General features: G+C 41.0%; 50 protein-coding genes and 3 tRNA genes (2 of these 53 only partly in view). 15 read left to right on the forward strand and 38 right to left on the reverse strand.

What is annotated here, in order from left to right; genetic code table 11:
* From GVK91_RS24130 to GVK91_RS24155, 6 genes are all read right to left on the reverse strand, one after another.
* A protein-coding gene (locus GVK91_RS24130) for an Nramp family divalent metal transporter (RefSeq protein WP_159731698.1) crosses the window boundary here: on the reverse strand, positions 1 to 604 show its start. 1,274 nt of this gene lie to the left of the window's left edge; 604 of the gene's 1,878 nt are visible here — the first part of the coding sequence; it begins with the start codon at positions 602 to 604; the stop codon falls past the left edge of the window.
* Between the two features lie 84 nt (positions 605 to 688).
* The gene (locus GVK91_RS24135; RefSeq protein WP_159731700.1) at positions 689 to 1,291 is read right to left on the reverse strand and encodes a 2'-5' RNA ligase family protein; all 603 of its coding nucleotides are present in this window, start codon (positions 1,289 to 1,291) and stop codon (positions 689 to 691) included.
* A gap of 87 nt (positions 1,292 to 1,378) precedes the next feature.
* Positions 1,379 to 3,334, reverse strand: coding sequence for a gamma-glutamyltransferase family protein (locus GVK91_RS24140; protein ID WP_200845694.1), 1,956 nt, complete (start codon positions 3,332 to 3,334; stop codon positions 1,379 to 1,381).
* A 134-nt stretch (positions 3,335 to 3,468) separates the two neighbouring features.
* Positions 3,469 to 5,145 carry a sodium/sugar symporter gene (locus tag GVK91_RS24145; protein ID WP_159731702.1) on the reverse strand — a complete coding sequence of 559 codons (1,677 nt, stop codon included), beginning with the start codon at positions 5,143 to 5,145 and terminating at the stop codon, positions 3,469 to 3,471.
* Positions 5,146 to 5,196: 51 nt separating this feature from the next.
* Positions 5,197 to 6,525: a xylose isomerase gene (xylA, locus tag GVK91_RS24150; RefSeq protein ID WP_075993907.1), complete on the reverse strand. Its 1,329-nt coding sequence runs from the start codon at positions 6,523 to 6,525 to the stop codon at positions 5,197 to 5,199.
* Between the two features lies 1 nt (position 6,526).
* On the reverse strand, positions 6,527 to 8,011 hold the full coding sequence (locus GVK91_RS24155) for a xylulokinase (RefSeq protein WP_159731704.1): 1,485 nt from the start codon (positions 8,009 to 8,011) through the stop codon (positions 6,527 to 6,529).
* Between the two features lie 120 nt (positions 8,012 to 8,131).
* On the opposite strand from GVK91_RS24155, the gene GVK91_RS24160 reads away from it, so the two are divergent.
* The 4 genes from GVK91_RS24160 (at position 8,132) to GVK91_RS24175 (ending at position 11,250) form a co-directional block, all read left to right on the forward strand.
* Positions 8,132 to 9,154: a LacI family DNA-binding transcriptional regulator gene (locus GVK91_RS24160; protein ID WP_153845166.1), complete on the forward strand. Its 1,023-nt coding sequence runs from the start codon at positions 8,132 to 8,134 to the stop codon at positions 9,152 to 9,154.
* A gap of 96 nt (positions 9,155 to 9,250) precedes the next feature.
* Positions 9,251 to 9,739, forward strand: coding sequence for a hypothetical protein (locus tag GVK91_RS24165; protein WP_235032985.1), 489 nt, complete (start codon positions 9,251 to 9,253; stop codon positions 9,737 to 9,739).
* A 1-nt stretch (position 9,740) separates the two neighbouring features.
* Positions 9,741 to 10,214, forward strand: a complete 474-nt coding sequence (locus GVK91_RS24170) for a hypothetical protein (RefSeq protein ID WP_153845164.1) — start codon at positions 9,741 to 9,743, stop codon at positions 10,212 to 10,214.
* 13 nt (positions 10,215 to 10,227) lie between these two features.
* Positions 10,228 to 11,250, forward strand: coding sequence for an oxidoreductase (locus tag GVK91_RS24175; protein ID WP_159731708.1), 1,023 nt, complete (start codon positions 10,228 to 10,230; stop codon positions 11,248 to 11,250).
* Positions 11,251 to 11,372: 122 nt separating this feature from the next.
* Here the strand turns inward: GVK91_RS24175 and GVK91_RS24180 are convergent, their stop codons facing one another.
* Both GVK91_RS24180 and glmM read right to left on the reverse strand, forming a co-directional pair.
* Complete coding sequence (locus tag GVK91_RS24180; protein ID WP_159731710.1) at positions 11,373 to 13,448, reverse strand: Na+/H+ antiporter; 2,076 nt, start codon at positions 13,446 to 13,448, stop codon at positions 11,373 to 11,375.
* Positions 13,449 to 13,536: 88 nt separating this feature from the next.
* Positions 13,537 to 14,919 (reverse strand): phosphoglucosamine mutase, encoded by a 1,383-nt coding sequence (gene glmM, locus GVK91_RS24185; RefSeq protein ID WP_120336231.1) that lies wholly within the window; start codon positions 14,917 to 14,919, stop codon positions 13,537 to 13,539.
* Positions 14,920 to 15,119: 200 nt separating this feature from the next.
* On the opposite strand from glmM, the gene GVK91_RS24190 reads away from it, so the two are divergent.
* Together GVK91_RS24190 and GVK91_RS24195 are read left to right on the forward strand one after the other, a co-directional pair.
* Complete coding sequence (locus tag GVK91_RS24190; RefSeq protein WP_153845160.1) at positions 15,120 to 15,701, forward strand: phosphatase PAP2 family protein; 582 nt, start codon at positions 15,120 to 15,122, stop codon at positions 15,699 to 15,701.
* Complete coding sequence (locus GVK91_RS24195; protein WP_159731712.1) at positions 15,701 to 16,510, forward strand: ZIP family metal transporter; 810 nt, start codon at positions 15,701 to 15,703, stop codon at positions 16,508 to 16,510. Before GVK91_RS24190 ends, GVK91_RS24195 begins: the two co-directional genes overlap by 1 nt.
* Before the next feature lie 5 nt (positions 16,511 to 16,515).
* On the opposite strand, the gene GVK91_RS24200 is transcribed toward GVK91_RS24195, so the two are convergent.
* Complete coding sequence (locus GVK91_RS24200) at positions 16,516 to 16,965, reverse strand: MarR family winged helix-turn-helix transcriptional regulator (RefSeq protein ID WP_153845158.1); 450 nt, start codon at positions 16,963 to 16,965, stop codon at positions 16,516 to 16,518.
* Between the two features lie 128 nt (positions 16,966 to 17,093).
* On the opposite strand from GVK91_RS24200, the gene GVK91_RS24205 reads away from it, so the two are divergent.
* The 4 genes from GVK91_RS24205 to GVK91_RS24220 all read left to right on the forward strand — a co-directional run bounded on the left by GVK91_RS24205 (position 17,094) and on the right by GVK91_RS24220 (position 21,406).
* A complete protein-coding gene (locus GVK91_RS24205; protein ID WP_159731714.1) occupies positions 17,094 to 17,333 on the forward strand; it encodes a FeoA family protein in 240 nt (79 codons plus the stop codon).
* Positions 17,333 to 19,435, forward strand: a complete 2,103-nt coding sequence (gene feoB / locus GVK91_RS24210) for a ferrous iron transport protein B (protein WP_153845157.1) — start codon at positions 17,333 to 17,335, stop codon at positions 19,433 to 19,435. The genes GVK91_RS24205 and feoB overlap by 1 nt, the downstream gene beginning before the upstream one ends.
* Positions 19,436 to 19,441: 6 nt before the next feature.
* Positions 19,442 to 19,603 (forward strand): FeoB-associated Cys-rich membrane protein, encoded by a 162-nt coding sequence (locus GVK91_RS24215; protein WP_075993917.1) that lies wholly within the window; start codon positions 19,442 to 19,444, stop codon positions 19,601 to 19,603.
* 384 nt (positions 19,604 to 19,987) lie between these two features.
* On the forward strand, positions 19,988 to 21,406 hold the full coding sequence (locus tag GVK91_RS24220; RefSeq protein ID WP_120336228.1) for an amino acid permease: 1,419 nt from the start codon (positions 19,988 to 19,990) through the stop codon (positions 21,404 to 21,406).
* Positions 21,407 to 21,477: 71 nt separating this feature from the next.
* On the opposite strand, the gene GVK91_RS24225 is transcribed toward GVK91_RS24220, so the two are convergent.
* From GVK91_RS24225 to mnmA, 3 genes are all read right to left on the reverse strand, one after another.
* Complete coding sequence (locus GVK91_RS24225) at positions 21,478 to 22,020, reverse strand: GNAT family N-acetyltransferase (protein WP_159731716.1); 543 nt, start codon at positions 22,018 to 22,020, stop codon at positions 21,478 to 21,480.
* A gap of 52 nt (positions 22,021 to 22,072) precedes the next feature.
* Complete coding sequence (locus GVK91_RS24230) at positions 22,073 to 23,137, reverse strand: PA0069 family radical SAM protein (RefSeq protein WP_159731718.1); 1,065 nt, start codon at positions 23,135 to 23,137, stop codon at positions 22,073 to 22,075.
* Between the two features lie 187 nt (positions 23,138 to 23,324).
* Positions 23,325 to 24,416 carry a tRNA 2-thiouridine(34) synthase MnmA gene (gene mnmA / locus GVK91_RS24235; protein ID WP_046672147.1) on the reverse strand — a complete coding sequence of 364 codons (1,092 nt, stop codon included), beginning with the start codon at positions 24,414 to 24,416 and terminating at the stop codon, positions 23,325 to 23,327.
* 188 nt (positions 24,417 to 24,604) lie between these two features.
* Between mnmA and GVK91_RS24240 the strand changes: the two genes are divergently transcribed.
* Positions 24,605 to 24,677: transfer RNA gene (locus GVK91_RS24240), tRNA-Phe, on the forward strand.
* Between the two features lie 42 nt (positions 24,678 to 24,719).
* Positions 24,720 to 24,792, forward strand: a tRNA-Phe gene (locus GVK91_RS24245).
* 245 nt (positions 24,793 to 25,037) lie between these two features.
* On the opposite strand, the gene GVK91_RS24250 is transcribed toward GVK91_RS24245, so the two are convergent.
* The 8 genes from GVK91_RS24250 to fucP form a co-directional block, all read right to left on the reverse strand.
* Positions 25,038 to 25,829, reverse strand: coding sequence for an SDR family oxidoreductase (locus GVK91_RS24250; protein WP_159731720.1), 792 nt, complete (start codon positions 25,827 to 25,829; stop codon positions 25,038 to 25,040).
* A gap of 179 nt (positions 25,830 to 26,008) precedes the next feature.
* Positions 26,009 to 26,836, reverse strand: a complete 828-nt coding sequence (locus GVK91_RS24255; protein ID WP_159731722.1) for an amidohydrolase — start codon at positions 26,834 to 26,836, stop codon at positions 26,009 to 26,011.
* Between the two features lie 25 nt (positions 26,837 to 26,861).
* Positions 26,862 to 27,719, reverse strand: coding sequence for a fumarylacetoacetate hydrolase family protein (locus tag GVK91_RS24260; protein WP_153845152.1), 858 nt, complete (start codon positions 27,717 to 27,719; stop codon positions 26,862 to 26,864).
* 41 nt (positions 27,720 to 27,760) lie between these two features.
* A complete protein-coding gene (locus GVK91_RS24265) occupies positions 27,761 to 28,525 on the reverse strand; it encodes an SDR family NAD(P)-dependent oxidoreductase (RefSeq protein ID WP_159731724.1) in 765 nt (254 codons plus the stop codon).
* Positions 28,526 to 28,527: 2 nt separating this feature from the next.
* Entirely contained in the window at positions 28,528 to 29,841 is a 1,314-nt protein-coding gene (locus tag GVK91_RS24270) for an alpha-L-fucosidase (RefSeq protein ID WP_159731727.1), read from the reverse strand.
* 49 nt (positions 29,842 to 29,890) lie between these two features.
* Complete coding sequence (locus GVK91_RS24275; protein WP_159731729.1) at positions 29,891 to 31,549, reverse strand: UxaA family hydrolase; 1,659 nt, start codon at positions 31,547 to 31,549, stop codon at positions 29,891 to 29,893.
* Positions 31,550 to 31,551: 2 nt separating this feature from the next.
* Positions 31,552 to 31,884, reverse strand: coding sequence for an L-rhamnose mutarotase (locus GVK91_RS24280; protein WP_159731731.1), 333 nt, complete (start codon positions 31,882 to 31,884; stop codon positions 31,552 to 31,554).
* 10 nt (positions 31,885 to 31,894) lie between these two features.
* Positions 31,895 to 33,160: an L-fucose:H+ symporter permease gene (gene fucP, locus GVK91_RS24285; RefSeq protein WP_159731733.1), complete on the reverse strand. Its 1,266-nt coding sequence runs from the start codon at positions 33,158 to 33,160 to the stop codon at positions 31,895 to 31,897.
* A gap of 144 nt (positions 33,161 to 33,304) precedes the next feature.
* Here fucP and GVK91_RS24290 point away from each other — a divergent pair, with 144 nt between their 5' ends.
* Positions 33,305 to 34,168: an AraC family transcriptional regulator gene (locus GVK91_RS24290; protein ID WP_153845146.1), complete on the forward strand. Its 864-nt coding sequence runs from the start codon at positions 33,305 to 33,307 to the stop codon at positions 34,166 to 34,168.
* Here the strand turns inward: GVK91_RS24290 and GVK91_RS24295 are convergent.
* The 8 genes from GVK91_RS24295 to GVK91_RS24330 all read right to left on the reverse strand — a co-directional run bounded on the left by GVK91_RS24295 (position 34,157) and on the right by GVK91_RS24330 (position 41,843).
* Positions 34,157 to 35,128 carry an NAD(P)H-quinone oxidoreductase gene (locus tag GVK91_RS24295; protein ID WP_317164643.1) on the reverse strand — a complete coding sequence of 324 codons (972 nt, stop codon included), beginning with the start codon at positions 35,126 to 35,128 and terminating at the stop codon, positions 34,157 to 34,159. The genes GVK91_RS24290 and GVK91_RS24295 overlap by 12 nt on opposite strands.
* Positions 35,125 to 37,803, reverse strand: coding sequence for a TonB-dependent receptor (locus GVK91_RS24300; RefSeq protein WP_227550117.1), 2,679 nt, complete (start codon positions 37,801 to 37,803; stop codon positions 35,125 to 35,127). Before GVK91_RS24300 ends, GVK91_RS24295 begins: the two co-directional genes overlap by 4 nt.
* A gap of 223 nt (positions 37,804 to 38,026) precedes the next feature.
* Positions 38,027 to 38,554 carry a ferritin gene (locus GVK91_RS24305; RefSeq protein WP_075993930.1) on the reverse strand — a complete coding sequence of 176 codons (528 nt, stop codon included), beginning with the start codon at positions 38,552 to 38,554 and terminating at the stop codon, positions 38,027 to 38,029.
* A gap of 373 nt (positions 38,555 to 38,927) precedes the next feature.
* On the reverse strand, positions 38,928 to 39,320 hold the full coding sequence (locus GVK91_RS24310; protein ID WP_235032986.1) for a DUF6686 family protein: 393 nt from the start codon (positions 39,318 to 39,320) through the stop codon (positions 38,928 to 38,930).
* A 245-nt stretch (positions 39,321 to 39,565) separates the two neighbouring features.
* Positions 39,566 to 39,928 (reverse strand): ribosome-associated translation inhibitor RaiA, encoded by a 363-nt coding sequence (raiA, locus tag GVK91_RS24315; protein ID WP_153845144.1) that lies wholly within the window; start codon positions 39,926 to 39,928, stop codon positions 39,566 to 39,568.
* A gap of 14 nt (positions 39,929 to 39,942) precedes the next feature.
* The gene (locus GVK91_RS24320; protein ID WP_153845143.1) at positions 39,943 to 40,824 is read right to left on the reverse strand and encodes a tyrosine-type recombinase/integrase; all 882 of its coding nucleotides are present in this window, start codon (positions 40,822 to 40,824) and stop codon (positions 39,943 to 39,945) included.
* A gap of 101 nt (positions 40,825 to 40,925) precedes the next feature.
* Entirely contained in the window at positions 40,926 to 41,120 is a 195-nt protein-coding gene (gene rpsU, locus GVK91_RS24325) for a 30S ribosomal protein S21 (RefSeq protein WP_046672133.1), read from the reverse strand.
* A gap of 90 nt (positions 41,121 to 41,210) precedes the next feature.
* Positions 41,211 to 41,843, reverse strand: a complete 633-nt coding sequence (locus GVK91_RS24330; RefSeq protein WP_194932844.1) for an HAD family phosphatase — start codon at positions 41,841 to 41,843, stop codon at positions 41,211 to 41,213.
* Between the two features lie 89 nt (positions 41,844 to 41,932).
* Here GVK91_RS24330 and GVK91_RS24335 point away from each other — a divergent pair.
* Positions 41,933 to 42,006, forward strand: a tRNA-Ile gene (locus tag GVK91_RS24335).
* Positions 42,007 to 42,060: 54 nt separating this feature from the next.
* Here the strand turns inward: GVK91_RS24335 and GVK91_RS24340 are convergent.
* The 8 genes from GVK91_RS24340 to GVK91_RS24375 all read right to left on the reverse strand — a co-directional run bounded on the left by GVK91_RS24340 (position 42,061) and on the right by GVK91_RS24375 (position 52,344).
* Positions 42,061 to 44,481, reverse strand: coding sequence for an outer membrane beta-barrel protein (locus tag GVK91_RS24340; protein ID WP_159731735.1), 2,421 nt, complete (start codon positions 44,479 to 44,481; stop codon positions 42,061 to 42,063).
* A 232-nt stretch (positions 44,482 to 44,713) separates the two neighbouring features.
* Positions 44,714 to 48,358, reverse strand: a complete 3,645-nt coding sequence (locus GVK91_RS24345) for a M1 family aminopeptidase (RefSeq protein ID WP_159731737.1) — start codon at positions 48,356 to 48,358, stop codon at positions 44,714 to 44,716.
* On the reverse strand, positions 48,351 to 49,235 hold the full coding sequence (locus tag GVK91_RS24350; RefSeq protein ID WP_159731739.1) for an ABC transporter ATP-binding protein: 885 nt from the start codon (positions 49,233 to 49,235) through the stop codon (positions 48,351 to 48,353). Before GVK91_RS24350 ends, GVK91_RS24345 begins: the two co-directional genes overlap by 8 nt.
* A 197-nt stretch (positions 49,236 to 49,432) precedes the next feature.
* Positions 49,433 to 50,401, reverse strand: coding sequence for a dimethylarginine dimethylaminohydrolase family protein (locus GVK91_RS24355; RefSeq protein WP_159731741.1), 969 nt, complete (start codon positions 50,399 to 50,401; stop codon positions 49,433 to 49,435).
* A 66-nt stretch (positions 50,402 to 50,467) separates the two neighbouring features.
* Positions 50,468 to 50,869: a glyoxalase/bleomycin resistance/extradiol dioxygenase family protein gene (locus GVK91_RS24360; RefSeq protein WP_182330823.1), complete on the reverse strand. Its 402-nt coding sequence runs from the start codon at positions 50,867 to 50,869 to the stop codon at positions 50,468 to 50,470.
* 9 nt (positions 50,870 to 50,878) lie between these two features.
* A complete protein-coding gene (locus GVK91_RS24365) occupies positions 50,879 to 51,328 on the reverse strand; it encodes an SRPBCC family protein (RefSeq protein ID WP_145330116.1) in 450 nt (149 codons plus the stop codon).
* Between the two features lie 108 nt (positions 51,329 to 51,436).
* Positions 51,437 to 51,859, reverse strand: a complete 423-nt coding sequence (locus GVK91_RS24370) for a DoxX family protein (RefSeq protein ID WP_145330114.1) — start codon at positions 51,857 to 51,859, stop codon at positions 51,437 to 51,439.
* 62 nt (positions 51,860 to 51,921) lie between these two features.
* Positions 51,922 to 52,344 (reverse strand): SRPBCC family protein, encoded by a 423-nt coding sequence (locus GVK91_RS24375; RefSeq protein ID WP_159731743.1) that lies wholly within the window; start codon positions 52,342 to 52,344, stop codon positions 51,922 to 51,924.
* A 135-nt stretch (positions 52,345 to 52,479) separates the two neighbouring features.
* Between GVK91_RS24375 and GVK91_RS24380 the strand changes: the two genes are divergently transcribed.
* Positions 52,480 to 53,469, forward strand: a complete 990-nt coding sequence (locus GVK91_RS24380) for a GlxA family transcriptional regulator (protein WP_088162733.1) — start codon at positions 52,480 to 52,482, stop codon at positions 53,467 to 53,469.
* Positions 53,470 to 53,531: 62 nt separating this feature from the next.
* Here the strand turns inward: GVK91_RS24380 and GVK91_RS24385 are convergent, their stop codons facing one another.
* Both GVK91_RS24385 and mgtA read right to left on the reverse strand, forming a co-directional pair.
* The gene (locus tag GVK91_RS24385; protein WP_159731745.1) at positions 53,532 to 55,286 is read right to left on the reverse strand and encodes a DUF885 domain-containing protein; all 1,755 of its coding nucleotides are present in this window, start codon (positions 55,284 to 55,286) and stop codon (positions 53,532 to 53,534) included.
* Between the two features lie 68 nt (positions 55,287 to 55,354).
* Positions 55,355 to 57,671, reverse strand: partial view of a magnesium-translocating P-type ATPase gene (mgtA, locus tag GVK91_RS24390; protein ID WP_159731747.1) — the 3' portion only. 383 nt of this gene lie beyond the right edge of the window; 2,317 of the gene's 2,700 nt are visible here — the last part of the coding sequence; its start codon lies off the right edge, out of view; it ends in the stop codon at positions 55,355 to 55,357.

Here is a 57,671-nt window from a genome sequence, read left to right on the forward strand (position 1 = left end):
TACTGGGTATAAATCCAGTGGCCACCTCTGCAAAATCCGGTTTCGCCAAAAACATTTCTACCATGAAACACATGCCAATAAGCGCGATCAGTCCAATGATAAAAAGTTCCATTTTCCGCATCCCCAGCTTCTGAAGATAGAGCAGTAAGAAGGTATCTGCAAAACTGATCATTACCCCCCAGAGCAGATCAATGCCGAAAAGGAGGTTAAGACCGATTGCCATACCCAAAACCTCCGCCAGGTCGCAGGCTGCTATCGCAATTTCAGCAAGCACATAGAGCACAAAATTCATCCGTTTAGGATAGGTCTCCCTGTTACACTGCGCAAGGTCTTTACCGCGTACAATACCTAGACGGGCACATAGATTCTGTAGCACAAGTGCCATGATATTACTCATCAACAGCACCCAAATCAGGGTATAGCCAAATTGGCTTCCTCCAGCAAGATCGGTAGCCCAGTTACCTGGATCCATATACCCCACACTAATGAGATAAGCTGGACCAAAGAAACTAAGTATCTTCTTAAATTTGGATTTCCCTTGATTGACATCTACACTTTCATGGATATCAGATAGAGATTTATGATGAGATTCGTCGTAATGCATAAAGTACTGTAAGTGCAATATCGTCTATTGTCAGCCTTAAAGATAAAAAGCTTTACATTATTAGGCAATTAAACCGCGATATTATTAGAATTTAAATGCCAGCTGGCCAGAATTTTCCTTCGATTGGTTGCCAAATTGGATAAAATCGATGATCTCATACTGACCTAAATCAGGTTTAAACTGCCGCACATGAACGCCCTTGCACATAAAGCTCAGGTCGACAGACCGCAACTGTTCTTTTGCAATTTCAAGCTGTTCTGGCTCCAGGCGTCGCCCAATCGAAATATGGGGTTCGTCGCTAATCTCGATCAAATCAAATTCCGATAAAGTTTGAACAACCTTCCGCGCCCGGTCCTTGAGATAACTGCGGGCATGTACTGTCGGTGCAATATAGAAAGCACCACCGGCAAATGATGAAAAATGATCAAAATAAACATACTGACTCCGCTCATAGACCATAGTCTCCTGCAAAGCCTCAATAGCCATTGTTAGTTTACTCCCATCTGCTTCAAAAGCACATATCGTTACATGGGCTTTGGAATTGCAACTGGGATACCAGCCTTTGTTTTTGTCGGGAAACAGTTCGGCTAACGATGCACGTAATCGTCGCTTCAAGCCATCTACCAAGACAATACCAGCTTCATCAGGCTGAAAAACAAACGAATATTTATTGACACTACCCTCCATAACAAAAATCAGTTTCCGATCAGTAGGTAAGATAACAAATACCGCGGAGATAACAAAACCAAAACCGAGCAGCAGGCTAATGACAAACTACCACCCGATGCCATAGTCCTCCCCGTTGTTGCTACTGCCGCCCCAAAGTGTATGGTGCTGCTGGTCGAAATAAATGGCATTGATAGGTCCACTGGTGCGGTCACCGAGCTGTATGCTATACCCCATTTTCTTTAATTGTTCAATAATTGCTGGTGCTGTATTTTTGTCCAATAGAAGGCTACCTGAGCGCGGTTTTCGATCGTCGGTCTTCGTTCCTCCCAGCGATAGCCAAAGCTGGTTACTGTTGATATTGGCCGCCTCGCTGGCTTGTTGTGGCGTCATACCAAACTCGACCATATTCAAGAAAAACTGCAATAGGTTTTGATCCTGTGTATCTCCTCCCTGCACAGCAAAAGAAAGGTAAGGTTTTCCATTTTTCAACGCCATCGAAGGGGTGAGTGTTACACGCGGTCTTTTGCCTGGCTCAACCACATTGAACGGGTTAATCAATGAATCTAAGACAAAACTCTGTAAGCGCTGACTCATGCCCACTCCGGTATTCCCGGCGATACAGGCAGGGAGCCAACCACCACTCGGTGTGATCGAAACGACCCAACCTTCTTCATCCGCAGCTTCAACGCTTGTGGTTCCCCGTAATAAACGGTCGACATAAGCACTATCCACCGTTAAAGATGCCAAAAGAGCTGCTTTTGGCAATTCCGTTAGCGACGAACTTGAGCGTGCGTCATGTTTAGGAACAAAATCATTTTTCAGCTCCGTATGTGGCGTAAACTCCTTCTTACGCTGCTCCAGTAACGAAAAATACGGATTCTGCTTACCTTCATAGGGATAAGGGTCTCCGGGAAGTACATTCGGGTTATTTTGCTTAAGATCAATGGTTGCGGCCCTCGCCTTGGCATAGGACTCATGCAAAAGACCTTGAATAGGTGTCTTAGGTTTACCGTAGGGATCACCGTAATAAAAATCCCGATCGGCAAAGGCCAAGTTCATAACCTGATAGAGTGTATGGATATAAGAAGCAGAATTATAACCCATTGCCTTTAGATCAAAGTTTTTCAGTAACTGCAAACTCTGTAGCATGGCTGGTCCCTGTGTCCATTCTTGTAATTTATATACATCAACCCCCTTATAATTGACATGCAATGGTTCCTCCTCAATAGGTTTCCAATTGGCTAAGTCTGCTTTCGTGATTAAGCCACCTTGCTCCTTACTGCCACGGACAAATTCATCTGCAATATCGCCGATATAAAACCGGTCATAAGCAGCCATGATTGCCGCTTTCCGGTCTTTTCCCGCTGCAAGAGCCTGCTTTTCGGCTTCTATCAATTTGGACAGGGTATTATGCAGATCCTGCTGCACGAAAACCTCTCCCGCTTCGGGAGCTTCCCAGGATTTACCTTCATGTACTAAAAACACCTTTTTACTGTAAGGCCATTCTTTAATACGGTCTTTACCACGTTCAATACTCGTTGCAGTTTGTGCGTCAATCGGGTAACCTGCAGCCATTTCAAGAGCAGGAGCTAATACCTCTGCTAGACTTTTCGTTCCATAATGAGCCAACATATAGCACAATCCGCCGGGTGTACCCGGTGTGACAGCAGCAAGAGGGCCGTATTCCGGTGGAAATTCGTAGCCCTTTGATCTAAAAAAATCGACTGTCGCTCCACTGGGTGCTACCCCCAAGGCATTTATAGCAATGACCTTTTTTAGTTTCGGATGATAAATTAACGCTTGCGTCTCTCCGCCCCAACTCAGGACATCCCACATCGTACAGGTTGCTGCGAGCATTGCACAAGCAGCGTCCACCGCATTTCCGCCTTGTTGGAATAGCTGGGCACCCGCTGTTGCCGCCAAGGGTTTGCCCGTAATAGCCATCCAATGTTTTCCATGTAAAGGTGGTTTCTGTGTACGCTGAGCGGAACTCACCATCGGCGTACAGGTAGTAAGCAATCCAAACAGCGTCATCAGTAGCAAGGGGGATCTTCTTTTCATAGCAGCTCTTTCGTTAAGTAATCTTTCGTTAAGCAATGGTTTTAGTAAAACCAAGATAGGTATTTTTAAAACAAACAAAAAACTCCCATCAACCGAGATTGATAGGAGTTTTTAAAATCTTATTTGTTATTGGGTTACCAATAAATAGAATATAATGCTGTAACCAATAGCGCTACGATCAATGCGATGACCAAAAACGCGCGGTGTGGTTTAAACATCGTGGTATCAACTTCCAATCCAGCTGGCACGACACCACGCTTATTGTCGATGATACTGATGACAATCATACCGATAATACAGATCACGAATACGAATCCCATTCTATCCAAAAATGGAATTTCGTAGACTCCCGTTGTTGGATTTGGAACGGAGAAACCTGTCGATGACAAGAATGACAGATCGACCCAATCCGGCAATTTTTTGAAGATGATGGAGAAAATAAAACCACCAATTGTTGCAAACAACGCCGCATTTGAAGTTGCTTTCTTCCAGAAGAATCCTAAAATGAACATCGCAAAAATACCTGGAGATACAAAACCCGTATATTCCTGAATATATTGGAATCCACCTTTTTTATCAATACCCAAATGTGGAGCAATCAGCACACCCAAAATCATGGCAACCACAACAGTTAGCTTGCCGATATTGACCAATTTCTTGTCCGATGCTTCTGTATTGAATACTTTCTTATAAATATCCAAGGCGAAGATTGTTGCGATACTGTTTGCTTTACCTGCCAAAGAAGCGACCACTGCAGCTGTCAATGCTGCAAACGACAAGCCTTTTAAACCTGCTGGCAATAAATTCAACAAAACTGGATAAGCGTGGTCAGGGTTTACCTCACCATGTTGCATCATTTCATTTTGGAACAAACCATCTTTCCACATTACATAGGCTGCTATACCTGGCAACACGACAATGATAGGCATTAATAACTTCAGAAATGCGGCAAACAAGATACCGTTTCTCGCGGTTTTCAAATCTGCTCCAAGCGCGCGTTGCGTGATGTATTGATTACATCCCCAGTAATTCAAATTAACGATCCACATACCGCCAATCAATACGGTTAGCCCCGGTAAATCGAGATAGTTCTCATTTTTACGATCCAGAATCATATGAAAGTGGTCGGAAGCTTTTTCGGTCATCAAGTGATAACCTTCCAATACTCCTGATCCACCATAGTGCTCTGAAACGAGGTTCAAGGCTAAGTAAGTGGTCGCCAAACCACCCAATACCAAAAAGAAAACCTGAATAATATCCGTATAACCGATTACTTTCATTCCCCCCAATGTAATGATCACAGCAAAAATCGCAATGGCATACATACAGGCATCCAGACTGATACCGGAAATACTACTTACCGCAATGGCTCCCAAATAGAGGATGGATGTCAAATTAACGACAACATACAACAGTAACCAGAAAACGGCCATGATCATCGCAACAGTCCCATTATATCGTTTATGGAGAAACTGTGGCATCGTAAAGATCTTGTTCTTTAAGTATACCGGGATAAAAAATACCGCAACGACAATCAGTGTAATGGCAGCCATCCACTCGTAAGTCGCAATAGCCAATCCCATCTTAAATCCGGAACCGCTCATACCGATAAATTGCTCGGCCGAAATATTGGACGCAATAAGTGAAGCTCCGATAGCCCACCAAGTCAATGACCCCTCAGCCAAAAAATAGTCTTTGGAGCCTACAGATTCAGATTTCTTGCGATAATACACCCATAATCCATAACCTGCTACAATAACGAAGTATATCAGGAAAACGATGTAATCTTTTGTGCTTAAATAATTATTCATGTATTGGTAATTGGTTTAATTTGATCGCCTAATATAGAAATATTTTTAGAACTATATATATCTATTAACCAAATTTTCTAAATACTCCTGTTTACCACTAATCGTTTTCGGCTCACCTAATTCCACTGCTAAATCCCTTAAGTTCTCCAGGGTCAATGTCCGTTCTTCAAATGATGCACCATGGCCTGTATCAAAAGAAGCATAACGATCGGCCCGTATTTTTTTGTAATCCGAGTCTTGAAGGATGCGATCTGCCGTAATAAGCGCGCGTGCAAAAAGATCCATACCACCGATATGTGCATAAAACAAATCTTCAGGATCTGTCGAGTTGCGACGGATTTTGGCATCAAAATTCACACCTCCACCTTGGAATCCACCACCTTCCAAGATAATCAACATGGCTTCGGTCAATTCATTGATATCATTCGGAAATTGATCTGTATCCCATCCATTTTGATAATCACCGCGGTTAGCATCAATGGAGCCCAATTTACCTGCATCTACAGCAACCTGTAGCTCATGCTGGAACGTATGCCCGGCCAATGTCGCATGATTTACCTCTAAATTTAATTTAAAATCTTCCAAAAGATTATACTGACGCAGGAAGCCCAGCACGGTAGCCGCATCATAATCGTATTGATGTTTTGTAGGCTCACATGGTTTCGGCTCGATAAAGAAAGTTCCTTTAAAACCATTTTTGCGGGCATAATCCTTGGCCATATGTAAAAACTGTGCAAGATGTTCCTGCTCACGCTTCATATTGGTATTTAAAAGGCTCATATACCCCTCTCTTCCACCCCAGAACACATAATTTTCACCACCAAGAGCAATCGTTGCGTCCAAGGCTGCTTTGACCTGTGCGCCACCATGTGCAAGAACATGAAAATCTGGGTTAGTTGCTGCTCCATTCATGTAGCGTTTATGGCTAAAAAGGTTGGCTGTTCCCCAAAGCAATTTTATACCGCTTTCCTGTTGTTTTTCCTTCGCATAATCAACGATAGTTGACAGACGCTTTTCATTTTCAACAACATTATCCGAATAATCTACTAAGTCCACATCATGGAAGCAATAATAGGGTATATTTATTTTACTGATAAATTCGAATGCTGCATCCATTTTATCTTTTGCCCTCGTGATTACGTCGTTGCTTTCATCCCATGGAAATTGATGTGTCGGTCCGCCAAATGGATCAGATCCGTTACCATTGAAAGAATGCCAGTACGAACAGGCAAACTTAAAATACTCTTCCATCGTCTTGCCACCAACAATTTGTTTTGGATTATAATAACGGAAAGCCAATGGATTTGTACTGTCTTTTCCTTCGAATTGAATTTGGCCAACGCCTTTGAAAAATTCTTTTTTCCCTTTGATAATATTCATCTTATTTGCTATTTATTTGTTTGTTTAATAATTCCTTCCATTGCTGATAATGCTCCTCATATTGCGCTACAAATTGAGGTTCCACTGTATACACAGGTTTCAAAGAACGAAAAGCTTCTGTAGAATCTGCATAATACCCACTTCCTATACCTGCTCCAAGAGCGGCTCCAATACTGCCATCATGATTAAAGATTTCAACTGGAACGTCAGTGGCCCCCACAAATGACTCCCTGAAAACAGCGCTCAGGAATAAATTCGCATAACCTGCACGAATCATATTTGGATACAGATTGTTTTCGCGCATGATATCCAAGCCATAGCGAAAAGCATATGCAATCCCTTCCTGTATAGCGCGTAGTATATCGCTTGTCTCATGCCTATTCAAATCTATCGCTGAAATTGAAGCTCCAACCGTTTGGTTGTTGAGCATCCGTTCGGCACCGTTGCCAAATGGGATAACTTGCAGACCTTTGCTACCGATAGGAGATGCACCAGCCATGGCATTAATCTGTTCGTAAGACAAATCGCGTCCCAACAATCGTCTACCCCAGCTATTCATAATGCCTGTTCCATTGATACAAAGCAATACCCCTGTCCGGATATCATCCTCTTGATAATTCACATGGGCAAATGTATTTACGCGCGATTCGCGGTCGGCGATCAGCTTGTCGCTGACGCCATAGATCACCCCTGAAGTACCTGCGGTCGCAGCGACTTCGCCAGGTTGAAGGACATTCAGCGAAAGTGCATTGTTGGGCTGGTCGCCGGCTTTATAATTGATGGTCACTGTACTGGATAGCCCAAGCTCTTCTGCAACAGCGGATTTAATTTGACCATGCGTTGAAAACACAGGTAAGATCTCAGGAATAAGATGATCATCAAAGCCATAATAGTCCATAATCGTACGCGACAATACATTGTCCTTGAAATCCCAGAATATCCCCTCAGATAGGGCTGAGATGGAAGTCGTCACCTGCCCCGAAAGTTTCATGGCGATGAAATCCCCCGGCAACATGATCTTATCTATTTTTTCATAAATTTCCGGCTCGTTTGCTTTTACCCAGGCCAACTTTGACGCTGTAAAATTACCTGGTGAATTCAGATGATGACTCAGATTAAAAGACCTTCCGATTTCTTCAAAAGCGATATTTCCCAATTCAACAGCTCTGCTGTCGCACCAGATAATGGCATTTCGCAGCACATGCTGATCTTTATCGACCACGACTAAGCCGTGCATCTGGTATGCAATGCCAATGGCCGAAATTGCTTTGGGGTCATACAGGCCGAGCCTGTTTGCCTTCAACAGAGCCTGTTTAAAGTAGTCCCACCAATCGAGCGGGTTCTGTTCAGCCCAATTGGGCTTCAAAGTAATTATGGGAGCTTCTACATCCGGATATTGCACCGAGCAAACCTTACGTTGTGAAGATGCCTCAACAATCGAAACTTTTACAGAAGAAGTACCTACGTCTATACCTAATAAATACATGGTAATCAATTCTAATTGGTTATAAAAAACAACATCGGCCTTATACTGCAACCGGTTGCATAAAAGTAGGGTATGTTTCTGAATTATCAAAATATTAAATAAAATTATTTACTTTGGAGCGTGAATAAAAAAACAACAATTTATGATATCGCCCGTGCGCTTGGAGTGACAGTCTCTACCGTATCACGCGCATTGAATAATGTGCCTACGATCAGCGAGGCGACACGAAAACTGGTGCTCGACAAAGCAAAGGAATTGAATTACAGCGTTAATAAGTTGGCCTCTTCTCTTTCCTCGGGCAAGTCCAATACCATCGGTGTCATTGTTCCTACCATGCAAATTCATTTTTTTGCGGAAGCCGTACATAGTATTGAAAAAGAGCTAAAAAAACACAACTACAGCCTATTGCTTTATCAATCGAATGAATCATTTGAAGATGAAGTCAATGGCGTGAAGACCTTACTTGAAGCTCAGGTAGACGGCATCATTGCTTCGTTGTCGCTGGAGACGCAAGAAACCCAGCATTTTCAGGAAGTGATCAATCAGCGCAAATGCCTGGTCATTTTTGACCGTACCCATAAAGATATTCCTGCTCCTGTGGTCAAACTTGACGATTTTAAAGCAGGCTACCTTGCCACACAACATCTGCTCGAACAGGGTTACAAAAACATTGCCTTTATCACAACGGACAAAGAAATCGCTATTTTCCAGGATCGTTTCCATGGTTTCGAAGCGGCCTTAAAAGATGCGCAGATTTCCCCACGGGAAGACTTTATCATTCGCGGCGACTTATCCATTGAAGCCGGCATCAAAGGAACCGAACAGATTCTAAAATCTGCAATCCAACCGGACGCCTTTATTGGTGGTGATGACTTTACAGCTGTCGGGATTATACAGGCCTTAAAAACTGCAAATATTGCCATTCCAGCCACAGGAGTGATCGGTTTTGCAAACCAGACCTTTTCTTCCTTTATCAGCCCTACGCTATCAAGTATTGATCAACAGGCCAACAAAATGGGGGAAGAATGTGCAAAACTCTTTCTGAAAATGGTTAAACAAAAAAGTCCGTACGAAGCAATCGAACAGATTGTTCTTGATCCCATATTGATAAAAAGAAAATCTACCAATAGAATAGACAAATAATCAGTACCTTTGCCTAAATTTGTTTAAATGCAAGCCCGGCAGAAATTTAGGATAATAAGCATCTGCTTATTATTTGTCATTCAGGCCCTTTTTTTAGTGGCCATCTTTGTAGAAAATACACATTCTTATATTGTATTGGCTTTTATCGGCCTATTGTCCTTACTGATTTTATACAGTTACCTCAGGTCTCCCATTCATCATCACAGGCATGAATATGAATCGATCAAAATTGCCCTTTGGGTACCTGTAGGAGCGATTGCATCCTACTATTTCAATCAGATCTTCGGCTTGGGCCCTGTATTGGGCGCTGCGCTGACAGGTACCATAGCCTCTTTCATTCCCAATATCAACAAAAATTCAACTTATCTGCCCCACCTCCCTGCAGCAATTTATTGCGGTGCATTTGTAGGAATGTCCAATGCGCAGGTGGCTCATGGGTTCTCTTTTGTTTTAGCCGCCAGTATTTTTACAGCGATCTTTCTGATTGTATCGAAAAGTCTATTGAATGGTGTCGGCGGTAAACTAGGCACATTGGCCTTTCTTGGTGTTTCATTGACATACCTGCTGTTATATATTTTTAAGTAATATGGAAACATTCATTTTATACCTAGTTGGCATCATCGGGAGCACGGCGACATACTATGTCAATACCAAATTTCACCAAGGGGCAGTGCGTTCATCCGCAATGCTGACCTTACTTGTCGCAGGCTTCCTTCACTTCTTCCCACAAAGTGTTTCTCCTTATCTCGCACAGTACATCCCGCCTATTTTTATAGGCGCGTCATTTATAGGCATGGTCTCAAAAAACCAGTTATCAACCTATTTCGGTTTGGCTCTAGCTGGTGTTATTTTTACGACAATTCTGCTCAATACCAGTAAATTTTTTACTGGTTATGGTGGAGCCCTCGGCACTTCTGCCTGTATCGCGCTGTTGGTCGTATTGAGCATTCCTTATTTTAAATCACCGAGAAAAATGACGGTTGGATTTCTTCAACTCCGCAAAACAATCTTAAAAAAACAAGGAAAAGTTTCAAAAAGACGAGTAGATTTGTTTAAATAAAAAGTATAACCACATGAAACCTTTATTTCTGATTTTTATTACCCATATCTTGTTCCTGGGCCATCTGAGTGCTCAACAAGCGGCCATTAATCTGGTAAATCAAGAACGCAACAGCAGCTACAGAGGCCTAAGCGTGGTCGATGATACAACTGTATGGGTAAGCGGAAGCAATGGTACCGTCGGGCTCAGCACCGATGCCGGAAAAAACTGGCAGTGGGTCAATCCAATTGGCTACGAAAAAACAGATTTTAGGGATATCGAAGCATTTGATGAGAATGAAGCTTTAATTATTTCGGCAGGTTCCCCTGCCATCATCTTAAGTACCCATGACGGCGGTCGAAGCTGGAAAGAAGTATTCATAGATAAGCGACCCGAAATATTTTATGACGGTTTTGCTTTTACACCAAAAGGGGGCGGCATTGCCTTTGGCGACGCCATTCAGGGGAAAATGCCACTATTAAAAAGCATCGATTTCGGAAGGTCCTGGAAAGATATATCCGCGAATATGCACTTTACAATTACCGAAGGAGAGGCTGGTTTTGCGGCCAGTGGAACATCCATATACTGCGATAATAAAGGGACATACTGGATTGCCACCGGTGGAACAATCGCCAATATCTACAGCAGCAAAGATCAGGGGGACACATGGCAACGTTACAGCTGCCCCATCATTCAGGGAAAAAATAGCACCGGCCCATTCTCCGTAGCATTTTACTCGTCGAAAACGGGCATTGTAGTCGGTGGCGATTACAAAGAGGATAAAAACAAAGAAAAAAATAGCCTACTAACCAACGATGGCGGTAAAACATGGTTTGCACCAGAAACAGCTCCCGCTGGCTTTAAGTCGGCCGTTATTTATCTTTCCAAAAAACAGCTGATCAGCACGGGTACCTCGGGTACAGACCTCTCGAATGACGGCGGAAAAAACTGGACGTCTATCGGAAAGGAAAGCTTCAATGCCGTACAAAAGGCAAAAAAAGGCCGAGCGATATTTTTAGTGGGTGATAAAGGAAAAATAGCGAATTTAGCATTATAAGCTAAATTCGCTATTTTTTGCACCTCCGCGCACTATTTCTTACAACAACGGCGCACTATTTTTTGCAACACTGGCGCTAGGTTTCGCAGTGCAAAAACCAAGATTTACTCGTTTATAAACAACTACTTGCGCGACAAACGCGATTCTTCCAAATCCAGGGAATACTCCATCTCTTTAATAACATCACTGTCAAAAGCCTTGCTTTCCTTGATCTTGTACAGGCCGTCACGACGTAGCGCCAAAAGTTCCAACATAATTTTATTATAGAGCCCCCTTACTGCCGAAAGCTGCGCACGTGTATCCTCCTCTTTCGCTCGTTCGGATGCATTTACACTGCGGATGATCTGCTCTTTAACACGGGCAATTGTCTCATGCTCCAGCATTTCCTTTGCGTAATGTTTATCCAGATACGCAATAGATTCTTTGCCAAGACGTACCCGAATCTCATCGATTTGCTCTTCCATTGAAGCTTGCTCATCGACCTCCTCAATTTTTATCAATTTAATCAACAAAGGCAATGTAAGCCCCTGAAAAACAAGCGTCACTAAAATAACCACAAAGGTAATGAACAAAATCAGATTTCGGTGTGGGAAGGCCGTTCCATCATATAACGTCAATGGTATTGCTAATGCTGACGCCAAAGAAACCACTCCGCGCATACCGGCCCAGCCAACGACCAGGGGCAATTTCCACCCTGGACTCTTTTCCTTGATGCGGACCCGTTTGAATAATATCCTGGGAACAAACGCCGAAAGATAAACGGCGATTAATCGCAAAACAATAACAATTACACAGATCGCCAATGCATAATCAATAGCTTCCTCCATGGAGTATTCCCCCAAACCATTGATGATCACCGGAAGTTCAAGTCCAATTAAAATAAAGACAAATCCATTTAAGAGAAAACCCACTGTCGCCCAAACCTCTTTCGTTTGGATACGCGTATGATAGTTGAGGTAATCCCCTGCCCGGAAAGAAAGAAACAATCCGCCACTAACCACAGCCAAGACCCCCGACCACTCAAAATGCTCCGCAACAATATACATCAGGTAAGGCGCAATGAGCGTTATGGGTGTTGAAATGCTCGAAGACTTAGCAACATAACGTAAGAATATATAGAGGATGTGACCGATGACCAAGCCAACGACAACACCCATGACCGATAACATCAGAAACTGCGTCGTCGCAGTGCTCATCACAAACTGGCCGGTAAGTATGGCAATGGATGCAAATCTAAATACCGTCAATGAGGCCGCATCATTCACCAGGCTTTCCCCTTCCAATATCGCAATTCCACGTTTAGGAATACTTACCCCTTTCAGGACAGAACTAGCAGCCACGGCATCTGGGGGAGAGATAATCCCACCCAGTAAAAAGCCCAGCGCCAAGGTAAATCCCGGAATAATACTGACCGAAAAGTAGGCAATCGCCAGCGATGTGAAGAAGACTAAACCAAAGCCCATGATAAAAATAGACCGTCGCCACTTCAGAAAGTTCCCCCAATTGGTATACCAGGCTGCTTCAAAAAGCAAGGGTGGCAAAAATACCATAAACACGATATCGGGATCAACACTTATGACAGGTGCCCCGGGGATCAACGAGATCACCAGTCCGCCAATAACCAACAGAATGGGGTAAGAGATCTTGAGGCGTTGACTCAGCACAAATAACATGGCCATAAAGAAAAACAGCACCATAACCAATAATAGGTTACTGTGAATTTTCTGACCTGCCTTTCCACCTACGGCCGCTTTCACATCCGCATAAGGTGCCGACATGGACATGCTGTATTGACGAAGCTTCCATTCATTGTCCACCTTACTTAATACGCCCACGCCACGAAAGGACTTGGTATTGATCTTAAACGTTTCATCAAACCAGGCCGTCGTACTATCGGCATTAAAGCTGATATGCCGCTTGTCATAGGTGTAAGTCCAGGCATTTTTGGGATTGAAATATTGATCGCTGAACTTCTCCGCATGGGCTTTATCCCACCTTTCATCATGATCAGTACCCAAAATAACTCCATCCGAAGCAATAACATTCAAAAATGGGCCATATTTTACCTCACCCGAAGTTTTGTGCCAACGATCCAGTAGCCCATTGATTTCGTCCATAGGCTGCTGGGCACTTGTCGGAAAGACAAATAAGATTAAACTAAGAAAACAATACGTACCTAAAATGATCTTTCTAATCATACATTATAAAACTTCGTAATAGCTAAGACAATCCTCTTCCGATGAGATCAGTCTTAAAACAAAAAGCTGCATATGCAGCTTTTTGTCTTTATTTAATTATTTCTTCGATTTCGCGGATAATCTTCTGCGCGATCTGCTCAGCAGCTTCAGGCGTAGGTCCCTCCGAGTAAATCCGAATAATCGGTTCGGTATTCGATTTACGCAAATGCACCCATTCATTTTCAAAGTCTATTTTCAAGCCATCGATTGTTGAATGATCTTCATTTTTATATTTTTCCTCCATTTTGGCCAATAGGTTATCAATGTCCAATTCCGGAGTCAGCGTAATTTTGTTTTTTGACATAAAGTACTGCGGTAAAGACGCGCGGTATTCGGAAGCTTTTTTACCAAGTTTAGCCAAATGTGTCAAGAAGATAGCCACGCCTACTAGCGCATCACGGCCATAATGAGATGCCGGATAAATAACACCACCGTTTCCTTCTCCGCCAATTACCGCATCTACTTCCTTCATCTTTGTAACCACGTTGACTTCACCAACAGCAGCGGCATAATATTCGCCACCATGTGCTTTAGTCACATCACGCAGTGCGCGTGTGGAAGATAAATTAGAAACTGTATTTCCTTTTTTATGCTGCAATAAGTAGTCCGCTACTGCCACTAAGGTATATTCTTCACCAAATAACTCACCATCTTCCATCATAAAGACCAATCGATCTACATCTGGATCTACAGCAATCCCCAAATCCGCTTTGTTTTCAATAACCGCAGCCGATAGATCCGTCAAGTTCTCTTTTAATGGTTCGGGATTATGCGGAAACTGACCATTCGGCTCACAATGGATTTTATAGATTGTCTGCACACCAAGCGCATCCAATAAGGCAGGTATAAATGTACCACCTGTACTGTTTACGGCATCCAAAGCAACTTTAAAATTAGCGGCTTTAATAGCTTCCTTATCAACATATTCCAACGCCAATACAGCGTCTACATGTTTCTGTAAATATGAATAGTCTTTATGAACCTGTCCTAATGCTTCAACTTCGGAAAAATCAAAGTCTAGGGATTCACCAAGGGCCAATACCTCTTGCCCTTCGGCATCTGAAATAAATTCGCCCTTTGCATTCAGTAACTTTAGCGCATTCCATTGACCTGGATTGTGTGAAGCAGTCAAAATAATACCACCAGCAGCTTTTTCCATAGGTACAGCAATCTCTACCGTCGGCGTTGTTGAAAGGCCTAAATCAACCACATCAACACCGATGCTTTGCAGGGTTCCAATCACCAAATTACTTACCATCTCACCAGAAACACGCGCATCTCTTCCAACAACAATTTTTTTGATACCACTCTGCTTAACAATTATTTTGCCATAAGCAGCTGTAAACTTAACGATATCTATCGGGGTAAGTGCCTCTCCAGCACGCCCGCCTATCGTACCTCGTATTCCTGATATTGATTTAATTAAAGTCATTTCTTTTGAATTGATTAACGTGTAAATTTAGCACAATGGCAATAAAATATCGAATTAAAATTATAATTAATGAATATTTAACGTATATTTGTTGCAACAAAGTTGTTTTTAAAAGAAACAACCGTTTGCAATGAAATTATTTTTACTTTTGAAAAGTGAGTTTTTAAAGTTTGGGAATTTCATTGTCATCAGCAACATTTATGATTCAACAATTAGTACACATTGATCAAGAGATTTTTCTGGCCATTAATCAGGGCTTGAGTAACCCCGTATTTGATTGGTTATTGCCTATATTACGCAATCCATACACTTGGGCACCCTTGTATTTATTTCTGATCATATTTTTCATAAAGACCTATGGAAAAACGGGAATTCTAATTGTTGCCATGACCTTGGTTACCTTCGGAGTTTCCGATGGTATATCATCTCATTTGATCAAAAAGACTGTAAAAAGAATTAGACCATGTAACGACGTGGAGTTTAAAGAAAATGTCAACATCCGGGTGCGATGTGGCTCTGGCTTTAGCTTTACCTCCTCTCATGCGGCCAATCATTTTTCCCTTGCTTTTTTCTGGATTGTACTTTTCCGGAGAAGATGGAAACATGCACTTTGGCTTTGTATTACCTGGGCAACCTTAATTTCAGTCTCTCAAATTTATGTTGGTGTCCATTACCCGTTTGATGTCCTCTGTGGTTCAGCCTTAGGTATACTAGTTGGTTTGGCGACAGGCTATCTATTCAAACGGTTTGTACCTAGCTTTTTTAAAACTGAACACGTATAATGAATTCAATTTTATTGATTTTAATTTTATTCATACCTGCATTTGCAAGTGGAATTTCCGTATTTTTTGTACAAAAGAAAGGAAACAGTTTTCTCAAACTCATCCTTTCTTTCAGTGGAGCCTATTTGTTCTCCATTACCGTGCTTCATCTCATTCCGCATGTCTATCAGTCCACCAATACTTCACCTGAGGTATTGGGTATTTATGTGCTTGCTGGATTTCTTTTCCAGCTCTTTCTTGAACAGTTCTCCCAAGGGATCGAGCATGGCCATATCCATACCGACAATGATCACGACCACCACAGCCATCGTTTTCCAATCGGTATTATGTTCAGTCTATGTCTTCATGCTTTCCTTGAGGGCATGCCACTTGCAGCAACACATCAGACTGAACTTGCCCTAGGCATATCCATCCACCACATTCCGGCGGCATTTGCATTGGGGAGTATTCTAATAAGCACGCATTTAAAGAAAAACACCATTCTCATTACACTAGCTTTATTTGCGGCAATGACCCCTTTTGGCTTTTTACTGAGCAAAGCCATCAGTGCAGGTGAAGTAGGCAATATCCAGCAATATTTTGATAAAATCATGGCCGTGGTTATTGGTATCTTCTTGCACATATCTACAACGATACTTTTTGAATCGGGCTCAATTGACCATCATAAATTCAATAAAAAGAAAATGATTGCTGTGATAGCTGGCGTTGCTATTGCACTCGGAAGTTTCTTATTTGTCGGAGAACATGATCATGGGCACGATCAACACCAACAATCGCATGATCATGAACATCATGACCATGCGCATTAATTTCTTTAGCCGCGAAGTTTATCCAACAGTGCACTTAAAGTCATTGCCTCTTTTTCGCTAATTCGATCGGGTAAAAGATCCTTCATCAGCATTTCCTCATCTAAACTCTTAAGAATCTCGAGCCCCTTCTCAGTGATAACCAAATCCACTGCCCTTTTATCACCCCCCGATTGACAACGTGAAACCAATTCTTTGGAAACCATGCGATCAATCATACGCGAAATATCCGGTGTAGTGCTCAACATTCTTGATTTAATCAGATTATTGGTTGCAGGCTTGGGATACTGCCCTCTCAATATGCGCAAGACATTAAACTGTTTCAAAGTGATTCCTTCTTTGGCAGCACGCTGTTCAAGCTCATTGTTAATCCAATTGTACGTGTATAGAATATTTACCGTACAACGATGCCATTCATTGCTGAATTTACTTACTTTGATTTCGTCCTCAATCTTCATTCTGGTTGATAATTAATCGTTCTGAATAGTAAAGATAGCTGTTTTTTACTAAATACATAACTATGACATTAGAATCATTCTAAATGGTAGAAATTCTGTATATTTGAAGAATTCAAAAAAACAGGCAGATGCGTAATAGAACTAGCTTAGATAAGCTAAAAAAAGGGGAAAAAGCGGTAATTATAGATTTTGATTCACACGAAATTCCAGCTAAATTTTTCGAATTGGGGTTTATTCCCGGTACTGAAGTAGAGGTGAAACATATCGCACCTTTGGACGGTCCTATATGTCTAAATATTAGTGCTAATAACGCCTTAATTGCTATCCGCAAATCAGAAGCCAAAGCCATCCTTATTGATCAGAAATAATGAATAACCCGATTATTGCACTTTTGGGTAATCCAAATGTGGGTAAAACATCTCTATTTAACCGGATTACAAAATTAAATCAGAAAGTAGGAAATTATCCCGGTATTACGGTCGAAAAACGTGAGGGGCAAGTTAAAGCCAACAACAAAGTTTATCGCATTATTGACTTACCGGGCACATATACCCTGTTCCCAAGTTCACTGGACGAAGAAGTTGTTTTCAACACTTTAGTCAATAAAGAAAGTAGTTTCAGACCGAACCTCGTCGTTGTCGTCGCTGAACCTACGAACCTAAAACGGTCTATTATTCTTTATCAACAAGCCCGGGAACTCGGTCTGCCGGCCATCTTTGTCATCAATATGATTGATGAAGCCAAAGAAAAAGGAATTACAATCGATATTCAGAAACTTGAGCACCTATTAAATACAAAAGTATACGAAACCAATGCACGTACGGGGCAAGGTATCGACCAGCTGATTAAAAACTTTGATGCTGCTCCCCCCATGTATATCAGCAAATTCAGTTTACCAACGGAAGCTGATGCAGCATTAGAGGAAACCAAACGTCTTTTTCCATTAGATACGGAATACCATACCTGGCAATACCTGGCCAAAGGCGAAGTATCTTTTTTATCGAAGGAAAAAAATCAGGCTATTCAGCAAATACGTGAAAAATATCAATTGCGGGCCGAAAAGCTGCAAAAAGACGAAGCCATACTGCGTAGTAAATCCTTAGATAGCAGCCTTGCTGAAATCTATGTAAAGGATGAATCCTCGAATAAAAACAAAACCAATATGATTGATAGCATCCTGCTTCACCCAATCTTTGGTTATGTCATCTTCTTTGGTATCCTCTTTTTAATCTTCCAAGCAATTTATACCTGGTCTGGACCAGCCATGGATTTTATCGATGGTTTATTTGGTGATCTTGCAGCCTATACGCAAACAGCACTTCCTGCAGGACCTCTGACCGATTTGCTTAGCAATGGTATTATCAAAGGTATTGGCGGGATTGTAATCTTCATCCCACAGATCGTTATTTTATACATCTTTATCTCGATCATGGAAGAAACGGGCTATATGAGCCGTGTTGTTTTCCTGATGGACCGCTGGCTTCGTCCCTTTGGTCTGAATGGAAAATCAGTGATTCCATTGATTTCGGGCGTAGCCTGTGCTGTTCCTGCGGTCATGTCTGCACGTAACATCGAAAATAGCAAAGAAAGACTGGTCACTATTCTGGTAACGCCTTTTATGACCTGCTCAGCACGACTTCCTATTTATATCGTTCTGATCGGACTGGTGATACCGGACACGAAATTAGGAGGATTTCAAATACAAGGTATTGTATTGTTTGTGATGTACCTGCTTGGCATATTCGCAGCTTTGCTATCCGCGATTATCCTGACCAAAGTCATCAAATCAAAACACAAATCATTTCTCATCTTTGAACTCCCCACCTATAAGACTCCAGATTGGAAAAATGTAGCCTTAAATGTTTGGGAAAAAGCATCAAGCTTTGTCTTCGGCGCAGGTAAAATTATTTTAGCCATTTCCGTTATACTCTGGGCATTAGGTAGTTTTGGTCCAAACGACAAATTTAGCCAAGCAGAAGAATATGTAACAAAAAATAACCCCAACCTGTCCGAAGCAGATTTGGAGCATGAAGTTTCATCTTATCGTCTGGAACACTCCTTCCTTGGTTATCTTGGCATGGCTATTGAACCTGTTGTTGAACCATTGGGCTATGACTGGAAGATGGGTATAGGTCTTATTTCCTCTTTTGCTGCCCGTGAAGTATTTGTTGGCACAATGGCCACCGTGTATAGCCTTGGTGACGAAGTGGATATCGAAGATGAAGCATCTAAAACAACGGTATTAGGCAAAATGAAAAGCGAAATTAACCGGAATACCGGTTTACCGGCTTACAATTTAGCTTCCGGTGTATCCTTATTACTGTTCTATGCTTTTGCTATGCAATGTATGAGTACAATTGCGGCAGTAAAAAGGGAAACAGGTTCGTGGAAATGGACTTTAATACAGCTTGGTTTTATGACAGGTTTGGCCTATTTCAGTGCCTTAATTGCTTATCAACTTTTAAAATAAAAAGCTATGGATAATTTAACAGTACAATATCTCATCGTAGGAATTCTCGTTTTGGCGGCTGTATGGTATGTCGTTAAAAATGTCCGAAAATCATTGAAGGGCAAGTCGAGCTGCTCAAAAGGCTGTGGATGCGACTGCAGCGTAGAAAAAACACAAAAAGCAAATTAATTTATCTTTTTGAGTAGCATTTGCAAATAAGATTTCGTTATTAGCTAGAGTGGCCAAAAATCACACTAGCTACTAATTCATAAAGCGCCGTATTTTCAAATTACGGCGCTTTCTATTTCTTAGCCAAAAACATGGTTACCGCCATTGTTTATAAAAAATAACGAAATACATTAAAAGCACAACAGAATGTGCACAAATACCTAAGTGTTTTGTTAACTTTATGCGCTTAGGGCAAAAGATGCACTGGGAGCCACTATATTCGTCGGCACATCATACAGCGGCAGCAATTTTGACCAATTCGATTCTGGTACGGAGTAAAGTCTTCATAGGTTTCCCCTGCCAAGGATCGGTCAACACAGACTAGTAACCGTATTAACCATACACATGGAGAAACAGAACAATAAGGAAGAATTAAAAAGAGGACTTCAAAATAGACATATTCAATTAATTGCCCTGGGTGGTGCAATTGGTACAGGCTTATTTCTAGGTATCGGAAAGGCTGCCACGCTTGCTGGGCCGGCAGTTATACTCGGCTATGCTTTCGCTGGAATTATTGCTTTTTTTATTATGCGCCAATTGGGCGAGATGGTCGTTGAAGAACCTGTTTCAGGAAGTTTTAGCTACTTCGCCAATAAATATTGGGGTTCTTTTGCAGGTTATGCTTCGGGCTGGAACTATTGGGTCCTGTATATCTTGGTGAGCATGGCCGAACTCACAGCAATAGGTGTTTATGTGCAGTTCTGGTGGCCAGAAATACCCTTATGGGCATCAAGTTTATTTTTCTTCTTTGCAATCAACGCCCTTAATCTTGCCTCTGTCAAAATTTATGGCGAGACGGAATTTTGGTTTTCCATTATTAAGGTTATTGCGATCATCGCAATGATAGTTTTCGGTGTATACTTACTGGTAAGCGGTACTGGAGGTGAGCAGGCAAGTCTCAGCAACCTGACTTCACATGGCGGTTTTTTCCCAAAAGGCTGGTTTAATGAAACATCGGATGGCAATTTTGAAGGTCTCCTTTCGGCCATGGCATTGATTATGTTTTCTTTCGGTGGCCTAGAGTTGGTTGGTATTACTGCTGCAGAAGCCGAACATCCCGAAAAGAACATCCCCAAAGCGACCAACCAGGTGATCTATCGGATCTTGATCTTTTATGTAGGTGCACTCATTATTCTTTTCTCTTTGACACCGTGGACGAATATCACCGCCGATACAAGTCCCTTTGTACTGGTATTTGACAAACTTAATGGATTTGAATTTACCCTCTTTGGAAAGACTTTCTATTTCACAAAAATTATCGCAAATGCACTAAATCTCATTGTCCTTACCGCCGCATTATCGGTATATAATAGTAGCGTGTACAGCAACAGCAGAATGCTATATGGACTGGCAGAACAGGGGAATGCCCCTCGTTTTCTTTCGAAACTCAACAAGAATCATGCGCCTATTAACGCAATTTTGGTCTCGGCACTGTTCGCTGCGATCTGTGTATTTATCAACTATGTTGCGCCGAAAAATGCCTTGGAGATCTTGATGTCGCTTGTGGTATCTTCACTGATTATAAACTGGGTCATGATTTCCATTACACATTTGTATTTCAGAAAGAATAAACTCGATGCCCACTTGCGGACCAAGTTCCCATCCTTTCTATATCCCCTAAGTAATTATATCTGTCTGATCTTTTTGATCGCTGTACTTGGCATCATGTGGATAACAGGAATGAAACTTCCGGTAGAATTGATCCCTGCTTGGCTTATATTACTCTATGTAAGTTATGTTTTGATCAAAAGAAAGAAATCTTAGTTTATTGAACCTCGATCTTATCAATAAAAAAAGCCTGATTCATTGCATGAATCGGGCTTTTTTACTAAAATTTAAAGCGGGTATTCCTCCTCGAGAATAGCAAATTCATAATTGTCGCTCCAACCATCTTCTAAAGGCAAAATTTTCCGTCTGCGGGCCTCTTTGACCATGCCGACTTTCTCCATTACTTTCGCGGAAGCGATATTTTCAACAGCACAACCGCCCTCAATTCTATGAAAATTAAGTTCCTTGAAACCAAATGTCAGGATTCGGTTCAATGCCTCTGTTGCATAGCCCTTATTCCACATTGTCGGAACAAGCTTAAACCATACTTCTGCATTTCGATAGCGTAGCTTGACAACACTGATATTAATTAGACCAATAAACTCCTTTCCTTCTAGAGTTTCTATATAAAAGGTATAATCCTTTCGGACATCGGATTCATTGATTTGCGCAGACCAAGCTTCCACCATTTGCTCCGTATGGGCTATTCCATCCGGAAATCCACTCGGATTAAACAATGCAGATTCAGGGTACATTAATAGGGAATGGATATTTTCCACATCTATTTTCTCTACGGATCTGAGCTTGAGCCGTTCTGTTTTAATTTCCATTTTTAAAATTACACAAATGGCTTAATTTTCTGCAGCCATTTGACACTAATAACTAAAACATTCCCAGCTGCGTGCCTGCATCGGGTAAGCGGAAAAGATCCCTTCTCAAGGATGGAAGTGTCCCATTATTCATATATTTCTTGACGGAAAGCTTGAATAAATGCTGTAAACTCTCGGCCATATGGCCATCCCCTTTTATCCTCCGTCCGAAATCGGTATCGTTAATTTTTCCGCCATGGCAGGCTTCAATCCAATGTAATACCTTTTCAGCACGATCAGGATAGTTCTGATAGAGCCAATCCTTAAAGATACCACCGATCTGTCCATTGAGCCGTACGATGGTATAAGAGGCCGTAACTGCTCCCGCATCTGCTCCCGAACGAATCAAATCTGAAATCTCATCACTATTGATCCCCGGAACGATGGGCGCCATCATCAGCATGACGGGTACACCTATCCCTGCCAATCCCTCAATCAGTTTCAACCGGGCCGATGCGGTTGCAGTACGGGGTTCCATTTTCTGACGTACCTCCTCGCGCAACGAATTGATGGTTACTGCAACGGAAACCAGATTGCGTGCTGCAAGCTCACGCAAAAGATCAAAATCCCGCCGCATCAGTACATTTTTGCTGATGATAGAGACCGGATGCTGGTATTTGACCATCAATTCTAAAAGCGAACGTGTGATACCCAGCTTCCGTTCAATAGGTTGGTAACAGTCTGTATTGCCTGAAAGCATAATCAAATCGGGCTGATAGCTCGATTTTCTAAACTCCTGTTCGAGAAGCTGAGCGGCATTATGTTTTACCAAGATCTTACGCTCAAAATCCAATCCTGCACTAAAACCCCAATACTCATGCGAATTGCGTGCATAACAATAAATACAACCATGTTCACAGCCCTGATAGGGATTAATGGATCTTTCAAAACGGAGATCCGGGCTATTTGATTTGGATATAATGGATTTTGGATGAGTCGGAATAAATTGTGTTTTTTCGGTCCCCAAAAACTCCTCATCCAGCCCTTCAACATGCTCCTGCACGTATTGGTTAGAAAAAAATTTGTTATTGGGATTGATCTGTGCCCCTCTACCCTTAAAATATTCTGACGAATTCATAAGTTAAAATTACTAAAATTATTAGTAAAAACAAATTAAGATTTCTCAATTTTCACAAAGGCGGAAAGCGAATATCTTCTAGTTTGAAGCTCAAATAAATCGCATTTTAAACCAAATAAAAATCCCTATACTTTTGTTACAGTATAGGGATTAAAATTCTTATGCTAGATCTCAGTCCAGCTTCTTCTTATTTCATTAAGAAACCACCACCGAGTAGATCATTGCCTTCATAAAAAACGGCCGATTGTCCAGGAGCAATACCTTTCACATTGTGTACAAAATCAATGCGCACTTTATCACCTTCTTGGGAGATGGTCGACAAAGCACCAGAATCTTTATAACGTACCTTTGAAATTGCTTCCATCGGTTGATCCAGTCCTGCGTATTTCACAAAGTTCACATTGCGAACATAGGCATGTGACTTTTCAAGTTCGTGTTCTTCACCCAATACCACCGTATTACTTTCTGGAAGGATTTCGATCACAAACATCGGTTTACCCAAGGCAATACCTAAGCCTTTACGTTGACCGATGGTGAAATAAGGGTAGCCAATATGTTTACCGACGACGGTACCATCGGAAAGGATAAAATTACCCGGACCAATTTGTTGATCCAATGTTGGCACCTTATGTCTCAAAAACGCACGGTAGTCGTTGTCAGGAACGAAACAGATTTCATAACTTTCTGACTTATTGGCCAATTCTTTTTGTCCCATATCCAAAGCCATCTGACGAATTTCCTTTTTCGTGAAAGATCCTAAAGGAAACTGGGTCCGAGCAAGGTTTTCTTGTGACACGCCCCATAGAACGTAAGATTGATCTTTGTTTTCATCCTTACCTTTTGATATCACATAGCGACCATTGTCGTGCATACGGATATTGGCATAGTGCCCGGTAGCGATAAATTCACAGTCCAATTTGTCAGCACGTTTCATTAAAGCCTCCCACTTGATGTGGGTATTACACAATACGCATGGATTAGGCGTGCGCCCAGCAATATATTCTTCTACAAAATTATCAATCACAAAATCTCCAAACTCATCACGTATATCTAATATATAATGAGGGAAACCATAGTTTACGGCTAATGTACGAGCGTCATTGATACTATCAAGGCTACAACATCCGGTCTCTTTCGACGAACCACCTGCGGATGCATAATCCCATGTCTTCATCGTGATACCGATAACTTCATATCCTTGTTCGTGGAGCATGACAGAAGCAACGGAGCTATCTACCCCTCCACTCATTGCAACTAAAACTCTTCCTCTTTTACTCATCTCTAATTATTGAAATGCAAAGATACAGCTTATTCCTTTTCTTATATGTTAGTTTCTTGTAATTTTATCTCGATCAAAATCAACACGTTCGAAAAAAGTACGAAAATAATCTGCATAAAAGTTTTAGAATTCAAATTATCGGACTATATTTGCATCGCAATAGGGGAACAAACCCATAGCAAAAAAGCGGTGCCATAGCTCAGCTGGTAGAGCAAAGGACTGAAAATCCTTGTGTCCCTGGTTCGAACCCAGGTGGCACCACGCTTCAATCTGATGATCACAGATTTAAATAAAAGGTCAACTGGTGCCATAGCTCAGCTGGTAGAGCAAAGGACTGAAAATCCTTGTGTCCCTGGTTCGAACCCAGGTGGCACCACAAAAAAAGCTTGTTCATTGAACAGGCTTTTTTTGTTTTATCCCCATATTATATAGCAACTTTCTCGTTCTATACAGCCTATCGTGTTTATAGTCACAGCTGCCGCGCTATCCAAACTCCAATGTTTACCTTTAATCAGCTCGTCGGAAAGTGTCAAAAAAACGATTATGGATTTTGGAAATGAACCGGAGTTGTCACTTTAAAAACCACACAAGTTTAATTTCCAAAATCCAATCGCTGTTCTGCTACGATTCAGCAATAATAGAGCGATCCAGATGCACATAGCCACCGTCCACATGAATCAACTGACCTGTCGTATGGCTTGATTTGCTCGATAAAAGAAATACAGTTGTATCGGCGATTTCTTCTGCTGTCGTCATGCGATGCTCCAATGGAATGCGGTCCGTAATTTTCTTCAAGGTCTCCTCCGGATTTGATAAGGTTTGAATCCAGGTATCGTATTGCGGAGTGGCACATTCTGCCACGATAATGGCATTTACACGAATCGAGTAAGGTAACAATTCTACAGCCCACTCGCGTGTAAGCGCATTACGTCCGCCATTGGATGCAGCATAAGCCGAGGTATTCCCCTGTCCTGTTTCGCCAGTTTTGGACGAAATATTCACAATACTACCTTTAGAAGCTTTCAATGCATCCAAGGCATGATGTGCCATCAGATAGTAGTGAATTAAGTTCTTGTGCAGAGAAGCAACAAATTTTTCATAATTACCTGATGCTAATCCGACACCATCATTTTGCCCAGCATTATTCACCAAACCATCGATACGGCCATATACTTCCAATGTCTTTTGGACTGCTCGTTCACAATCTTCGGGTTTAGATAGCTCTGCTTCAATACAGAGTGCATCCACACCAAATTGCTTGATTTCTTCCTTGACTTTTTCATTATCCGCCTGTTTACGACCAACAATGACCGGAATAGCCTGTTCTTTAGCTAACGCATGAACTACGGCCCGCCCGATTCCTTTTGCTCCGCCGGTAACAATAACAACTTTATCTCTTAAATGAAGATCCATAATACTTTTATTGAATGGTTTGTTTCATTGATTGTGCTTAACATTAGCAACAATGAACTCTTTCTCTGGTTATTGATTAATTTATATTGACGTTATTAAGCCGATTATCCTGCTTCATGGCCAATAAAAAACTTCAGCATGTTATTTTTCCATTTCATAACATGCTGAAGTTTTTCCTCTTAAAGATTATACACGCGTATAGCGTTCTCTGCCCAAAATGCGTTCTTCTCTGCAGCTGTAAATTGCCCCAATTTATCTTCAACTATGGCAATACTTTCTTCGTAAGATGCCGCCAATAGACATACCGGCCAATCTGACCCATACATAATGCGCTCCTTTCCAAAACGTGCAAAGATATGCTCCAGATATTGTTTAAAATCATCAAGCTTCCATCCTTCCCAATCGGCCTCCGTTGCAAGTCCAGAAACTTTACAGACAACATTCGGAAAAGCCGATAGCGCATCGATAAACGCTGCCCACTCATCAAATGCTTTCGACTTGATTGGCGGTTTGGCAATATGATCCAACACAAATTGTAGATTTGGATTTTGCTGCACACAATCCAGCGTTGCTGCATAATGACGTGGACGGATGAGCAGATCATAAGTATAACCATAATCTGCCAATGCCTTCAGTCCATTTAGTACGGCAGGGCGGATAAGAAAATCAGGATCCACTTCTCCTTCAACAATGTGACGAAATCCTTTGATGACCGTATCTGATTGATAGCCATCCAACTGTTGTCGAATATCTGCTGCTTGAAGATCAATCCAGCCCACAACGCCTTTAATAAAAGGATAATCATTAGCCAGCTGAACCAAATAAGCAGTCTCTTCTTTGGATTGATCTGCCTGAACAGCAACACTCCCTCCGAAACCATTTCGTTCAAGCACAAACTGAATATCCAAAGGGCTGAAATCACGTCTTATGACTTGCATTTCTTCGGTAATCCAACTATCTCTAATTGGATCGAATTTCCAGAAATGCTGATGGGTATCTATACGCATAATGAAAAGAAAACCTGATGAGCAATTAATTTTTTGAATACGCTACAATAGTCTGACGGGACTCCCCAAGACCATCTGCTCCTAACTCGATAACATCGCCAGGTTTCAAGTAAATCGGTGGATTAAATCCTAACCCAACACCTGCAGGTGTACCTGTTGAAATAACGTCGCCAGGCAACAAGGTCATAAATTTAGATACATACGATACCACATGTGCCACCGAAAAGATCAAATCCTTGGTATTGCCATCCTGATAGGTTTTTCCGTTTACCTTTAACCATAGGCGCACATTGTTGATATCTTTGATTTCTTCTTTTGTAGCCATGAAAGGTCCCATTGGCGCAAAAGTATCACATCCTTTTCCTTTATCCCAAGTACCGCCACGTTCCAACTGATACTCACGTTCGGAAACATCATTGTGCAACACATAACCAACCACATAATCTAAGGCCTCATGCTCTTCTACATAAGAGGCTTTTTTACCGATCACGATACAGAACTCCACTTCCCAATCTGTTTTTACAGAATCTTTAGGAATCATCACATTATCGTATGGACCTACCAACGAAGTGGTCGATTTCATAAAGATGATCGGTTCAGCAGGAATAGGTGCATTGGTTTCCTTTGCATGGTCTAAATAGTTCAATCCAATACAAACAATTTTGGATGGACGGGCAAAAGGTGCTCCGATACGCTCGTCTTGAGGAACTTCAATCAACTTACCTTCATTTGCCTTGACAAATTCTTCTAAACGAGCTACACCATCCTCAGCAAAGAATTGCTCATTGTAATCACCACCAAATGCGCTTACATCGTAATTTACGCCATCGATCTGAACACCGATTTTCTCTTTGCCTTGAGCTCCAAAACGTATTAATTTCATTTTTATAGTATTGAGATAATAGATATTTTATTTTTAGCTTTTTAATTGTTCAATTTAATAAAACCACCATCAATTGGATAGTCATTTCCAGTAATAAATCCCGCGTCGTCACTACACAGGAAAAGTGCTAATTTGGCAATTTCCTCCGGTTGTGCCATGCGGCCTATTGGCTGACTTGCTGATAATTTTTCAAACATTTCTTCCTCTTTTCCAGGATAGTTTTTTGCGATAAATCCATCCACAAATGGCGTATGTACACGTGCAGGCGAAATGCTATTGCAACGAATACCGTATACCATGTAATCCCTTGCAACAGACATTGACATCGCGTAAATAGCACCTTTGCTCATCGAATAAGCAAAACGATCCGTGATACCAACCCATGCAGCGATGGATGCTAGATTAAGGATTGCTCCAGAACCCTGCGCTTTCATCATCGGCACGATAGCATGCAATGCATTATAAGCGCCCTTAACATTCACATTAAAAACACGCTCAAAATCTTCTGATTGACAATTTTCCAAATTACCAACATGAGCAATACCTGCATTATTTACTAAAATATCAATTTTTCCGATATTTTGTGCTATAGCAGTAATTTCTTGCTGGTCAGTTACATTACAACGATTAAACACAGCCTGACCACCCAAAGCCAAGATCTCATCAACCACCGCATTACCACCGTCTTCATTCAAATCTAGAATATGAACTTTTGCTCCTTCTGCAGCAAATTGCAGACTGATCGCACGGCCTATCCCACTACCACCACCGGTAATTACAGCTACTTTTTGTTCTAATTTTCCCATTGTTATTTAATTGTTAATGTCAATACCAAATCTGCTTCATCTGTCGATGTTGGCAAATCCACGCGTAGACTATTGTTCTTATGACTAAACTTAATCTCTTTCTTTCCGATAAATGTGCTTACTTTTTTCACTTGATAAGGCAGGTTATTGATCAACAATTCCTTTTTATCGGTTTTAAACACATGTAGATACACCTGATTTCCTTTTTTTGTCAACGCATAATCGTCTGTTGGCGACACCGCTCCCCCCTCTGTTCCATAGATTGTTTCACCATACACCGATAGCCATTTTCCAAGTTCTTTCAAACGCTCCTGTTGATAGTCCTGAATCTCACCGTTCGGCATCGGACCTACATTGAGCAATAAATTGGAACCATGACCAGCTGCTTTGACCAGGTATTTCAGTACTTCCTGAAATGATTTACGTGTCCGATCTTTCAGCTCAAATCCCCACGATCCAGCAATTGTTCCACATACTTCCTTCGGTAATTTCCCGACATCATGTGCATTCGTACCGAACCCAGTGGTATTCTCCCCAGGTAAATCACGTTCGAACATCTGAAAATCTTCACCTTCAAATGGTGCCAAATGGTGATTATTACCGACCAAACATTGCGGCTGTAACTTATGAATCAATTCATAGATTTCTTTGAAATGCCAATCTTCATTGGGCTTGTCCCAATGACCATCAAACCAAATCCCATCGATCTTACCATAATTGCTCAAAAGTTCGGTCAATTGGCTTTTCATAAACTGAACATAAGGATTCCAATCCCCTTTTGTTGAATCACGGCCCGCAATGCCGCCGCCCGTTTTACCAACGGGTAGATAATCATCCCGGTGCCAATCTAAAAGTGAATAGTAGAACATCACTTTTATCCCTTCAGCATGACAAGCTTCCACCAACTCTTTCACAATATCGCGTTTGAAGGGAGATTTCTTCACCACGTTATAGTCCGAAATCTGGCTATCCCACATCGAAAATCCATCATGATGTCTGGTGGTAAAGGTGATATACTTTGCTCCCGCCTGTTTAAATAACTTCGCCCATTCTTTCGCATTGAAGGAAATTGGATTGAAAAATTTAGGCAGCAATGCATATTCATCCAAACTGATATTTTGGTTGTTCATGACCCATTCACCATCTCCCAGCACACTATATACCCCCCAATGGATAAAAACTCCAAACCGAGATTGTTCAAACCATTCCCTATTTTTTAAATTTTCGGGACTCGGTTGATAATGTTGCTGGCTATAGCTCGCGGATACAGATCCCATCAGCAAGGCCAAACCACAGATTACATGTTTAAGTTTCATATGTAAATAATTAGTTGTCATGGATTTTCAATAAACTCATTATACTCAACTACAATGAAACACCTCTACGCCATGGAATGAAATCGTCTTGCCCCAACAACACCGCTTTTGGTTTCACTTCACCAGAAGCAACTTCTATCACATAATCCAAAATACGATGTGCAGCCTCCTCAATAGTCTCTGTACCTTCGATAATGGTACCACAGTTCAGATCCAGAATATCGGGCATTTTCTCAAAAGTTTTGGTATTTGTTGAAAGTTTCACAACCGGTGTAATCGGGTTACCCGTGGGTGTACCTAGGCCAGTCGTAAACAAGACGATATTGGCACCTGCGGCCACCTCTGCAGTGGTACTTTCCACATCATTACCTGGAGTACATAATAAGTTTAACCCCGGACCGTTGGCCAATTCAGGATAATCAATCACTGCTGCAACAGGTGAGGTTCCTCCTTTTTTGGCTGCCCCTGCAGACTTAATCGCGTCAGTAATTAAGCCATCACGAATATTTCCGGGAGAAGGATTCATATAGAAACCCGAGCCATCAGCCTCGGCTTTTGCATTATAAGTACGCATCAGCGACATAAAACGCTCCGCAGTTGATTCATCAATACAACGATCACTCAACTCCTGTTCCACGCCACATAATTCAGGGAACTCCGCAAGAATCACCGATCCGCCTAAAGTCACCAAAATATCCGACACAAAACCGAGCGCAGGATTGGCAGAGATACCCGAGAATCCGTCCGAGCCACCACATTCCAGTCCAATACACAATTTGTCCAATGTGGCTGGTTTGCGCTCATTTTTATCAGCTTGCATCATCCCCGCAAAAGTTGCCTTAATAGCCTTTTGCATAAGTTCCTTTTCAGTTCCTTCTTTCTGCTGTTCGAAAATATACAGCGGGCGATCAAAACCCGGGCTTCGCTTTTCAATTTCCGCCTTCAGAATAGAAGCCTGCGCATGCTGGCATCCTAAACTCAACACCGTTGCCCCCGCAACATTCGGATGGGTAATATAGCCAGCCAAAAGACCACATAAAGCATCCGAATCCATACGTGTTCCACCGCATCCCATCTCATGATTCAAAAACTTGATTCCATCGACATTTTTGAATAGGCGTTCCTGCTCACTGGAAGTCGAATTAGCAAGTAGATCCTGACTAAGGATCGCATTTACATCAGCACCGGACTTATATAAGCCAATGAGATCGTCAACTTCAGAGATGTAATTATTCGCTTTTACTTTATAGCCGAGCTTTTCCTCAAAAGCAGCCTTCAAGGTCAATACATTTCTGTTTTCGCAAAAAACCAATGGAATAACCAACCAGTAATTGGCCGTTCCAACAGTCCCATTTGAACGGTGAAATCCATTGAACGTTTTATCTCTAAATGCAGCAACATCAGGTTTTGTCCAAGCTGTCTTACGGTTGCCCATTCTAAAATCTTCCGACGCATGGCGCAAGTTTTCGGTGGTAATGAGTTCCCCTTCAGCTAAGGGAATATTCAATTTCCCAACCAGAACACCATACATCAATATCTCCGCATCTTGTTCCATTGGCTGGATCGTGAATTTATGTTTGGCAGCAACAGCTTGCTTTAATGTAAATTCCTTACCTTCAAAAACAATCGTTGTTCCCTCAGCCAAGTCCTGTAATGCAACAAGGACATTATCCATTGGATGGATCTGTAAATAGCGCTGTATAGCCATAATTATACTAATTCAAATATTTTTGTCATCATTACCCATTTCTCTCCTGGATTTGCCCCCGGAATAGCCGCCTGATATTTCCACATCAGCTGTTCCCATTCCTGAACTTTTTCATTGGCAGCATCCATAGTTGATTTTTTCTCAAATGAAAAATCCTCACCTACCTCCATGTTCATAAACAATCTATTTTCAAAACGATAGATCTCCATCTGCAGAATACCTGCATCCAGAATCGAGCGTTTTATTTCCGGCCACACTTCACGGTGGTAATCCTCATATTCCTTGATCAATTGTGGATCGTCCACAAGATCCAAGGCCATGACATATCTTTTCATTACTAACTAATTAATGTGATTTAAGATTTTCCGTTTCCGCAATACTGACATTTCTATTTTGGAAAGCAAACAACAAGACAACAATAAAACAAACCAATGGTACAAAATAGCCATATTGGAAATGTCCCGTTTTATCGGAGATAAAACCCAATATTGGCGGCAATAAAGCACCACCAACAATAGACATGACGATCAAACTAGAAGCAGATTTGGTATCGGCACCGATACCTTGTACACCAAATGCGAATATCGTCGGAAACATAATGGACATAAAAAATGCAATGCCAATCAGCGCATATAGGGTCTGAATACCTGATCCGAAGATGACAAATAGGGATAGAAAGATCGCTATAGCGGAATAGATGATCAGGAGCTTGGATGCTGACACAAAACGCATAAAAAATGTACCGATAAACCGGCCCAACATAAAAGCCAATCCAGCGAACCCAGCATAATCGGCACCATCCTTACCTGATATACCGGCAGCTTCTGTTGCATATAATACGAGGAAGCTTAAAATACAAACTTGCGCTCCCACATAGAAAAATTGAGCCACCACTGCCCAACGCACATTTTTATGACGCAATGCATGGAAAAAACCGGCTCTACCTTCTTCCTCTGCATCTTTGATATCAGGTAATCTGGTAAAGAAAAACAAAGCAGCAATCAATAAGATCAATATCCCTAGTACCACATAAGGCAATTTCACAGCAGCTGTTTCCGACTGAATATATGCCATCTTTGCCTGCTCAGCCATTTGAGCCAGTTCCTCCTGTGTTTTAGGTTCATGGGATAAAATAAATTTTCCCCCAAAAATCGGAGCAACAAAGGCAGCAAGCCCATTAAAAGACTGCGCAAAATTTAGTCTTTGCGCCGACGAAGCTGGATCTCCCAAAATCGCGACATACGGATTTGCTGCAGTTTCCAGAATGGTAAGACCACAGGCAACAACGAACAAGGCCCCTAAAAAGAAAACATAACTTATCGTATTGGCCGCAGGTACAAATAGAAAACAGCCAATGGCAAAAAAGATCAATCCGATCAGAATACCAGCTTTATAGCCGTATCTTTTCATAATAATTCCAGCAGGAATCGCCATCACAAAATAAGCGATAAATACAGCCGAATCGACTAAGGAAGCCTGGAAATGTGTTAAACTAAACGCATTCCTCAAATGCGGAATTAAGATTGGATCAAGGTTATGAATAAATCCCCAAAAAAAGAACAAGGATGTCACCAAAATCAAGGCAAATGCGTAACTCTTTTTATTCGTCATATTTTTCAAATGGTTATAAGTAGTTATTTAATGTAAAATAAGCTTAAAAATGCTAGACAATATTCAAGTATATTATCAAATTATTAAGCTATATTACCATAGCTAAACTGAATTATGTAACTTTACTGCATATATTTCATAATTATGAAAGCACAGCTGCTTCATTTAAATAGCAATCTTGAGCATTCGTTCAACGCGAGAAGAGACGATACGCCCCAGTACCATAATCTTTGGCATTACCATGAAGAATTGGAATTAATTTATTTTGCCAAAGGCTCAGGTACCCAATTTATTGGCGATAGCGTCCGGCGCTTTGAATCAGGCGATATTACCCTTGTTGGTTCAAACCTGCCTCACTATTGGTTATTTGACGAAATTTATCTTCAAGAGGAAGAAGCAGAAAGTGCAGATATTCGTGTTCTTCATTTTAAAGAAAACTTTTGGGGAAATGATTTCATTAATTTACCTGAAAATAAATCCATCAAAGACCTTATACGTTTATCCAAAAGAGGCATTTCATTATTGGAGAGCAGCCGACTAAAAACTGTGCAATTAATTGACGCTATCTTGGCAGCAACAGGTACCACACGTATTATTCATTTATTAGAAATCTTACAATTTATTTCGGCCGAAGAACAACATGACCTGTTAACAAGCCCCACTTTTACCATCCAGCTGCAAGATCAGGACGCCAACCGAATGCAGATTGCCATGCAATATATCGGTGAAAATTATCGCGACCAGATACGACTGCAGGAACTTGCTTCCCTAACGGGAATGACCCCCAATTCGTTCTGCCGTTATTTCAAATCACAAATCGGAAAAACACTCTTTCAGTTTCTGATCGAAATGCGCGTGAAGACAGCCTGCAATTTATTAATAGAAAACAAACAGACGGTGAAGCAGATCTGCTTTGAGTCAGGTTTTCAAAACTTTTCGAGTTTCCATAAATACTTCAAAAATGTAACTGGCACTACACCGCTCAGCTTTCAGCGATCAAAAACTTAAAACGATTTTACCCAATAAGCTTGAATCTTCCATCAATCGATGGGCTTCAGCAGCTTCCGCAAAAGGAAGCACACGGTATAAAGTAGGCTTGAAATCGCCAGCGCTAAGCTTCGGCCATACTTGAGACCAGATATCATCCCGTAGCACTTGCTTAAATTCACGGTCTCTCGCCCGCAGCGTACTTCCCGTTAGAACAATCCGTTTCTGCATTAATTTGAGCAAGTTTAACTCGACTTTTGCGCTTTCCATCGCATTAATGTAGACCAACCGGCCATCAGGATTCAATAGATTGATATTTTTCTCAAAATATGATCCGCCAATACTATCTAAAATAACATCAACCCCCAAAGGCTTCAGCACCTCCAGAAAATCCTCCGTTTTATAATTTATTGTTTTGCTGGCTCCCAATGATTTACAAAAGCTAGCCTTTTCAGATGAGCTGACTGTCGTATATACTATCGCACCAAACAAGGTCGCTAACTGAATGGCCGTACTGCCAATCCCACCAGCACCACCGTGCACCAAAAAATGATCGTCGGCCTGCAACTTTCCCCTTCGAAAGACATTGTCCCAGACCGTAAAAACGGTCTCGGGCAGCGAGGCTGCCTCCGCAAAACCCAAATGGTCGGGAATAGGTAAACAATGTCCCTGATAGACTTTCGCATAGGAAGCATAGCCTCCACCGGCAACAAGTGCACATACACGATCACCAATAGCCCAATCGACCACATCCTTCCCTTTAGCGACTACAATCCCTGCTATTTCCAATCCCGGTATTCGCGCATCCACACCGGCTGGTGCCGGATAGTTGCCTTTACGCTGAAAGACATCAGGTCTATTTACTCCCGCAGCCTTTACTTCCACCAAAACTTCAAGTTCACCGATCTGCGGCATCTCTACATCGCGGACTTCCAAAACTTCCGGTCCACCCGGTTCAGTAATAATTACGGCTTTCATCATGATTTTTTTGGGTATTTCTGTAATCTTATATTGAGCGAAAGCATAAAATAACGAGCCAAACGATTGTTCCGAACATCTAAAATATCATTTCCCACCACGGCACGTGAAATACCAGTATTCTGATTCATCAGATCGAATCCCTGAAATCTCAACATACCCAAGTTATTCCTTCCAAAAGTATATTCCATATACGCATTGATTATCGTCGGATTAATATTGTTCCATGAGCTCGAATAACCCGCATTAAATTTTTGAGAAAGCTCAAGGCCCATGGTAAAATGTTTCCCTAAATAAGCTTTAGATCCCAAACCAACAATCCCGGAATGCGCCGTGATATTATCTTGTACAGGCCAGTCAAATGTCGCCCTGTTTAAAGAATAGTTTCCATTTAATTCGGCTTCAAAGATATCACTCCAGGTATAGCGGAATTGAAGAGCCTGTGTAAACAAAAAGTGTCCACCAAAGCTCTTTTTATCATTGACATAGGAAATATTGTTGTAATAATCTGCATTACCATTCAAGCTCATCTGCAAATTATCCGACAATAAAGAAGCTGTAAACAAATAATAGCTCTTAATATCATAATAACCTTCTGTATTGCGATAGGTCGTTTTCTGTATCGTTGAATTGGGTTCAATTGTCCGGTTTGCTACAATCTTGTCATTTACCAAGTTAAAAGCCAGACTGGCTTCTAAATATTGCCCCCTTCGTGTGATGGACTTCCGATACTTTGAAACAATACTATGTGCAAATTCGGATTTCAAATCCTTATTTCCGATCACAATATTTTGTGTGTTGGTATTATCCACCACAGGCTGTATCTGATAGAAGCTAGGCTGGTTATTACGTCCATAATAGTCCATGGAAAGGTCCTCTTCTTTGGTAAACTTCCATTTCAATCCAGCAGAAGGTACGAGGTTAACATTTGAATAGGAGGTTTTTATCAGTTTGTCCGTTGAGCTTCCCGTTAATTCGGAAGGCTGAACAGCAAAACCGAAGTTCACTTTCACTTTCTCGCTTAAATCTTGCCGGTAAATCATGCCGACTTTATTGCTAGCAAAGGAATAGTCGTACTTCAAACTAAGGGAGTCTACCAGTATGGGGCCGTTGTTAAAATTATTGTTATTATCAAAAGTGGAGCGGCGAGCATCAATTTTGGTATAGTCGAAATCGTAATTGATCTCCAAGGTACCACCTAAATCAACGGGCTCCACCAACGACAACCGACTTTGGATATTTTTATTCTCATTGCTGGAACGGACCATTTGATTCAGATAAGTCTCTGTTATTTTTGGCACGTTCGTGCTGCTGTCGATCGCTCTATTAAAATCGCGTACTTCCTCATCTTTATCCAGGGAATTAAAATCCGTATGCAATGTATAAAGTACTTTCCGCCCCGGTTTAGTAAAACTTCGCACGTAAAAAAGATCTAAAGCCGCTGCAGGACTTTCTGTACTATTGGCCGCGCCATAGTTTCCCGTACTACTCAACCGATTATTTTGGATCCTTCTATCTTTTAACGTATTGCTGGTCGAATTGGTCCAAGATAGTTTAGGCGATATTTTAAGCTGATCTTTGGGCGACAGCTTCATATCAAAATCCCAGTCCATTTTATGTATACGATCGATTGATTTTATCTTGTAGTCTTCATAATTACTAATCAAATTATTCGCTGCTTTGCCGTATCCATATATCGATTGTAATAAGGAATTTCCCTGGATATAATTATTGCGCTGCGTAAAGGAATACTTACCGCTTGCTGTTACCGTTTTAGAAAGCGGACTAGAGAAACTCCCCCCGACAGATCCGATTTTATTGACCCCATCCGTTGGATCCGCAAAGTCGGCTAGCTCGCCCATTTCCCGTTCCCGCTCCCCTCCATTGGGAGAGCCGAAAGAAAAGAGATTGGTATTCGTATTATTCACCGATGCGATAACAGAGTACTCTTTACCGTCATTGAAACGATTCAGTCCAGCACTCCCCAAATAACGATCTACCGAACCACCGCCAAGCGTGGCTTGACCAAAAGTAATTTTCTTCTTATCATCTTTGAGCACGATATTCAGGACTTTTTCGGATTCAGTACTTTTAATTCCTTTTGCCGTCGCCTCATCACCATAAAAATCAATAACCTGTACACTTTTCACAAAATCTGCAGGAAGGTTACGTGTAGCGGTGAGCACATCGCCACCAAAAAATTTTTTTCCATCCACCTTAACAGAGGATATGGGCTTACCGAAGGCATAGACAGAACCATCACGGGACACCTGTATATTGGGCAATGCTTTAAGAGCCTCTTCTAAGAGTGCCCGACGATCAAATTGGAAGGCATCCAGGTTAAATTGAACAGTATCCTGCTTATATACAATGGGTTTATATTTTAGTACAACAACTTCTTTTAAAAGAGATACATGGGGAAACATGGTCAATTTTCCAACATCCAATTTAGCTGTCGTGCTATTGTACAAGGGATAACTGCGCTCCAATATACTTAAGCCCAGCTGGCTACAGCTAATACGAATATCATTACCGAGTACACGACTAAAATGAAAATAACCTGTTGCGGAAGTGGATGAGAACAAGGTATCGCGAGAACTCGTCAGATGAACACTGACGCCATTTAAGGGCCTTCCTGCAGTATCTACAACAATTCCATAAACTTCTTTTTTTGACACCTGCCCTAAAGCGCTTTTGGGTAAAAAAAACAAGTTCGTTATAGCTAAAAAAAGTACTAACCGGATAATATTCCCGCCCCTTAGTTCCATCAAATAGACTTTGCAATAATACAATTCAATATAAGAATTCTTAAGCTATTAACGTAAAAAGTTGTGATTTTGTATATAAAAAAACGAGCTGTTTTCTCAACAGCTCGTTTTTTACACTATTTTTTACAATTTATTATTCACCCGCAAAGGCAACCTTAACGAGGTGTTTGTCAATTTCCCAACGACCAGTACCGTCTTCGCCAATTACATCGAACAACTCAAGGATACGTCTTGCAACAAACTCCTCTTCTACTTGCTCTTCCAAGAACCATTGTACAAAATTAAAAGTAACATAATCCTTCGCTTTAGCACATTTATCGGCGATGTTGTTGAACTGTTCAGTAACAAACATCTCTTGTTCCAATGTTTGTTCAAAAACGCCACGGAACGATTCAAAATCTTGAGGGATACCTGTAACTTCCGGAGAAATTGCACGACCACCGCGGTTGTTGATATAATTGAAAAGCTTCAACATGTGCTCGCGCTCTTCGTTGGATTGTTTCGCAAAAAATTCTGAAGCATTTTCCAAACCTTGATCATCACACCATGAAGACATTGCCAAATATAACGCTGAAGAATGAGCTTCAACTTTAATCTGTGCATTCAATATATTTTCGATCTCTTCTTTCAAAGAAGATTTTAATTTCAATAAATCTTTCATATTTACCTTAAGTTTAATTTCTAAAACATCAACAGGTGAAACACATTATCACCTGATTACATTACAAAGATACAGTAGATCTTCAAAATCTGTATCAAGAATATGCAATACAAATTCAGTCTAAATTAGACATGGAAACCGCAACTTGTTTAGAATCAATACAATTACAAATACGTAATATTGATACTTTCAATAAGCGATAAATTAAAACAATAAGTGGCTTAAAGGCCTAAAAATCATTGAATATCAATAAAACCAGAGGACGGCCTCGTTGACACTTATTTAAATTAAAATTAAATAAGGTCTTTCCAAACAAAAAGCGGTGTACACCATAGATGTACACCGCTCTTTCAATTCGTTTATATGTATAGCCTTATGCAAAAACTGCAAATGGCGAAACCTGCAAACAAGTTCTGACGACGCTATTCAATTCCATCATAAATTTAGCGCCATCTAACAATTCGCGCAATTGAAGGACATCCTCTACAGCTAAGATGAAACATCTTTCCGTACGGAAAGGCATAATGATTTCAAAATCCGATGAACGTGTTGTATCGTGAAGCATGTGCTCAACATCAATCCCATCGATACGTTTCTTAAACTTCAAAAAATCCGATACCGAGAAAGAGGTGGTTTCATTATTATATTCCAACCAGAAACAATTTTTGCGGCTACATTGATAGACTGTACCTGCTGTGGTTGAAAAAACTTCCTCAACATTTGCTAACGGACAAACCAATTCTGACATTTCTATTTCCCTTATCATTTAAATCGATCAAAAATAAATATTATTTATAATCAATCCAAGTAAAACAGAAGATTATTTTGATTTAATATAAATAAGCCTTTCAACGAGTCGTGCGAAATGAATTTATTATGATTGGTAGACACCATTAGCGCTGAAAACTCACCGAAGTTTCCTTTTGGTCAATAACAAGAGCCAGTTACAAAAAAAAAGAGGCCAGTTGTTATAACTGACCTCCTATATTTACATCTATATTTTAATAGTTATTAATCGTATTCTTCTTCCTCTTCTTCTTCCTCTACGGCAAGAACTTCATTACGTCCATTGACAACTGTATTTTTCGTCTTTGTTTTATGTTTGTTAATCTGCCTACGCAAGGATTCTACAGCAATATCTGTCGCCTCCTCAAAACTCTTCGCTTGCCCTTTCGCAAAAAGCTGGCTTCCGGGGATATTCAATTTAATTTCTGAAATTTTATTTGCCTCATCATCGACATTTTCCAATCGCAGGTAGCATTCGCCACCAATGATGGAATCCAAAAACTGTTCCAATTTTCCTGTTTTCTTTTTGATAAACTCGATTAGCTTTTGATCAGCAGTAAATCGAATGGATTGCACAGTAATGTTCATTTTTCCTCCTTTTTTTAAGCTTTTGGATGAGCTTGTTTATAAATTGACTTCAATCGTTCTGCTGAGTTATGCGTGTACACTTGTGTTGCCGCAAGCCCTGCATGCCCCAGCAGCTCTTTAATTGCATTTAAATCCGCCCCATTGTCCAACAGGGCCGTTGCGAAAGTATGTCTCAAAATATGAGGACTTCTCTTACCCTGAGTAGAAATCAGCGTCAATTGCCGATGTACAATATCATAGATCAGCTTGGCATATGCCGGCTTTCCTTCTTTCGTAACGATTAGTAAGCTGTTATTAGTATCAACAAATTGCGTCGCCTTTTGTTGCAAATAGTTTTTCAATTCTTTCAATAAAAGATTATTGATCGGAACCAAGCGTTCTTTGTTCCTTTTACCTAATATAAGAATATTTTTATTAAAAAAATCGATATCCCTCTCCTTAATTTTCAACAATTCGGCCAAGCGAATCCCGGTACCGAACAACAATTCCATAACCATATAATCGCGACAGGATTCAAATCCATCCTGCTCCTGTCCCATCTGATCCAATAAACGCACCAGCTTTTCCTTTTCAACGACTACAGGTAATTTTTTAGCAGTTTTTAACGCTTTAATGAGCGTCATGGGATTTTTCGCGATACACTCTTCTCTTTGCAAAAATTTAAAATAAGTCCGCATTGAAGACATACTCCGGTTAACTGAACTTGCATTTTTTCCAGACTCTACCATTTGTGCGAAATAATGGCGTAAATCACGGTATACAATATCCGGCACAGTCAGTCCCTCACGACCCAAAAAAGACTGGAACATCTCCAGCTCATGCTTATAGGCAATAACCGTATGTTCTGAATACCTTTTTTCAATCTGCAAAAACCGAATAAACTCCTTTTCCAACATATTTTCCCTCGCTATATAGCTTAAATTACAAACTTAAAAGCACAAAAAAAAGGGAAAAGCAATGCTTTTCCCTTTATATTTTAAAATTATCAGCGAATCAATTAGTTAGCTACATCTTGATTCAAAGATTGTTTGTAAATCGCTTTTTTCACTTGAATGCGACGAGTTACAGATCTCTTTTCGTAAGCTTGACGTGAACGTAACTCTCTTAAAACTCCAGTTTTCTCGAATTTCTTTTTGAAACGTTTCAATGCTCTATCTAAAGATTCTCCTTCTTTTACATTTACGATAATCATGCGTTATATATACCTCCTTTCGCCGCTTTTAAATTTAAAGTGGGACAAAGGTAAGCTATTTATTTTTAAAAAGGAAAACAAAATTATTTTTTATAACAATTCGAATTCTTCCAATAAAGCTCGCAACGGTTTCTCCTTGGTACACAACGCCGTATGCCAGCCCAATTGTTTTGCTGTCGCCAGATGTTGAGGACTATCATCAATAAATAAAGTCTCCGCGGGATCCAATTGTTGTTCTTGCATGACCAATTCAAAAATCTCCGCATCTGGTTTGCGCATCCCTACTAAATGGGAGTAATAGGTTTTTTCAAAAAAACCTTCATTGTCGGCAACACCATACTTCTCATGAATATCATTCATACAATAGGCATAATGAATTGCATTGTTGTTACTTAACAAAAAGGTACGGTATTGATCTTTCAACTGGACTAAAATCTCATGATTACCCTGTGGTACACCGATCAGTAAACTGTTCCAGGCCGTATCAATCTGGGCGTCCGTCAGTGCTGGATTTTGGGTTAATTCTCTTATCCCCTCACGAAATTGCGTCGAATCAATTTTTCCTTTATCAAAATTATCAAAAAGTGAACTTTGACCATGATGTCCAAATACGGCATCAACATTTTCTATACCTAACTGAGTAAAAGCATCTTTCAATTTTACAAAGTCGATCATAAAGATCACATTCCCATAATCAAGAACAATATTTTTAATTTTTTCCATCGAATTATTTTGAAATATCGATACAAATATCGATAATTGCATCGTCAAAACGGCACAACGGCTGTTTAAATTGACAAAACAAAAGACCTGCTCCTATAGCTCAGTCGGTTAGAGTAGAAGACTCATAATCTTTTGGTCCCTGGTTCGAGCCCAGGTGGGAGCACAGAACAAAAAAGTCGCTTTTCTATATAGAAAAGCGACTTTTTTGTTTAATCCCCTAATGCACCCGTCCGCGCTCCTCTTCGTTGCCAGACGTTCTGGAACTGCTATTCTCCTTTCCCTTGCCGAAACGGTATCCAATACTCAATTGCCAATATCGGATAATCTGAAAGTTTGTAAAAGTCTGTTTAATATCATTTACGGTATAAGCATACGCCATTGCACTACTTCTAAAAGCATCATTGAGATTTAATGCCATATCCCACTTTTTATTGGCCGTAGTAGCCTTTATACCCAAATCCAATTTATAATAACGCATTGTTTTTCCGATATGGTCAATTTCCGGAAACTGATACCAAAAATTGATGGCCGCACCAACCGTCTTACTTCGATTCAAGTATATGGTATTGGTATTAGATACATAGGCGGCAAGAGCGCTCACATTTTTTATATAAGCTAAAGACGAGTTAGCTGTTGTGTGATATATACTCATTAACAAATTTGTCTCCCAATAAGCAGTCGGTCTGAATGATATTGCTTCGGTAATCCCCAATCGCGTGCTTGTCAGAAAATTAATCGGTTTCGTGTAAACCAAATTCGTATCAGGATGAACGACTGTGACATTCATAAATCCATTTTCGGTTCGATTGGCAAAAAAACTGGTTCGGAAAATCGATTTATAGACATGCGTTAATTCCCCATTAAACGTGTATTCAGGTTGTAAGTAAGGATTTCCTTCACCGTAGCTATATGCCGTATATAAGGATTTAAATGGATTCAAATTCCAAAATGAAGGTCTATTAATACGTCTACCGACAGTAAAAGAAAAGCTGTTTTCAGGATTTGCAGTATAAGTCACCAATACTGTCGGGAAAAGCTTAACATAATTTTTATCAGTCTGCCTATCCAAGGTATAGGAATACCCTTTTGTTTGTGTAAGTTCGGCTCTTAAGCCCAATTGCACTTTCCATTTGTCCATGTTTTTGCTCATAAGACCATAAAAGGCCTGCGTATTCTCCCGATAGTCAAATTCATTGCTGAGATCGGTATTATAAACCAGTCCATTGTCCGTTTTATTGTAATAGAAAGCATTACCGTACTCCTTAATAAAACTCAACTTGCTCCCAAAACTGAGCGTTGCAAACGGCGTAGGCCAGTCTACGTTGGCTCTGAATGTGTAGATTTTAATATTCTGTTTATTTTGATCAAAATAAGCAACCTTACTTGCAGGTTTATAATTTCCATTACCATCGAAAGCATTACTTTCAAAATCCGACACATCATTCCGATAGTAGTTCAAAAAATCAGCATTCAATAAAAGCTGTCGCCCCATGGTATCCAATTTAATATCTGCATACGTATTGAGCGAAGCTGGTAACGCCACAGGATGATAATGTGCTTTTGTTGTTAACAGAGAATCAAGAGCCCCGCTTTTGTTATAGATTGGATTACGCACATTATCTCCGCCGTCATACCGGTCGCGTCCACCCGAATAAGATGCTCCAACCGTAACGGAAGAGTTAACCTTATAGTCAATTCCAAGCAGTGCGGTGGTGGCATTGTGGTTATAGGCACCGGTATCGAGCTGTTGCCAATGTTGTCGCGGATAATAGATATCAAATTGAAATCCTTCCAAAACGCGTCCCCGGGTATGGTTAACGCTTCCGTAAAAGGACCATTTCTTCCAGTTGTAAGCTAAATTGGCGCTTACACTAACATCTCCAAAAGTCTTCATCCCAGAAATAGTAGACTCCCCGGGAACGTAATATTTTGAAGCAAGCTGAATATTTCCTGAATAACCTTCCGTTTTATGCTGCTTGGTGATAATATTGATCAACCCTGCGTTGCCGTCTACTTCATACTGAGCAGATGGTTGAGCAATATACTCGATCTTTGAAATCTGATTTGCCGCATATGTTTTCAAATAGTTTATAAGCTCCTCCCCCTGCAATTGGACAAGACGATTATTGATCATAATCCTCGTAATTCCTTTGCCTACAACGGTTATTTCATTACTAATAACTCTTACGCCCGATAATTGAGAAACAGCGTGTAAAGCATCACCCCCCGTTGCCGTAATACTACTTCCTATATTATAGACTACCTTTTCTGTCGATCGCTCAACCAACGCTTCGCTTCCTGTCACGTTGGCCTCTGCCAGACGTCTTTCATCGGCTTTGAGACGAACGACAATAGCTGTATCACCATGAATGGCATACTGTGCATAGTAGGGCTCATACCCCACTCCCGTAACGGTCACCGTATATTGTCCTTTTCCCAAATGCGCAAATTGAAAAGTTCCATTGCTGTCAGACTGCATCGCGACCTTTAATTCCCCCTCGAGTCTTTTTAAAATCACAGTTGCGGACGGCACGACATTCTGTGAAGTATTTTCAACTCTCCCGGAAATCTTGGACTGTGCTGACGCTGTCCCGATAGACAACAATAGAATAGCAAAAACAATTCGTATGACAAGCATGGTTTATTTGGTAAAGGTTTTATTTAATGATATATTTCAATTGTATATACAAACCAACAAATGTATTATTTTTCGGCAAATTCAAGGTCTTATTTTATCAATGAAAATCATAATGCTGCCACTTCAAAACACAAGACTTCTGTTCAACTCCTACTATTTTATGCTCGCACAAGAGCGGAATCTATAAAAAATCCCCATCGCATGATGGGGATTTTTTTATGCCGGGCTCTCCTTATATTTCCTTTCGATTATCGTCCGATTCAATATCGATCAATTTATTGTAAGGATCTATACCTACCTGTTCGGGTTTTTGATCAACAACTAACGTCATCGTATTGTTGATTCGATCGATTTTATGCTTTTTTAGATAAAGCTCCTGACGTTTATTACCGTCTTTGCTTTTCTTATCCGAGAAAACACCTACCTCGATATAGTCTGCCAATGGCAATGATTTCAGGGTCACACGATCTGATTTCTTAAAGGACAGCGGCTGTCCACCTTTGTCATTGTAACTCTTTTTCCCATTGCCATCTACGCGGTACTTGGAAACTTCAAATTGGATATCAACCTGGTAATTACCATTCTTAAGTTTTTTAGAACTTACTTTTTCTATTTTATTGTTATACAGGGTGATCGTTTCAAACATATCTTTAATCAGGTAACGTAATGAGTCAGGAGTCGCCTGTCTAAAACTATCTACAAACTCTGATGAAGTTGTATACGGTGGGTTTTGAAACGCTTTACGTTGTAAATAAGATTGGGCTGTCCTGTTAAAAAGATCCTCCCCCAGATAATCGCTCAAGGCATAAAGTACCAGGGATCCCTTTTGGTAATGGATATACATTTGATTTTCATTATACATCAACGGCTTTTCACCTAGCTTTTCGGCACTTCGTCCCTGTAAATAGCCATCGAGCGCATCTTTGAGAAACTTACGCATCTGCCCTTTGCCATATCTTTTTTCCAAAACCTTGAGCGATGAATATTCAGACATACTTTCGGACATCAATGTAGCCCCCTGCACATTGGCTCCTACCACTTGATGTGCCCACCACTGATGTGCAATCTCATGGGCTGTTACCGCGTAGGGATAATCTACCGCATCTTCCTTCTTCTCATTGACATCAGCAATAAAACCGATCGCTTCGGAAAAAGGAATTGTATTTGCAAAGGACTGCGCGAAAGTTCCCGCTGTACGCGGAAATTCAATAATACGCAATTGTCTATGCGGGTAAGCACTGTATTCTTTCGTATAGTAAGCCAAAGAAGCCTTACTGGAAGCCATCATCCGATCGAGGTTATAGGTATGTCCTTTATGGTAATAAATCTCCAAATTTACCCCGTTCCACTTATCTTTTTTGACTTCATATTCGGCCGAATTAAAAGCAAAAAAGTTCAGGATTTCCGAATCCATTTTATATTGATAGTACTTACGACCATCTTTTTCCCATTGTTTTGTGAGATAGCCCGGAGCAATAGCCAACTGATTCTTGGCCGTACTTACTGTAGCTTCAAAACGGATCCAATCGGCATCGTTGGATATATAGTTATTCTGCAGAGCCCTTTTGTCAGTCTGCGGAGCCATTCTATCGCGATACGGAAGTCCATACTTTTTGCGGACATCATTATCTACCAACTCGCCCCGGTCAAGATAGCCTATATTCGGAAAAAGCATATTGTTGATAAATGTACCATTGCCCTTCACAGGCGATTTTTCATTTATCCAGGTATTGGCGGGACTAACAGTACTAAATTTCAACACAATAGAATCGCCCGGAGCCATAGGCTTCTCGAGTTTATAAATGTTGAAATTATATTTATCGTCGGCAGAGATCAGCTTATTCGGCACACTTAAAGAAAATGTATAATCGTAATTATTGTAATTGACAAAAATAGAATCAATAGGCGTATTGGTCTTATTTTTCAATACATAGTCCGCATGCGCTTTAAAACTTCGCGTATCGGGAAAAATATCCAGATTAAACTTAATATCCACAACACGGGGCTGCGGCCTGTACTGATATTTCTTATATTTTTTTTCCCATTCAACAGCCTGTTTTTCGTGATCCAAACTGGTATAATATGGATTTTTAATGTGGTTTTCGTAATATATTGCAGCACCGATGCCAATAAAGCCCACAATGGCAAAAATGAGCATTGCCGTTGTTACCGGCCCTAAATTCGCCTTAAAAATACTCCATCGCTCCCGAACTCCCGAAAAACCGCCCCTTCGCCATAACAGCAGGGCGATAACGGCAAAAAACACCGCAAAAAGCAGCCAATAGACCCGATACGTTAAAAATGGAAGAACATAGCCGAATCCATCCATATCCGAGTAATCCAGATCTGGCCCCTGGTTAAACTGATAGATCTCCTGTTCTACACCGACCATGGATAAAAATGGTAATCCAATAAAGAGGGTCAATAACACAAAAAATCCAGCCAGGTAATTTTTGAAAAGCGTATGTACAAAAAGTGAAATAAACAGCCAAACCAAATTTGACAGCATACTATACACCATCAGATGCATCACATATTGTCCAATTTCAAAATTATAATAGTGATGGTACACCTGGAAGCCCATGCAGGTCGCAATCACAACGGCTAGCAAAGTCAATTGCATCAAAAGAATTGCGATAATCTTCGATCCCATAAAAGCCCAGTTGGGCGTCGCTGTTGTATCTAACAATCCCCCCATCCGCGTAATGCTTCCGCGGTGGACAAGAAGTCCTGTAAAAAGAAACGTCAGGATCAGCAGGAAAAACTTAAATGTAGTCCCCGGGATCATCAGCATTTTCCAGGTCACCGGATAAGTCGACGTTCCGAATATCGAGCCAATGGTGCTTGCCATCAAGATAATAAACAATACCCCTACTAAAGTCAATATTAAAAACACCGGATTTTTGACGATATAGCGATAGTCGTATCGCGCCATTGTCCATGTTGTTTTCAAATAATGAAAGGTCGAAAAATCATAGTTTACTTTAGGTAGATTGATTTTAAAGATACTATCAAAGTTATTTTTGGTTAAACGGACTCCTTTTTTCGATGATTTAAAGGAAATCGAATGTTGTGAAAAAGAAAACAACATATAAAACCCGCCAATGAATAAGGCTGCGACAGCGAGCCATATTAACCGGTTATAAATAACAGCTCCGGTAAAGGGAAGATTGTTGACATTCTTCTCATCTGGAGACCAGTATTGGGTATAGTATGAGATGGCACTATCACCAAAAGGATCTATCAATGCCCCCACAAAACGATTGTCCATGTTGTTCGCCAAATTCTGAACCAGCACCTGAAGAATAATAAGGATCAACACCGCGACAAAACCAACGTATACGTTTCGTGTCAATGTTACCAGCACAAAGATAATTGCACTAAAAATAATGAGATTCGGGATAACCTGTACAAGATAGGTCTGTAAATACGCCCAAACATGAATCGGCCCCAATAAGGATTGATTGATGCCCGGCACAAATTGTGCGACGATAATCCCCAAGGTTGAAGCAAATACAATAACCAATACAACAGCTACTGATCCAAAGAATTTACCGAGTAGATAGTCCGTTTTTGAGAAAGGGTAACTGAAAAGTATCGTATGCACCTGGTATTGAAAATCCCGGTAGACGCAGGCTCCAACGATGGACGGTATCAAAAAATAGATAATAGTCGACATGCCATTAACCATGCCATTAATCGCCCAAGGAGAATTCATAATGGTATTGGACGAAGTCGTTGCCGTTATACCATCAAAAATACCGAGCGAAGACAGCATAATGAACAACGAAAGCGCAAAGAAGAGTGCCATATAGATGTAGACGGCAGAACTTTTAAACCAACGCGCAAACTCAAAATGGAAGATGGCTTTAAACATGGCGTTGATCATTTTTTAGCGCTACAAAATAGACATCCTCCAATTGGCCTTGAGCGTTCACAAATGATTCATCAGGACGCGCATCGCTGTACACCCGAATATTGAGTGTGTTGTCCTGATTGTAATTGGTTGAAATAACGTTGTATTTTTGTGTATACTCATCCAGTTGATCCCGACTGATGATACGTACCCAGATCTTACCATCCAATTGATCGATGGATTCTTTAGGAGTGCCTCTCAAAAGAATCTTTCCCCCATTCAGAATGGCCAACTCATGACACAGTTCACGCACATCATCCACAATATGTGTAGAAAAAATGACGGTATGATCTGTACCTATCTCCCGTAGAACGTTCAAAAAACGATGTCTTTCCGCGGGGTCAAGCCCTGCAGTCGGTTCATCTACAATGATTAACTTGGGATCATTCAGCAACAATTGCGCAATACCAAAACGTTGCTTCATCCCGCCCGAGTAACCACTTACGCTTTTATTGCGCACGTCCCAAAGATTGGTTACCTCAAGAACACGATTGATAATGGCATCCCGATCGGCTTTCGATTTAATTCCTTTAAGCTTTGCAAAATATTGCAGCAGATCTGATGCAGAGAGATTGGGATAAACACCAAATTCCTGTGGCAAATAACCCAAAACTTTCCGCAAATCGAGCTGATTTTTGAGTACATCAATATCACCAAAAGTAATACGGCCACTGTCGGGTTTCTGAAGTGTCGCAATTGTCCGCATTAAAGAAGACTTACCTGCTCCATTGGGTCCCAACAAGCCAAACATCCCAGGCTTAATTTCTAAGTTTACACTGTCTAAAGCTTTCACCCCATTAGAATAGGTCTTACTAAGGGTTTCTATGGATAAATTCATAATTTATTTTAACTGTTAATAATATGTTAGTATACCAAAACAATGATATGTTACATCAAGATAGTAAAAGTTAAAAACAAACGAAAATGAAAGGCTTCCAATAGACACATCTGCAGGCAAAAAAACTGTTTTTGCTTTTGGACAAATACCCTAAAAAGATGAGTCTCCAAGCGGCTCAGATAGCATTAAAAGATCTACTAAAAACTTCGCAATAATGGCTGTGTACTACATCGAAAGGATCCGCCAAAACTACGGCTGATCTGGAAATCAACGTATTCAACATGGACACCACAAGCGGAGAGCTTATCTCCAATATAGCCAAACACAGGATCTGTCACATAGACTGTCGGATTAATAGGTAGACCATTCGTTGCTAGCAAGCTCGCCTCATTCAAATTGACCACAATTTTGTCCCATGTTTTCAGTTTTTGGGGTATCCCATAGGGTAGCGCTTCCTCACAAACGATCATCAATCCTTCGCGGATCAGTCCTAGTGCACAGTCCAAATGAAGTATATTAGGATGAAGTTTCACTTCTTCAACCTGATAACCATAAGGCTGTAATAGTTTAGAGAGCCACTTAATCCCAAGGCTGTTTGAAGAAAGCCCAGAGTTGCCGACAAAAATATGTTTACCGTATACCAGGATGTCGCCTCCTTCTAGAAAAGGGCCATGCCATAAGGCCAATTCCTCCTGCTCCGCCATGGCGGGTCTTGGCGCTGCCACATAAAGGCAGTCACTTTGATAAACTTCACGTTCCAACAGATCGCGAATGGGCCATATTTCATTGCGCCGCTGCATAAAACGGATTGACCCCTCAATAACGGCATTTCCGATGGTGAAAAATGGGTCACGGACAAAGAAATTAGAATAACCGTGTTCTCCTCCGGACACTTTTTCAAGTGTTGTTAGGTTACGTGGCCGCAACACTTCAACGCCATATTTCTCCAACAGCAAAGCAAAATTATGGCGCTCTTGTTCCCATGCCTTTTGCAATTCGGGATACACTTCTCCAAAATCTTTTCCGGCATTGGCATCGTCACCCTCCAGCGCAGTGGAAGATAAAAACCGAAGATCTTCAACCTTCATCATTTCCGGAAAGCCAAATTCAGAAACCGTAAGAATAACTTTCTTTAAAGGGGCAAACTCATTTTCTACAAAGATCATAGCACTGATTTTAAGTCCAATTTGCTTTTTTTTATCAAAAAAAACAAATGTATAGGAAAGCGGAATCTAAATTCCCAGAACCCAGCGCACATTGAACAAATCAGTTACTTCAATAAATTTCTGCTGCTTATCAAAATCTATTCTTCTTTTTTGTTGGGATGTAAGTCTTTCAATCAATTCCCCACGCTCGGAAATATCCCGACAGGGCAAAAACACAGCGACGTAGTTTCCCACTCTCCGCCCCTCGTTGTGCACCAAATCAGAGCCGTAAATTGCGATACGCCCGGAAATAAGAGTGGCACTCACTACAGGCATTTCAGCACAGCCCTGCAAGGGTTCGTCGAACATATCAAAATGTAACGTTCCCCCAAAACAGGTCTGATAAAACGTAAGTGCCGCTCTACAATTTCCTGAGAATGTAATGAAAATTCCGCTTTGCAAGCGTTCCATTGGCTGAACTAACATCATATCAATTGGCTATGCATCCGGTATTTCAGGCTCTACAAGTTTTCTCATTTTTTCCAACGACTCTTGCCATCCAAGGTAGCACATCTCGGCAGGAATAACCTCAGGAATTCCAGTCTGTTCAATCTTAAGCTCTGTACCACAGATCACTTTACGCAAGGAAACAGTCGTAGTCATTTCACCCGGTAAATTGGGATCATCAAATCGATCCACGTACTTGATAAAGGTATCTTGTTCAATCTCAAGGTACTCACCACCAAAAGAATGGCTATGACCGGTACTAAAATTAATGAAAGTCATTTTGAAACTTCCGCCTACTTTAAAATCCATTTGCTGTACTGTACAGACAAAACCATAAGGAGGCAGCCAGCTGGCATGTGCTATCGGATCTGCGAAAGCACGGAACACCTTTTCAGGACTCGCCTGAATAATTCGATGTAATGAAATATGATTCGTTTTCATATCTATATTGTTTATAAGTGAATAACCATTGCTTATTTTTTGTTTTTACTCGCTATCAGTACATTCTTTCAGTACATTCTTTCAGTCCAATACAATCCGGTAAACTTGCTACACTACTGAAGTCTGATGATATGCTCCTGTACCAGCTGTCTCTTTGTTGCTTAAACGAGTAATCTTGGCCTGATAGAAATAAGAAACAGCAAGTATCCCCAATACTAAAATGGGCATCACCATAAATGCTGCATTTTTGTCAACACATGCGTGACTAATAAAAGCAAATATTAAATTGAATGTCAATCCAGCATAGGCCCATTCTTTTAATTTGGTCGGAACCTGCGGTACTGCAATTGCGATAACGCCCAACAGCTTACAGATAATTAAAGCATAGGCAAAATAGTCGGGATATCCCAATGGTTTTGTACCTGCATTGATATATTGCGGCGCAAATAACAGTGTTCCAAGTGGCATCAGTCCTTCCCAGAGAACTATAAATACCGTTGCTATCCAAAAAGCAATCTTGTTCTTTTTCATTGTATAAGTCGTTTGTATAAATGTATAATTTCAGTGATGATCAGCCTTGAACCCAAGAATTACTAATTCGCAGATTCTACATAGTTTACGAAGTTATTTAGAATAGCCTGCCAGCCCGATTTTTGGAATTCAGGATCATTTTCCTGTTCCGCATCAAAAACTGTAATCACACTGGTTTTCCCTTCCACTTCCGAAAAAAGCATATTTACAGTTCTTCCATCAGCCATGGTATATGCAATTTCCTTGTATAAATTTACCGTATGGTAGGTTCCTTCGAAGTCAAATCCGAAGCTTCCATCTTTTGCCTCCATTCTATTTTTAAAAGTACCATCCACGCGAAGATCATTTTCACTGCTTGGGCAGTGCCAGCTCGGGTCTGCCGAGTTCCATCGCATAATATCCGTTGGACTGTTCCATAATTTCCATACTTTTTCTACAGGAGCATTAATCGTTGCTTCAACTGTAATTTTTGTCTGTCTTTCCATTGTTTTTCTATTGTTTATATTGATATAACAAAGATGCAAAGGATCACAACATTGCGGCTGTTGCAAAGACGACAACTTTAGGGGTAGATTACGACAAAAACTATTTGTACCTTTATATCATAAACCAAAAATGATATGCAAATCTCTGTTTTTGTTCCCGAATACGGCACTATCGAAGGTATTACCCCTGCGTTCAGAACCTTTCATACGGCCAATGAATTTCTAACGGCCTTTGGAAAACAGCCTATTTTTGAAGTCGAATATGTAGGTTTAACGACTTACGTTCCGGCCAATAGTGGGGAGTATACCATCAAGACAAACCGGCTACTACAGGACGTTCAGAAAACAGATCTGCTTATTATACCGCCTATTTTTGGCAACATAGAAAAAGGAATACGCGATAATGCCGAAGCGATCCCTTATTTCACAAAACTGTACCACAAAGGGGCTAGTCTTGCCAGTCTATGCGTGGGTGCTTTCCTGCTCGCTGAGACAGGTCTTTTAGATGGAAAAAAATGTTCGACACACTGGGCACATATTGAAGAGTTCAAGGAAAAATACCCTCACATTGAAATTGAGGATGGCGCTGTGATCACTGAACATGAAAACATCTACAGCAGTGGTGGCGCGAGCAGCTTATGGAATCTGATACTCTATTTAGTGGAAAAGTATTCCGACAGGGAAACAGCCGTACTCATAGCCAAATATTTTGCACTGGATATCAGCCGGGATAATCAATCGCAATTCGCCATATTCAGAGGTCAACGTAATCATGCTGATCTGGATATCCAACAAGCTCAAGACTATATCGAGAAGAAGTACGAGGAGAAAATTACAGTCGAAGAACTGGCCAATCATGTCAATATTGGGCGGCGAACATTTGAACGGAGATTCAAAGAAGCAACCAACAACACGCCTGTCGAATACCTCCAACGCGTACGCATCGAAGCTGCAAAAAAATTCTTCGAAGCATCACGAAAAAACGTTTCTGAGGTGATGTTTGATGTAGGCTATACCGATACAAAAGCCTTTCGGGATATTTTTCGAAAAATTACAGGCCTTACACCAATAGATTATCGAAACAAATTTGCCAAGGTAACTGCTGATGTCGCCATTGAGCAATAAACTATGATAAACAATAAAGCCACTCCTCTGAGTGGCTTTATCATTGCTCGAATTCCTTATAATTATTTTAACATCATTTCCCGAATATATTTCACGGGTGAATTACCAAAACTCAGGAATTTTTCATTGAACGCCTTCAAATTAAACTGTTTCCCTTCTTTTTGTTTTACAGCTTCCCTAAGGTCATAAATTTCTTTATATCCCGTAAAGTAAGACGTCAGCTGCACACTGCTCACAGACACACGTTTCCATTTACCGGCTGCTTCGGCCTGTTGTTGAAACGCTTCATCAACCAACAAATGCATAGCGTCTTTTTCACTCATATTTTTCACATGGATGCTATAATCGAGTATAGCATTGCACACGGTACGCAGATGCCATTTGTACCACATCAACCACATTTCAGGAGCATTGTCACCGTAACCGTTTTCGAGCATCATTTGTTCGGTATAGACAGCCCAGCCCTCAATCATTGCACCATTACCTAAAATACTCTTGATGAGACTCGGCGATTGGTTTGCATACACCAATTGGGTATAATGGCCCGGAATAGCTTCGTGGATATTGAGTATTTGCAAGATATAATGGTTATACTCCCGGAGGTAACTCTCCGTTGCCTCTTTGGTCCAGCCTGTTAGACTGCCCACATTGTAATAGGTATTCCCACCTTTATCGTATGGACCAGGTGCACTGATTGAAGCTCCCGCAACACCAGCCATATAAGCAGGCTCTTTGCGCACCACAAGCGGCTTGCTATCATCGATGTACAATAAATCCTTTTGTTTGACAAACGCTACCAGCTTAGGTATCTGTGCTTCGATAGCGGATTGAAACTCTTCTGCTTTAACATGTTTGACAGACAGGGTGTCGATCATTTTTCGAATGACAAGCAAACTATCTGACGGCAAGGATGATTTTCCAAAATATTTAGGCCACAGCTCTTTACTGATTTTATACATCTCTCCGTGTAAATAGCTTTTTCTTGCTAGAGCGGCCTGATAAATCTGTTCGGCCGTTGAACCCGATTGGATATCGAAATCAAATTTCTTGTCGTAAAGTTCTTTTCCTAATCTAAAACTTCGCGGAGAAGGATTCGGTGTCACTTTTAAAAATTGAACATATCCGTTGATCGCCGCAATAGCTTGTTGCGAAGCCTTCTGGATGGCATCCTTTTCTGAAGCCGGCAGATCGGATTTTTTTAGTGAATCCCGCAAATCGCTTTCAAAAACAGATAAACCGCCCAAATTCTGTTGAATTGCCAAATCGGTCAATACCAAGGCCGGATTTTTAAGCTGTCCTTTCGCGGCCTCATAGTAGGCCGGAATCTTCATCAAACGTTGATAAATAGCTTTAAGTCGGGTCGATAATGGTGCATAATTCTCGGCTAGCATAAAAGCGATCGTCCCCCCAACATTGTACGAAGAAGGATTCCACTCATACGCGCGCTCTTTCTCAATAGACCAAACATTGGATTCAAGATAGTTTTGAATCAGATGATAATCTGTTTGCTGAGAAAGATTCAAGGTGCTCAGATCAAAACTTTTGAGGCTGTCCAAATGTCTTTTCGAAAACTCCAGACGTAGTTTTCGCGTATTGGCATCCGGAATTGTCAACAAGGAATCATACTGATGGACCCCTACTTGGGTAGCCCATTCCGGATTTTCTTTCCAAAGCTGCTGAATAAAACGGTCTTCATACGATTTAAATTTTTCATTCACAGCAGTATCAGCAGCAGATTGTCTGTTATGAGTTCCCGATCCACAGGAAGCCATCAGGCCCAATCCAGCGATAGCAAGGGTATATGTTATAAGTTTCATTGGAGTAATTTGTCTAAAATTAACATTATTGTTGATGAATTTCAGCATTTTACTCCAATAATTTAAAACTATAACCAGGTATGAAATTTCTGGATAAACCAATTCTTGACCCACTGTGTAAGTAAACAATAGCAGACCAAAATGCCGATAAGCCATGGAAAATAAGTCAGAGGCAGTGCTTCCATTTTTAAGGCAGCGGCAAATGGCGTAAACGGCAAAACGACACCAATAATCATAATTAAACTCGTCAAGGCAACAACCGGTGCAGCAGCCCAGCTTTGAATAAAGGGTATTTTTTTGGTCCTTATCATATGGATAATTAATGTTTGTGAAAGCAATCCCTCTACAAACCAACCAGTCTGAAAGAGTGTTTGATCCGATACCGTATTGGCCTTGAACACGAAAAACAATACTGCAAAAGTGGCGAAATCAAACAATGAACTTATAGGGCCAATAAATAACATAAACTTGGAGACACTACCAGCGTCCCATTTCTTTGGCTCGACGATAAATTCCTCATCCATACTGTCCCAAGGAATAGATACCTGCGATATATCGTAGAGTAGATTTTGAATAAGCAGATGCACGGGTAACATCGGTAGAAAGGGAAGAAAAGCACTGGCCCCAAGCATACTGAACATATTGCCGAAATTGCTGCTTGCCGTCATCTTGATATATTTAATGATATTGCCAAAAGTTCGACGTCCATAAATAACCCCTTTGCGCAGCACCATGAGATCTTTTTCCAGCAGAATGATATCGGCACTTTCTTTGGTAATGTCAACAGCCGTATCCACACTGATACCCACATCCGCTTCCTTAAGTGCCGCTGCATCATTGATACCATCGCCCATAAATCCAACCGTATGTCCTTTATCCCGCAATGCTTTTACAACACGAACTTTTTGGAGAGGGCTCAACTTTGCAAATACCGATACCTCATCAACACATTGATTTAGCTCGGTATCCGGAATGCGATCTAACTCATTTCCATTGACAATCCGATCCACCGGAATGCCGACATCCATACAAATTTTGCGTGTGATAATCTCATTATCTCCAGTCAACACTTTGATCCCGATTCCCAATTTTTGTAAGGCTTCAATGGCCGGCTGTGAAGATGGTTTGGCCGGATCCAAAAAGCCGATGAAACCGGTTAAAGTTAACTTCTCTTCATCTGCAACAGCATAGGTCAAGGGGTGAGCACCGTCAAATTCGCGGATCGCAACCAATAAAACACGCAGCCCTTCCTCATTCATCTTTCTGGATGTTTTCAATACAATTTTACGCATCGTATCGTCCATCGGTACAGTACGGTCATTTTCGACATGCAGGCTACGGTCATCTCCCGGATCAAAAGCATGTGTACAAAGCTCAAGCATTTCCTCTACGGCCCCTTTACAGATCAACAGATGTTTACCATTATGCTGTTTGAGGACCACAGACATTCGTCGTCGCTGAAAATCAAATGGAATCTCGTCAATTTTCAGATATTGATCTTCCACTTTCAAGTAATCGTGCAATTCGGCATGTTCCAGCACAGCCTTATCCATCAAATTCTTGAGACCAGTCTGATGAAAACTATTGAGATAGGCCCATTTGAGCACCTCATCATCTTCGACCCCATACACATTAAGATGTTTTTCCATGACGATCTTGTCCAATGTCAATGTCCCTGTTTTGTCGGTGCACAGAATATCCATGGCACCTATATTCTGGATAGAATTTAACCGCTTGACGATGACTTTACGCTTGCTCATATTGACAGCACCCTTTGCCAGGTTAGCGGTTACAATCATGGGCAGCATTTCGGGGGTTAAACCTACAGCGACAGCAATGGCAAAAAGTAGCGCTTCCGTCCAGTTCCCTTTCATCAATCCATTGATCAAGAAAATCAGCGGAACCATGACCAGCATAAAACGGATCAATAAAAAACTCACCTTATTTATACCCTTATCAAAACTTGTTTCGGGACGTTCGCCGGTAATCGATTTGCTGATACTCCCAAAATAGGTGTAACTTCCTGTCGTTACAATCACGGCTGTCGCCGATCCACTAACAACATTGGTTCCCATAAAACAAATATTACAAAGTTCAATAGGTGATTTGTCCGCCGCATTCCGGATGGGCAAATAATTCTTCTCTACAGGAAGCGCCTCACCTGTCAACATGCTTTCGCTCACAAAAAGGTCTTTACTTTGAACGATACGGCAATCTGCAGGTATCATATCCCCGGCAGAAAGGTATACAATATCTCCCGGCACCAGTTCAACGATAGGAATCTCTCTTTTCCCTTTAAATTTCCGCAATACCGTCGCCGTAGTTTTGACCATACTTTTTAATTTTTCTGCAGCGGCATTACTTCGATACTCCTGTACAAAACGA

Origin of the sequence: Sphingobacterium sp. 18053 (genome assembly GCF_902706145.1) — a bacterium.
GTDB lineage: Bacteria > Bacteroidota > Bacteroidia > Sphingobacteriales > Sphingobacteriaceae > Sphingobacterium > Sphingobacterium paramultivorum.

What these genes read in the sequence shown, in the direction of transcription:
- GVK91_RS24135 (WP_159731700.1), bottom strand. Translation starts at nt 1,291, where the DNA reads ATGGAGGGTAGTGTCAATAAATATTCGTTTGTTTTTCAGCCTGATGAA.
- GVK91_RS24140 (WP_200845694.1), bottom strand. Translation starts at nt 3,334, where the DNA reads ATGAAAAGAAGATCCCCCTTGCTACTGATGACGCTGTTTGGATTGCTT.
- GVK91_RS24145 (WP_159731702.1), bottom strand. Translation starts at nt 5,145, where the DNA reads ATGAATAATTATTTAAGCACAAAAGATTACATCGTTTTCCTGATATAC.
- xylA (WP_075993907.1), bottom strand. Translation starts at nt 6,525, where the DNA reads ATGAATATTATCAAAGGGAAAAAAGAATTTTTCAAAGGCGTTGGCCAA.
- GVK91_RS24155 (WP_159731704.1), bottom strand. Translation starts at nt 8,011, where the DNA reads ATGTATTTATTAGGTATAGACGTAGGTACTTCTTCTGTAAAAGTTTCG.
- GVK91_RS24170 (WP_153845164.1), top strand. Translation starts at nt 9,741, where the DNA reads ATGGAAACATTCATTTTATACCTAGTTGGCATCATCGGGAGCACGGCG.
- GVK91_RS24175 (WP_159731708.1), top strand. Translation starts at nt 10,228, where the DNA reads ATGAAACCTTTATTTCTGATTTTTATTACCCATATCTTGTTCCTGGGC.
- GVK91_RS24180 (WP_159731710.1), bottom strand. Translation starts at nt 13,448, where the DNA reads ATGATTAGAAAGATCATTTTAGGTACGTATTGTTTTCTTAGTTTAATC.
- glmM (WP_120336231.1), bottom strand. Translation starts at nt 14,919, where the DNA reads ATGACTTTAATTAAATCAATATCAGGAATACGAGGTACGATAGGCGGG.
- GVK91_RS24190 (WP_153845160.1), top strand. Translation starts at nt 15,120, where the DNA reads ATGATTCAACAATTAGTACACATTGATCAAGAGATTTTTCTGGCCATT.
- GVK91_RS24195 (WP_159731712.1), top strand. Translation starts at nt 15,701, where the DNA reads ATGAATTCAATTTTATTGATTTTAATTTTATTCATACCTGCATTTGCA.
- GVK91_RS24200 (WP_153845158.1), bottom strand. Translation starts at nt 16,965, where the DNA reads ATGAAGATTGAGGACGAAATCAAAGTAAGTAAATTCAGCAATGAATGG.
- GVK91_RS24205 (WP_159731714.1), top strand. Translation starts at nt 17,094, where the DNA reads ATGCGTAATAGAACTAGCTTAGATAAGCTAAAAAAAGGGGAAAAAGCG.
- feoB (WP_153845157.1), top strand. Translation starts at nt 17,333, where the DNA reads ATGAATAACCCGATTATTGCACTTTTGGGTAATCCAAATGTGGGTAAA.
- GVK91_RS24215 (WP_075993917.1), top strand. Translation starts at nt 19,442, where the DNA reads ATGGATAATTTAACAGTACAATATCTCATCGTAGGAATTCTCGTTTTG.
- GVK91_RS24220 (WP_120336228.1), top strand. Translation starts at nt 19,988, where the DNA reads ATGGAGAAACAGAACAATAAGGAAGAATTAAAAAGAGGACTTCAAAAT.
- GVK91_RS24225 (WP_159731716.1), bottom strand. Translation starts at nt 22,020, where the DNA reads ATGGAAATTAAAACAGAACGGCTCAAGCTCAGATCCGTAGAGAAAATA.
- GVK91_RS24230 (WP_159731718.1), bottom strand. Translation starts at nt 23,137, where the DNA reads ATGAATTCGTCAGAATATTTTAAGGGTAGAGGGGCACAGATCAATCCC.
- mnmA (WP_046672147.1), bottom strand. Translation starts at nt 24,416, where the DNA reads ATGAGTAAAAGAGGAAGAGTTTTAGTTGCAATGAGTGGAGGGGTAGAT.
- GVK91_RS24250 (WP_159731720.1), bottom strand. Translation starts at nt 25,829, where the DNA reads ATGGATCTTCATTTAAGAGATAAAGTTGTTATTGTTACCGGCGGAGCA.
- GVK91_RS24255 (WP_159731722.1), bottom strand. Translation starts at nt 26,836, where the DNA reads ATGCGTATAGATACCCATCAGCATTTCTGGAAATTCGATCCAATTAGA.
- GVK91_RS24260 (WP_153845152.1), bottom strand. Translation starts at nt 27,719, where the DNA reads ATGAAATTAATACGTTTTGGAGCTCAAGGCAAAGAGAAAATCGGTGTT.
- GVK91_RS24265 (WP_159731724.1), bottom strand. Translation starts at nt 28,525, where the DNA reads ATGGGAAAATTAGAACAAAAAGTAGCTGTAATTACCGGTGGTGGTAGT.
- GVK91_RS24270 (WP_159731727.1), bottom strand. Translation starts at nt 29,841, where the DNA reads ATGAAACTTAAACATGTAATCTGTGGTTTGGCCTTGCTGATGGGATCT.
- GVK91_RS24275 (WP_159731729.1), bottom strand. Translation starts at nt 31,549, where the DNA reads ATGGCTATACAGCGCTATTTACAGATCCATCCAATGGATAATGTCCTT.
- GVK91_RS24280 (WP_159731731.1), bottom strand. Translation starts at nt 31,884, where the DNA reads ATGAAAAGATATGTCATGGCCTTGGATCTTGTGGACGATCCACAATTG.
- fucP (WP_159731733.1), bottom strand. Translation starts at nt 33,160, where the DNA reads ATGACGAATAAAAAGAGTTACGCATTTGCCTTGATTTTGGTGACATCC.
- GVK91_RS24290 (WP_153845146.1), top strand. Translation starts at nt 33,305, where the DNA reads ATGAAAGCACAGCTGCTTCATTTAAATAGCAATCTTGAGCATTCGTTC.
- GVK91_RS24295 (WP_317164643.1), bottom strand. Translation starts at nt 35,128, where the DNA reads ATGATGAAAGCCGTAATTATTACTGAACCGGGTGGACCGGAAGTTTTG.
- GVK91_RS24305 (WP_075993930.1), bottom strand. Translation starts at nt 38,554, where the DNA reads ATGAAAGATTTATTGAAATTAAAATCTTCTTTGAAAGAAGAGATCGAA.
- GVK91_RS24310 (WP_235032986.1), bottom strand. Translation starts at nt 39,320, where the DNA reads ATGATAAGGGAAATAGAAATGTCAGAATTGGTTTGTCCGTTAGCAAAT.
- raiA (WP_153845144.1), bottom strand. Translation starts at nt 39,928, where the DNA reads ATGAACATTACTGTGCAATCCATTCGATTTACTGCTGATCAAAAGCTA.
- GVK91_RS24320 (WP_153845143.1), bottom strand. Translation starts at nt 40,824, where the DNA reads ATGTTGGAAAAGGAGTTTATTCGGTTTTTGCAGATTGAAAAAAGGTAT.
- rpsU (WP_046672133.1), bottom strand. Translation starts at nt 41,120, where the DNA reads ATGATTATCGTAAATGTAAAAGAAGGAGAATCTTTAGATAGAGCATTG.
- GVK91_RS24330 (WP_194932844.1), bottom strand. Translation starts at nt 41,843, where the DNA reads ATGGAAAAAATTAAAAATATTGTTCTTGATTATGGGAATGTGATCTTT.
- GVK91_RS24340 (WP_159731735.1), bottom strand. Translation starts at nt 44,481, where the DNA reads ATGCTTGTCATACGAATTGTTTTTGCTATTCTATTGTTGTCTATCGGG.
- GVK91_RS24345 (WP_159731737.1), bottom strand. Translation starts at nt 48,358, where the DNA reads ATGTTTAAAGCCATCTTCCATTTTGAGTTTGCGCGTTGGTTTAAAAGT.
- GVK91_RS24350 (WP_159731739.1), bottom strand. Translation starts at nt 49,235, where the DNA reads ATGAATTTATCCATAGAAACCCTTAGTAAGACCTATTCTAATGGGGTG.
- GVK91_RS24355 (WP_159731741.1), bottom strand. Translation starts at nt 50,401, where the DNA reads ATGATCTTTGTAGAAAATGAGTTTGCCCCTTTAAAGAAAGTTATTCTT.
- GVK91_RS24360 (WP_182330823.1), bottom strand. Translation starts at nt 50,869, where the DNA reads ATGATGTTAGTTCAGCCAATGGAACGCTTGCAAAGCGGAATTTTCATT.
- GVK91_RS24365 (WP_145330116.1), bottom strand. Translation starts at nt 51,328, where the DNA reads ATGAAAACGAATCATATTTCATTACATCGAATTATTCAGGCGAGTCCT.
- GVK91_RS24370 (WP_145330114.1), bottom strand. Translation starts at nt 51,859, where the DNA reads ATGAAAAAGAACAAGATTGCTTTTTGGATAGCAACGGTATTTATAGTT.
- GVK91_RS24375 (WP_159731743.1), bottom strand. Translation starts at nt 52,344, where the DNA reads ATGGAAAGACAGACAAAAATTACAGTTGAAGCAACGATTAATGCTCCT.
- GVK91_RS24380 (WP_088162733.1), top strand. Translation starts at nt 52,480, where the DNA reads ATGCAAATCTCTGTTTTTGTTCCCGAATACGGCACTATCGAAGGTATT.
- GVK91_RS24385 (WP_159731745.1), bottom strand. Translation starts at nt 55,286, where the DNA reads ATGAAACTTATAACATATACCCTTGCTATCGCTGGATTGGGCCTGATG.